56 protein-coding genes and 3 tRNA genes are annotated in these 55,935 nt (G+C 53.6%); 40 read left to right on the top strand and 19 right to left on the bottom strand.

The features are described 5' to 3' along the window. The first annotated feature begins 182 nt into the window (after positions 1-182). Positions 183-259, top strand: a tRNA-Asp gene (locus HMPREF0201_RS03045). A gap of 175 nt (positions 260-434) precedes the next feature. Then, on the top strand, positions 435-1,241 hold the full coding sequence (dkgB, locus tag HMPREF0201_RS03050; RefSeq protein ID WP_016534998.1) for a 2,5-didehydrogluconate reductase DkgB: 807 nt from the start codon (positions 435-437) through the stop codon (positions 1,239-1,241). A gap of 6 nt (positions 1,242-1,247) precedes the next feature. Here the strand turns inward: dkgB and yafC are convergent, their stop codons facing one another. Then, the gene (yafC, locus tag HMPREF0201_RS03055; RefSeq protein ID WP_016534999.1) at positions 1,248-2,150 is read right to left on the bottom strand and encodes a DNA-binding transcriptional regulator YafC; all 903 of its coding nucleotides are present in this window, start codon (positions 2,148-2,150) and stop codon (positions 1,248-1,250) included. A gap of 104 nt (positions 2,151-2,254) precedes the next feature. On the opposite strand from yafC, the gene HMPREF0201_RS03060 reads away from it, so the two are divergent. The 3 genes from HMPREF0201_RS03060 (at position 2,255) to HMPREF0201_RS03070 (ending at position 5,217) form a co-directional block, all read left to right on the top strand. After that, a complete protein-coding gene (locus HMPREF0201_RS03060; RefSeq protein WP_016535000.1) occupies positions 2,255-3,430 on the top strand; it encodes an MFS transporter in 1,176 nt (391 codons plus the stop codon). Positions 3,431-3,574: 144 nt separating this feature from the next. Beyond that, positions 3,575-4,378 (top strand): endonuclease/exonuclease/phosphatase family protein, encoded by an 804-nt coding sequence (locus tag HMPREF0201_RS03065; protein WP_039897937.1) that lies wholly within the window; start codon positions 3,575-3,577, stop codon positions 4,376-4,378. A 71-nt stretch (positions 4,379-4,449) separates the two neighbouring features. Continuing rightward, a complete protein-coding gene (locus HMPREF0201_RS03070; protein ID WP_016535002.1) occupies positions 4,450-5,217 on the top strand; it encodes a class I SAM-dependent methyltransferase in 768 nt (255 codons plus the stop codon). 45 nt (positions 5,218-5,262) lie between these two features. Here the strand turns inward: HMPREF0201_RS03070 and mltD are convergent, their stop codons facing one another. Next, positions 5,263-6,636: a murein transglycosylase D gene (mltD, locus tag HMPREF0201_RS03075; RefSeq protein ID WP_016535003.1), complete on the bottom strand. Its 1,374-nt coding sequence runs from the start codon at positions 6,634-6,636 to the stop codon at positions 5,263-5,265. A gap of 70 nt (positions 6,637-6,706) precedes the next feature. Then, entirely contained in the window at positions 6,707-7,462 is a 756-nt protein-coding gene (gloB, locus tag HMPREF0201_RS03080; protein ID WP_016535004.1) for a hydroxyacylglutathione hydrolase, read from the bottom strand. 36 nt (positions 7,463-7,498) lie between these two features. Here gloB and HMPREF0201_RS03085 point away from each other — a divergent pair, with 36 nt between their 5' ends. Further along, positions 7,499-8,266 (top strand): class I SAM-dependent methyltransferase, encoded by a 768-nt coding sequence (locus HMPREF0201_RS03085; protein ID WP_016535005.1) that lies wholly within the window; start codon positions 7,499-7,501, stop codon positions 8,264-8,266. Here HMPREF0201_RS03085 and rnhA read toward each other — a convergent pair. Beyond that, positions 8,214-8,690 carry a ribonuclease HI gene (gene rnhA / locus HMPREF0201_RS03090; protein WP_039897938.1) on the bottom strand — a complete coding sequence of 159 codons (477 nt, stop codon included), beginning with the start codon at positions 8,688-8,690 and terminating at the stop codon, positions 8,214-8,216. The genes HMPREF0201_RS03085 and rnhA overlap by 53 nt on opposite strands. A 66-nt stretch (positions 8,691-8,756) precedes the next feature. Between rnhA and dnaQ the strand changes: the two genes are divergently transcribed. Then, complete coding sequence (dnaQ, locus tag HMPREF0201_RS03095) at positions 8,757-9,488, top strand: DNA polymerase III subunit epsilon (RefSeq protein WP_016535007.1); 732 nt, start codon at positions 8,757-8,759, stop codon at positions 9,486-9,488. A gap of 134 nt (positions 9,489-9,622) precedes the next feature. Next, positions 9,623-9,699, top strand: a tRNA-Asp gene (locus HMPREF0201_RS03100). 118 nt (positions 9,700-9,817) lie between these two features. On the opposite strand, the gene HMPREF0201_RS03105 is transcribed toward HMPREF0201_RS03100, so the two are convergent. Together HMPREF0201_RS03105 and HMPREF0201_RS03110 are read right to left on the bottom strand one after the other, a co-directional pair. Further along, entirely contained in the window at positions 9,818-10,741 is a 924-nt protein-coding gene (locus HMPREF0201_RS03105; RefSeq protein WP_039897939.1) for a DMT family transporter, read from the bottom strand. Positions 10,742-10,907: 166 nt separating this feature from the next. Beyond that, a complete protein-coding gene (locus tag HMPREF0201_RS03110) occupies positions 10,908-12,401 on the bottom strand; it encodes an NCS1 family nucleobase:cation symporter-1 (RefSeq protein ID WP_016535010.1) in 1,494 nt (497 codons plus the stop codon). 142 nt (positions 12,402-12,543) lie between these two features. Here HMPREF0201_RS03110 and HMPREF0201_RS03115 point away from each other — a divergent pair, with 142 nt between their 5' ends. Genes HMPREF0201_RS03115 through puuE form a run of 3 tightly spaced genes read left to right on the top strand, consistent with a single transcriptional unit; the run spans position 12,544 to position 14,970 of the window. Further along, positions 12,544-13,257: a GntR family transcriptional regulator gene (locus HMPREF0201_RS03115; RefSeq protein WP_016535011.1), complete on the top strand. Its 714-nt coding sequence runs from the start codon at positions 12,544-12,546 to the stop codon at positions 13,255-13,257. A gap of 2 nt (positions 13,258-13,259) precedes the next feature. After that, positions 13,260-13,997 (top strand): allantoin racemase, encoded by a 738-nt coding sequence (hpxA, locus tag HMPREF0201_RS03120; RefSeq protein ID WP_016535012.1) that lies wholly within the window; start codon positions 13,260-13,262, stop codon positions 13,995-13,997. Between the two features lie 16 nt (positions 13,998-14,013). Then, positions 14,014-14,970 (top strand): allantoinase PuuE, encoded by a 957-nt coding sequence (puuE, locus tag HMPREF0201_RS03125; protein ID WP_016535013.1) that lies wholly within the window; start codon positions 14,014-14,016, stop codon positions 14,968-14,970. Positions 14,971-15,009: 39 nt separating this feature from the next. On the opposite strand, the gene hpxZ is transcribed toward puuE, so the two are convergent. The 4 genes from hpxZ to HMPREF0201_RS03145 are packed head-to-tail and all read right to left on the bottom strand — an operon-like array spanning position 15,010 to position 18,548. After that, entirely contained in the window at positions 15,010-15,393 is a 384-nt protein-coding gene (hpxZ, locus tag HMPREF0201_RS03130; RefSeq protein WP_016535014.1) for an oxalurate catabolism protein HpxZ, read from the bottom strand. Then, a complete protein-coding gene (locus HMPREF0201_RS03135) occupies positions 15,394-16,770 on the bottom strand; it encodes an AtzE family amidohydrolase (protein WP_016535015.1) in 1,377 nt (458 codons plus the stop codon). Further along, positions 16,767-16,955, bottom strand: coding sequence for an oxalurate catabolism protein HpxX (gene hpxX, locus HMPREF0201_RS03140; protein ID WP_016535016.1), 189 nt, complete (start codon positions 16,953-16,955; stop codon positions 16,767-16,769). Before hpxX ends, HMPREF0201_RS03135 begins: the two co-directional genes overlap by 4 nt. Positions 16,956-16,964: 9 nt before the next feature. Beyond that, positions 16,965-18,548, bottom strand: a complete 1,584-nt coding sequence (locus HMPREF0201_RS03145) for a gamma-glutamyltransferase family protein (RefSeq protein WP_016535017.1) — start codon at positions 18,546-18,548, stop codon at positions 16,965-16,967. Between the two features lie 122 nt (positions 18,549-18,670). Between HMPREF0201_RS03145 and HMPREF0201_RS03150 the strand changes: the two genes are divergently transcribed. The 3 genes from HMPREF0201_RS03150 (at position 18,671) to hpxK (ending at position 22,190) form a co-directional block, all read left to right on the top strand. Further along, positions 18,671-19,507 (top strand): MurR/RpiR family transcriptional regulator, encoded by an 837-nt coding sequence (locus HMPREF0201_RS03150; protein WP_039897940.1) that lies wholly within the window; start codon positions 18,671-18,673, stop codon positions 19,505-19,507. Positions 19,508-19,692: 185 nt separating this feature from the next. Further along, positions 19,693-20,934: a pyridoxal-phosphate-dependent aminotransferase family protein gene (locus HMPREF0201_RS03155; protein WP_039897941.1), complete on the top strand. Its 1,242-nt coding sequence runs from the start codon at positions 19,693-19,695 to the stop codon at positions 20,932-20,934. Beyond that, positions 20,934-22,190 (top strand): allantoate amidohydrolase, encoded by a 1,257-nt coding sequence (hpxK, locus tag HMPREF0201_RS03160; protein WP_016535020.1) that lies wholly within the window; start codon positions 20,934-20,936, stop codon positions 22,188-22,190. Before HMPREF0201_RS03155 ends, hpxK begins: the two co-directional genes overlap by 1 nt. A gap of 58 nt (positions 22,191-22,248) precedes the next feature. Here the strand turns inward: hpxK and HMPREF0201_RS03165 are convergent, their stop codons facing one another. Then, positions 22,249-23,016, bottom strand: a complete 768-nt coding sequence (locus HMPREF0201_RS03165; protein ID WP_039897943.1) for an amidohydrolase — start codon at positions 23,014-23,016, stop codon at positions 22,249-22,251. A 96-nt stretch (positions 23,017-23,112) separates the two neighbouring features. Continuing rightward, positions 23,113-25,557, bottom strand: coding sequence for an acyl-CoA dehydrogenase FadE (gene fadE, locus HMPREF0201_RS03170; RefSeq protein WP_016535022.1), 2,445 nt, complete (start codon positions 25,555-25,557; stop codon positions 23,113-23,115). A gap of 229 nt (positions 25,558-25,786) precedes the next feature. Between fadE and lpcA the strand changes: the two genes are divergently transcribed. Both lpcA and HMPREF0201_RS03180 read left to right on the top strand, forming a co-directional pair. Further along, a complete protein-coding gene (gene lpcA / locus HMPREF0201_RS03175) occupies positions 25,787-26,368 on the top strand; it encodes a D-sedoheptulose 7-phosphate isomerase (protein WP_016535023.1) in 582 nt (193 codons plus the stop codon). Between the two features lie 52 nt (positions 26,369-26,420). Further along, positions 26,421-27,188 carry a class II glutamine amidotransferase gene (locus tag HMPREF0201_RS03180; protein ID WP_016535024.1) on the top strand — a complete coding sequence of 256 codons (768 nt, stop codon included), beginning with the start codon at positions 26,421-26,423 and terminating at the stop codon, positions 27,186-27,188. Here HMPREF0201_RS03180 and dpaA read toward each other — a convergent pair. Beyond that, on the bottom strand, positions 27,159-27,899 hold the full coding sequence (gene dpaA / locus HMPREF0201_RS03185) for a peptidoglycan meso-diaminopimelic acid protein amidase (RefSeq protein WP_016535025.1): 741 nt from the start codon (positions 27,897-27,899) through the stop codon (positions 27,159-27,161). The genes HMPREF0201_RS03180 and dpaA overlap by 30 nt on opposite strands. Positions 27,900-28,130: 231 nt before the next feature. On the opposite strand from dpaA, the gene dinB reads away from it, so the two are divergent. Continuing rightward, positions 28,131-29,186, top strand: coding sequence for a DNA polymerase IV (gene dinB, locus HMPREF0201_RS03190; RefSeq protein ID WP_039897944.1), 1,056 nt, complete (start codon positions 28,131-28,133; stop codon positions 29,184-29,186). 175 nt (positions 29,187-29,361) lie between these two features. Here dinB and pepD read toward each other — a convergent pair whose 3' ends face one another. Continuing rightward, a complete protein-coding gene (gene pepD / locus HMPREF0201_RS03195) occupies positions 29,362-30,819 on the bottom strand; it encodes a cytosol nonspecific dipeptidase (RefSeq protein ID WP_039897945.1) in 1,458 nt (485 codons plus the stop codon). 255 nt (positions 30,820-31,074) lie between these two features. Between pepD and gpt the strand changes: the two genes are divergently transcribed. The 3 genes from gpt (at position 31,075) to crl (ending at position 33,355) form a co-directional block, all read left to right on the top strand. After that, positions 31,075-31,533, top strand: coding sequence for a xanthine phosphoribosyltransferase (gpt, locus tag HMPREF0201_RS03200; RefSeq protein WP_008457349.1), 459 nt, complete (start codon positions 31,075-31,077; stop codon positions 31,531-31,533). Positions 31,534-31,648: 115 nt separating this feature from the next. Continuing rightward, entirely contained in the window at positions 31,649-32,896 is a 1,248-nt protein-coding gene (frsA, locus tag HMPREF0201_RS03205) for an esterase FrsA (RefSeq protein WP_016535028.1), read from the top strand. A 57-nt stretch (positions 32,897-32,953) separates the two neighbouring features. Further along, positions 32,954-33,355, top strand: coding sequence for a sigma factor-binding protein Crl (gene crl, locus HMPREF0201_RS03210; RefSeq protein ID WP_016535029.1), 402 nt, complete (start codon positions 32,954-32,956; stop codon positions 33,353-33,355). Between the two features lie 48 nt (positions 33,356-33,403). Here the strand turns inward: crl and HMPREF0201_RS03215 are convergent, their stop codons facing one another. Continuing rightward, positions 33,404-34,501 carry a porin gene (locus HMPREF0201_RS03215; protein WP_016535030.1) on the bottom strand — a complete coding sequence of 366 codons (1,098 nt, stop codon included), beginning with the start codon at positions 34,499-34,501 and terminating at the stop codon, positions 33,404-33,406. Between the two features lie 298 nt (positions 34,502-34,799). On the opposite strand from HMPREF0201_RS03215, the gene proB reads away from it, so the two are divergent. The 8 genes from proB to HMPREF0201_RS03255 all read left to right on the top strand — a co-directional run bounded on the left by proB (position 34,800) and on the right by HMPREF0201_RS03255 (position 41,361). Further along, entirely contained in the window at positions 34,800-35,903 is a 1,104-nt protein-coding gene (gene proB / locus HMPREF0201_RS03220) for a glutamate 5-kinase (RefSeq protein ID WP_016535032.1), read from the top strand. A gap of 10 nt (positions 35,904-35,913) precedes the next feature. Next, positions 35,914-37,167: a glutamate-5-semialdehyde dehydrogenase gene (gene proA, locus HMPREF0201_RS03225; RefSeq protein WP_016535033.1), complete on the top strand. Its 1,254-nt coding sequence runs from the start codon at positions 35,914-35,916 to the stop codon at positions 37,165-37,167. Between the two features lie 109 nt (positions 37,168-37,276). Next, positions 37,277-37,352, top strand: a tRNA-Thr gene (locus HMPREF0201_RS03230). Positions 37,353-37,517: 165 nt separating this feature from the next. Beyond that, the gene (locus HMPREF0201_RS03235; protein ID WP_016535034.1) at positions 37,518-38,732 is read left to right on the top strand and encodes a tyrosine-type recombinase/integrase; all 1,215 of its coding nucleotides are present in this window, start codon (positions 37,518-37,520) and stop codon (positions 38,730-38,732) included. A gap of 150 nt (positions 38,733-38,882) precedes the next feature. Next, positions 38,883-39,659, top strand: coding sequence for a hypothetical protein (locus tag HMPREF0201_RS03240; RefSeq protein ID WP_016535035.1), 777 nt, complete (start codon positions 38,883-38,885; stop codon positions 39,657-39,659). 217 nt (positions 39,660-39,876) lie between these two features. Then, a complete protein-coding gene (locus HMPREF0201_RS03245; RefSeq protein WP_016535036.1) occupies positions 39,877-40,074 on the top strand; it encodes a helix-turn-helix transcriptional regulator in 198 nt (65 codons plus the stop codon). Further along, on the top strand, positions 40,074-40,505 hold the full coding sequence (locus HMPREF0201_RS03250; RefSeq protein ID WP_016535037.1) for a hypothetical protein: 432 nt from the start codon (positions 40,074-40,076) through the stop codon (positions 40,503-40,505). The genes HMPREF0201_RS03245 and HMPREF0201_RS03250 overlap by 1 nt, the downstream gene beginning before the upstream one ends. Before the next feature lie 13 nt (positions 40,506-40,518). Next, entirely contained in the window at positions 40,519-41,361 is an 843-nt protein-coding gene (locus HMPREF0201_RS03255; protein WP_016535038.1) for an antA/AntB antirepressor family protein, read from the top strand. A gap of 426 nt (positions 41,362-41,787) precedes the next feature. Here HMPREF0201_RS03255 and HMPREF0201_RS23145 read toward each other — a convergent pair whose 3' ends face one another. After that, positions 41,788-41,973 (bottom strand): YlcI/YnfO family protein, encoded by a 186-nt coding sequence (locus HMPREF0201_RS23145; RefSeq protein WP_039897946.1) that lies wholly within the window; start codon positions 41,971-41,973, stop codon positions 41,788-41,790. Positions 41,974-42,175: 202 nt separating this feature from the next. On the opposite strand from HMPREF0201_RS23145, the gene HMPREF0201_RS23150 reads away from it, so the two are divergent. The 8 genes from HMPREF0201_RS23150 (at position 42,176) to HMPREF0201_RS03310 (ending at position 49,099) form a co-directional block, all read left to right on the top strand. Next, positions 42,176-42,367, top strand: coding sequence for a host cell division inhibitor Icd-like protein (locus HMPREF0201_RS23150; protein WP_039897947.1), 192 nt, complete (start codon positions 42,176-42,178; stop codon positions 42,365-42,367). Between the two features lie 406 nt (positions 42,368-42,773). Then, on the top strand, positions 42,774-42,995 hold the full coding sequence (locus tag HMPREF0201_RS03275; protein ID WP_016535041.1) for a hypothetical protein: 222 nt from the start codon (positions 42,774-42,776) through the stop codon (positions 42,993-42,995). Beyond that, entirely contained in the window at positions 42,992-43,237 is a 246-nt protein-coding gene (locus HMPREF0201_RS03280; RefSeq protein WP_016535042.1) for a hypothetical protein, read from the top strand. The genes HMPREF0201_RS03275 and HMPREF0201_RS03280 overlap by 4 nt, the downstream gene beginning before the upstream one ends. Then, positions 43,234-43,413, top strand: coding sequence for a hypothetical protein (locus HMPREF0201_RS03285; protein ID WP_016535043.1), 180 nt, complete (start codon positions 43,234-43,236; stop codon positions 43,411-43,413). Before HMPREF0201_RS03280 ends, HMPREF0201_RS03285 begins: the two co-directional genes overlap by 4 nt. Then, on the top strand, positions 43,410-44,018 hold the full coding sequence (locus tag HMPREF0201_RS03290) for a hypothetical protein (RefSeq protein WP_016535044.1): 609 nt from the start codon (positions 43,410-43,412) through the stop codon (positions 44,016-44,018). Before HMPREF0201_RS03285 ends, HMPREF0201_RS03290 begins: the two co-directional genes overlap by 4 nt. Before the next feature lie 9 nt (positions 44,019-44,027). After that, the gene (locus HMPREF0201_RS03295; protein WP_016535045.1) at positions 44,028-44,378 is read left to right on the top strand and encodes a hypothetical protein; all 351 of its coding nucleotides are present in this window, start codon (positions 44,028-44,030) and stop codon (positions 44,376-44,378) included. Further along, complete coding sequence (locus HMPREF0201_RS03300; RefSeq protein WP_016535046.1) at positions 44,371-47,226, top strand: TOPRIM and DUF927 domain-containing protein; 2,856 nt, start codon at positions 44,371-44,373, stop codon at positions 47,224-47,226. The genes HMPREF0201_RS03295 and HMPREF0201_RS03300 overlap by 8 nt, the downstream gene beginning before the upstream one ends. 772 nt (positions 47,227-47,998) lie before the next feature. Continuing rightward, positions 47,999-49,099: a beta family protein gene (locus HMPREF0201_RS03310; protein WP_005133564.1), complete on the top strand. Its 1,101-nt coding sequence runs from the start codon at positions 47,999-48,001 to the stop codon at positions 49,097-49,099. Here HMPREF0201_RS03310 and HMPREF0201_RS22340 read toward each other — a convergent pair. Continuing rightward, a complete protein-coding gene (locus tag HMPREF0201_RS22340; RefSeq protein ID WP_016535048.1) occupies positions 49,056-49,637 on the bottom strand; it encodes a sce7726 family protein in 582 nt (193 codons plus the stop codon). The genes HMPREF0201_RS03310 and HMPREF0201_RS22340 overlap by 44 nt on opposite strands. A gap of 811 nt (positions 49,638-50,448) precedes the next feature. Between HMPREF0201_RS22340 and HMPREF0201_RS03315 the strand changes: the two genes are divergently transcribed. Continuing rightward, positions 50,449-50,631, top strand: a complete 183-nt coding sequence (locus HMPREF0201_RS03315; RefSeq protein ID WP_039897949.1) for a hypothetical protein — start codon at positions 50,449-50,451, stop codon at positions 50,629-50,631. After that, positions 50,628-52,382, top strand: a complete 1,755-nt coding sequence (locus HMPREF0201_RS03320; RefSeq protein ID WP_016535050.1) for a lytic transglycosylase domain-containing protein — start codon at positions 50,628-50,630, stop codon at positions 52,380-52,382. The genes HMPREF0201_RS03315 and HMPREF0201_RS03320 overlap by 4 nt, the downstream gene beginning before the upstream one ends. A 20-nt stretch (positions 52,383-52,402) precedes the next feature. On the opposite strand, the gene HMPREF0201_RS03325 is transcribed toward HMPREF0201_RS03320, so the two are convergent. Next, positions 52,403-53,131 (bottom strand): hypothetical protein, encoded by a 729-nt coding sequence (locus HMPREF0201_RS03325; protein WP_016535051.1) that lies wholly within the window; start codon positions 53,129-53,131, stop codon positions 52,403-52,405. Positions 53,132-53,328: 197 nt separating this feature from the next. On the opposite strand from HMPREF0201_RS03325, the gene HMPREF0201_RS03330 reads away from it, so the two are divergent. Then, a complete protein-coding gene (locus tag HMPREF0201_RS03330; protein WP_016535052.1) occupies positions 53,329-53,517 on the top strand; it encodes a hypothetical protein in 189 nt (62 codons plus the stop codon). 4 nt (positions 53,518-53,521) lie between these two features. Here the strand turns inward: HMPREF0201_RS03330 and HMPREF0201_RS03335 are convergent, their stop codons facing one another. Continuing rightward, the gene (locus HMPREF0201_RS03335) at positions 53,522-53,974 is read right to left on the bottom strand and encodes a hypothetical protein (RefSeq protein ID WP_016535053.1); all 453 of its coding nucleotides are present in this window, start codon (positions 53,972-53,974) and stop codon (positions 53,522-53,524) included. Between the two features lie 1,221 nt (positions 53,975-55,195). On the opposite strand from HMPREF0201_RS03335, the gene HMPREF0201_RS03345 reads away from it, so the two are divergent. Further along, positions 55,196-55,765 (top strand): hypothetical protein, encoded by a 570-nt coding sequence (locus HMPREF0201_RS03345; RefSeq protein ID WP_016535055.1) that lies wholly within the window; start codon positions 55,196-55,198, stop codon positions 55,763-55,765. The last annotated feature ends 170 nt before the right edge of the window (positions 55,766-55,935 follow it).

A 55,935-nucleotide genomic window follows, 5' to 3' on the forward strand; every position in this document is an offset into this window, starting at 1 on the left:
AGCAGTAATGGTAGTAATACGAGGCAGTTCTCTACTCTCAGAGAGTAGGACTGACGAACCGAAAGGTGAGTCAGAACGCTGCGAAGCAGCGGCCCGTAGGGTGAACGCAAGTTCATCAACTGCCAGGCATCAAATTAGCAGTAAACCGGGGCAACAAACCGGTGGTTGTAAAGAAATTCGGTGGAGCGGTAGTTCAGTCGGTTAGAATACCTGCCTGTCACGCAGGGGGTCGCGGGTTCGAGTCCCGTCCGTTCCGCCACTTATTTAAGCCCTGAGTCTTAGACTCAGGGCTTTTTTGTATCTGAAATTCCTAAAAACAGCCAGATTGTTGCTTTCTGAGCAAAAATCTTCTGCATTTATTCGTCTTTTTCGCCAAAGTTATCCCGGCCATAATCTTCCTCATACAAACGCACACCCTTTAATGAGGTATAAAAATGGCAATCCCTGCATTCGGTCTTGGTACTTTCCGCCTGAAAGACGACGTCGTCATCGCATCTGTTAAAACCGCACTGGAACTCGGCTACCGTGCCGTAGACACCGCGCAAATCTATGATAATGAAGCGGCCGTTGGCCAGGCTCTGGAAGAGAGTGGAATTCCACGCGAAGAGCTCTTCATTACCACAAAAATTTGGACTGAGAACCTCAGCAAAGACAAGCTGATCCCAAGCCTGAAAGAGAGCCTGGCAAAGCTGCGTACTGACTACGTTGACTTGACTCTGATCCACTGGCCGTCACCGAATGATGCCGTACCGGTAGCAGAATTTATGCAGGCGCTGTTGGCCGCTAAAGAAGCCGGTTTGACCCGCCAGATTGGGATCTCTAACTTCACCGTCGAACTGATGCAGCAGGCGATTGATGCCGTTGGCGCAGAGAATATTGCGACCAACCAGATTGAGCTCTCTCCGTACCTACAAAACCGCACGGTCGTTGAGTGGGCGAAACAGCATAACATCCACATCACTTCCTACATGACGCTTGCTTACGGCAAAGCGCTGGCGGATGAAACCATCGCTCGTATTGCGCAAAAACATCAGGCGACTCCGGCTCAGGTTATTCTGGCGTGGGCGATGGCTTTAGGCTATGCAGTCATCCCTTCTTCTACCAAACGCGCCAACCTGGAAAGTAACCTTCAGGCGCTGACTCTGAAGCTGGATGCAGAAGATATGGCAGCCATTGCGACTCTCGAATGTAATGACCGCCTGGTCAGCCCGGAAGGCCTTGCTCCGAAGTGGGATAATTAATCCTGACTACGGCCCCTTCGGGGGCTGTTTAACCGCATCACTGAGAAAATCAATAAACGCCCGGATGCGGGTACTTACCGCACGATCGCTGTAATATACCGCACTAAACGGCATTTCTACCGGCAAACGCTTGTCTGCCAGCAGCTCGACAAATTCCCCGCTTTCAATTTCCCTATCGATCATAAAGTCCGACAGACACGCGATGCCATTACCCGTCAGGCATAGCTGCTTGAGCGTTTCTCCGCTGTTTGATGACAGCCCCGGCGTTATCTCTAATAGCTGACCGTCGGCCTGGGCAACTGGCCAGCGGTTAAGTGAAGAAGGCTCTGTAAAACCCAGGCAAACGTGGCTGATGAGATCTTCGGCGCTTTGCGGTGTACCGCGCGCTGCCAGATAATCAGGCGAAGCGATAATCTTCCGATAGCTATTAAATAGTGGGCGGGCACGCAGGCTTGAGTCCGTGAGAGTGCCCACCCGAATAGCCACATCCACCTTGCGCTCAATCAGATTGATAAACGTCTCAGACGATACCAGTGAAAGCGTCATTTCCGGGTAGCGTTCGCGGAAAGGTTTGATGAGCGGCATCAGCAAATGCAGCATCACCGGCGTAGCGGCATCAATGCGTAATAATCCGCGTGGCGTTTGCTTACTCTCCATCACTTCATTTTCTGCCGCTGCCATCGCCTGCAATATTTGCTGCACGTTGCGAAAATAGCGCTCGCCTTCTTCCGTCAGGCTCAGCTGGCGTGTGGTTCGATTAAGCAGGCTAACGCCCAGCTTCATTTCCAGCTTCTTAACGGCTCTGCTTACCGCAGAGTTTGCCTGGCCTAGCTGTTCCGCTGCGCGGCTAAAACTGCCGCTTTCCACTACCGCAACGAATATCGCGAGTTCTTCAGAAGTAGCCTTCATTGTTGCTCCACAAGCAAAATTCTATTGAGATTTTACATATTTTTGTTATTTAAACATCCGGCCATACTACGTGTCATCAAAAGACACCTGTTATGGAGTAAATTATGCCTCTGGCGCTTCTCGCACTGACTATCAGTGCCTTCGCAATCGGCACTACCGAATTTGTTCTTGTCGGGCTGGTGCCCACCATCGCCGATCAGCTGGCTATTTCTGTGCCTTCCGCAGGGCTGCTGGTCTCTATATATGCTCTTGGCGTTGCTATCGGTGCGCCGGTGCTGACGGCCCTGACCGGTAAACTGCCTCGTAAGCAGCTGCTTATTGGCCTGATGGCGCTGTTTACCGCCGGTAACGTGCTGGCCTGGCTGTCGCCTAATTATGAGACTCTCGTGGTTGCGCGTCTGCTTACCGGCTTGGCTCACGGCGTGTTCTTCTCTATTGGCTCGACCATCGCTACCAGCCTGGTACCAAAAGAGAAAGCCGCATCCGCCATCGCAATTATGTTCGGCGGCCTGACCGTCGCGTTGGTGACCGGTGTGCCGCTGGGAACCTTCATCGGGCAGCACTTTGGCTGGCGTGAGACTTTCCTTGCGGTATCGCTAATTGGCCCGATTGCGCTGGTGAGCAGCATGATCCTTATCCCGAAAGATATTCCAAACCGTGCGCTGGCGAGTATTAAAGAGCAATTGCAGGTATTAACCCACCCGCGCCTGGTTCTGATCTATCTGGTTACCGCTCTGGGCTACGGCGGCGTGTTTACCGCTTTCACCTTCCTTGCTCCGATGATGCAGGATCTTGCAGGCTTTTCACCTTCGGCAGTTAGCTGGATCTTGCTTGGTTATGGCGTATCCGTTGCTATCGGTAATATCTGGGGAGGCAAACTGGCGGACCGCCACGGCGCTGTTCCGGCATTAAAGTTCATCTTTGCTGCTCTGGCCGTGCTGCTGCTGGTATTCCAGTTCACCGCCCACTCACATATCGGCGCGCTGATTACGATTCTGATTATGGGGATCTTTGCTTTCGGTAACGTGCCAGGGTTGCAGGTCTACGTGGTACAGAAAGCGGAACAGTTCACGCCTAACGCCGTCGATGTCGCCTCTGGACTGAACATCGCCGCATTTAACGTGGGTATCGCTATCGGCTCTGTTATTGGTGGCCAGACGGTACAAAACTATGGCCTGGCGCAGACTCCGTGGATCGGTGCCGTAATTGTTGTCTTTGCCCTGCTGTTGATTGGCGTGAGCGGTAAACTGGATAAGCGCTCTCGTGTAGCAATGGGTTGAATCTCCCGACAGGAGCGTAGCGTTTTACGCTCCTGAATTGCATTGGTTTGTAATGGTCGTTGAAAGTCTGCGCTAAAATCCCTATAACTGAAAGATAGCCCACGCCCTGTGGGCATTTTGAGTTACAGAGGTCGTCAGTCAAACGTGCACAAGAATACCTATGCCATGCGATATGTAGCCGGACAGCCAGCGGAGCGAATTTTGCCTCCCGGCTCGTTTGCTAACATTGGTCAGGCATTACCACCCGGTGAACCGTTGCCCGGTCAGGGCAATTTGCGGGTACTGGTGTGGAACATCTTTAAGCAGCAGCGGGCCGACTGGCTTTCGGTGCTGCAAACTTTCGGTAAAGATGCGCAACTGGTGTTATTGCAGGAAGCGCAAACCACCCCTGAATTAGTCAGGTTTGCCACCAGCAACTATCTGGCGGCCGACCAGGTTCCCGCTTTTGTGTTACCGCAGCACCCGTCTGGCGTCATGACGCTTTCTGCTGCTCATCCCGTTTATTGCTGCCCGCTTCGCGAACGCGAGCCTATCCTGCGCTTATCTAAATCTGCTCTGGTGACGGTTTACCCGCTTCCCGATGGCCGCATGCTGATGGTTATTAATATCCACGCGGTCAATTTTAGCCTTGGCGTAGATGTCTACAGCAAGCAACTGGGGCCGATTGGCGATCAAATCGGGCATCACAATGGGCCGGTTATTATGGCCGGTGATTTTAATGCCTGGAGCCGCCCGCGTATGAATGCCTTGTTCCGCTTTGCGCGTGAGATGACGCTGCGTGAAGTTCGCTTTACCGACGATCACCGCCGCCGGGCGTTTGGTCGTCCGCTCGATTTCGTCTTCTACCGTGGCCTGAACGTTACCGAAGCCTCCGTGCTGGTAACCCGCGCTTCCGATCACAACCCGCTACTAGTTGAATTCCGTCCCGGCAAGCCTGAGCTGAAATAAGGTTCGTCAGGTCTGCCGTTGGGCAGACCTGTGCGCTGCCCTTTTTCTTACTTAACCGCAAGGACATAACGATGACAACACAATCCCATCACGACAAAGTCGGTCAGCAGTTTGGTTCCCAGGCCAGCGCTTATTTAACCAGCACGGTTCATGCCTCCGGGCGGGATCTGGAGCGCCTTAGCGCTCGCCTGAACGATTTTCCTAATGCCGTTCTGCTGGACATGGGATGCGGGGCAGGGCACGCCAGTTTTATTGCTGCCGCAAAAGTTAAATCAGTCGTCGCTTACGATTTATCAGAGCAAATGCTGGCCGTAGTCGCGGATGCCGCAACCACGCGCGGCATTACCAATATCGCTACCCGTCAGGGCTACGCGGAAGAGCTGCCTTTCGATGAGGGCACTTTTGATGTGGTGATTAGCCGCTATTCGGCGCACCACTGGCACGACGTCGGCCAGGCCCTGCGTGAGGTTAAGCGCGTCCTTAAGCCGGGTGGGGTGGCTATCTTTATGGACGTCACCTCTCCGGGGCATCCGGTGAAGGATATCTGGCTGCAAACGGTGGAAGCGCTGCGAGATACTTCCCACGTGCGCAACTATTCCAGCGGCGAGTGGCTGAGCCTGTTTAACGATGCAGGCCTGATGACCCGCAGCGTATTGTGCGACCGTCTGAACCTCGAGTTTTCCAGCTGGATAGCCAGAATGAGAACGCCGATAGTGCTGTCGGACGCTATCCGCGCCTATCAGAAAAGCGCCTCGGATGAGGTCAAACACTACTTTGAATTACAGCGGGACGGCTCGTTTACCAGCGATATCATTATGCTGGAGGCCTGGAAGGCGTAACGCAGAAAAGAAAAAGGCACCGGTAAGGTGCCTTTTTAGTGCTTATCAGGTCTCTGGTGAAGAATTACCGCTGACAAACAGCGTCAGCCGATCTCCAGGCTTCAGGTCATCTGTACTGCTGTTCCAGCGCATCACATCTTTGATGTTCACGCCATGACGTTTAGCAATACTCGACAAGGAATCACCCTTGCGCACCTGATAGGTGATGCTGCTATTGTCGGCTAACTGCGCACCAGCATTATTCACGCTGAGCGTTTGCCCGACTTTCAGGTGCGTGCCGCGCAGTTTGTTCCAGCTTTGCAAATCTTTGCTATTCACGCCGAGGCGGGAAGCGATGCTGGACAGGGTATCCCCGGAACGCACCTTATAAGATTTGTTGCCGCCCGCGCTGCTGCGGTTATCCGCAACTAACGTTGGCTGAACATCTGCAATCTCGCCGGAGGCGAGGGAGCTACGCAACTGTGCCGCGTGTTTTTTAGGCACCATCACATATTGCGGGCCGCTTTTCCCAACGGTTGAACTCTTCACGCCGGCGTTGAAGGTCTTCAGGTTGGTTAGCGACATGCCTGCCATTTCGGCAACCTGCGTTAACTCAACCGGATTGTTGACTTCAACACGCGCCAGCGCGCGGCTTTCATCCGTCGTCGGCAAACGTACACCGTACCTCTGGCTATTTTTGAGAATATCGCTCAAAGCCAGCATCTTGGGTACGTATACTTTTGTTTCTCGTGGCAGAGCAAGCGACCAGAAATCGGTAGGTTTACCCCGCGATTTATTCGCTTTAATGGCGTTCAACACCCGGCCTTCGCCGCTGTTATACGCCGCCACGGTCAACAACCAGTCGCCGTCAAACATCTTATTTAAACGCTGCATCATATCCAGCGCTGCGGTGGTTGAAGCCACTACATCGCGGCGTGCATCGTACGCTTTGGTCTGCTTAAGACCGTAATTGCGCCCCGTACTTGGAATAATCTGCCAAATGCCTGCGGCATTCGCGCTAGACGTCGCGTGGGGGTCAAAAGCGCTCTCCACTATGGGTAGTAGTACTAGTTCCATCGGCATGTTGCGTTTCTTAACCTGCCCGGCAATCCAGTACATATACGGCTCTGCCCGTAATGTTACATCGTGGAGATAGCTCTTATTACTCAGGTACTTCTGTTTCTGTTCGCGGATCCGGACGTTTTCCGGTATCCCCATCTTTAGCTCGTTGCCGATGAAGTTCCACAGGTTTTGATCTTGCGCGAGGAAGGTTCCATCATCCATCCATCGCGCAGAGGTCGCTCGACCCGTGTACTTTCCTGCTTCACCTTGACCAGCTGCAGACAGACTCTGTGCGTGCTGTTGAATGTTAGCGTCATGCTTTGACGCCTGGCACCCGACAAGCAAGACAGAGGCGAGTAGTATCGCTTTTGCCTTCATGTGTGTGTCAATGGTTGCTTAAAAGACGAGCGATAATACCGTCGCCTTTTCGACAACACAACCAGAAAATTCAGAAGCTGTCCTTCTTTGCCCTTAACCAGGCGAATATTTCCTGGGGTTGTTGCAAGTTTGTTTCTTTTTGGATTTTACTTTTTAAAACAGGATCTTCCATGCGTAAAAAAACATTTATTTGGCGTTCTGTTTGCAGCGAGGACGGCAAGGTTGAGTGGTTTTTTGCGCGTAACTCCTTCACTTTTCGGTAATATCCGACTATTTGCTCATCCTCGGGTAAAATACTTAAGGCAAACTTGATGTTGGATTCCGTATACTCATGTGCGCAACAAATTAATGTTTCCGCAGGGAGCTTGTTAAGCTTTTGAAATGAATTGAACATCTGCTCTGGAGTGCCTTCAAATAGCCTCCCGCAGCCGCCGGAAAACATCGTGTCACCGCAGAATAGATAAGGAAAATTAAAAAAGCAGATATGGCCTAAAGTGTGACCAGGTGTTGCTATGACGCTATATTCCTCGCCAAACAGGCTAAACTTGTCGCCTTCGCCTACTATCCGGGTCGCGCCTTTCAGGCGGGTTTCTTCCGGGCCGTACACTTCAATCGCCGGGTATTTCTCTTTAAGCTGCAGGACGCCGCCAACGTGGTCGGCATGATGATGCGTCAGCAAAATCGCCTTGGGCTGCCAGTCGTTTTCCTCAATAGCTTTCAGTACCGGAGCGGCCTCGCCCGGGTCGACAATCACGCATTTTCCCGACTCGTTATTAAGCACCCAGATGTAGTTGTCCTGGAAGGCGCGAATACTGTTAAGATTCATAATTCAACCTCTCGTTAGGCTATTAGGAAGGTAGTGATGAAACCGGCAAGGATACCTGACATTCTCACTTCCCCCCATCACTGGGAGCAACTGCCCTGGGGAGAATACTACCGGGAAGCGCTCAACCAGCAGCTGCGCCCGTGGCTTGGCAAAATGTTCGGTTTTCACCTGCTGAAAATCGGTAATCTGAGTGCGGAGATAGACACCGAAGCCTGTGCTATTTCGCATCAGGTCAATGTGGCACTTCAGGGAGAGAGTCTACAGGTGAATGCCGATCCGTTGCATTTGCCTTTCGCGGCAAAATCGGTTGATGCCTGCCTGCTGGCCCACACGTTGCCCTGGTGCCCGGACCCTCATCGCCTGCTGCGTGAAGTAGACAGAGTGCTGATTGACGACGGCTGGATTGTGCTCAGCAGCTTTAACCCCATCAGTTTACTGGGGCTGGGCAAGACAATCCCGTTCCTGCGCAAACGCGTGCCATATAATAGCCGCATGTTTACCCCTATGCGTCAGTTTGACTGGCTTGCACTGCTTAACTTTGAAGTGATGTACCGGCGGAGTTTTCAGGTGCTGCCCTGGCACCGGCAGGGGGGAAAGATGTTGAGCACCCATTTACCGGCGCTCGGCTGTATGCACGTTATCGTGGCGCGTAAGCGCACGCTGCCGCTGACCCTGAACCCGATGAAGAGCCGCAAAGCGAAAAATCAGATTCGCTCCGCGGTAGGTGCGACGCGGCAGTATAGTGAAGCCGTTAAGGCGCAGCCGCATCCGGCTGATAACCCACATCCTCACGAACAGGATTAGACGCAGCGTTGCGGGCCAGTTCGTCGCAGCGTTCGTTTTCCGGGTGGCCCGCGTGGCCTTTAACCCATTCCCACTTGATTTCGTGCTGGTTCAGCGCGGCATCCAGGCGCTTCCAAAGATCGACATTTTTTACCGGTTTTTTGTCAGCCGTTTTCCAGCCGCGTTTCTTCCAGTTATGGATCCACTGGGTGATTCCCTGGCGCACATACTGACTGTCGGTGCTCAGCACGATATCGCACGGCTCGATTAGGGCTTCAAGCGCAACAATCGCGGCCATCATCTCCATGCGGTTATTGGTCGTAAGGCGAAACCCTTCGCTAAAAATTTTTTCGTGCTGCTTGTACCGTAAAATTGCACCGTAGCCGCCCGGGCCTGGGTTACCCAGGCAGGAGCCGTCGGTGAAAACTTCTACCTGTTTACGCATCTCTGGTAGACTTCCTTTGATGAAAAAGCCAAGTCTGACATAAACGAGCGCGATGAGCACAGCTATATGATTTCTACAGCCACCAGACAGATAGTCCTCGATACCGAAACCACCGGTATGAACCAAATCGGTGCTCACTACGAGGGGCATCGCATTATCGAGATTGGTGCGGTTGAAGTTATCAACCGCCGCCTGACGGGCAATAACTTCCACGTCTACCTGAAGCCGGACCGGCTGGTGGATCCGGAAGCCTTTGGCGTTCACGGTATCGCCGACGAGTTCCTGGCAGATAAACCGACGTTTGACCAGGTGGCCGACTCGTTTCTCGACTACATTCGCGGTGCCGAACTGGTTATTCACAACGCGTCGTTTGATATCGGCTTTATGGACTACGAGTTCAGCAAGCTGCGGCGCGATATCCCAAAAACAGAAACCTTCTGTAAGATTACCGACAGCCTGGCGATGGCCCGTAAGATGTTCCCGGGCAAGCGAAACAGCCTCGATGCACTCTGCTCGCGCTACGAAATAGACAACAGCAAACGTACGCTGCACGGCGCATTACTCGATGCCCAGATCCTCTCCGACGTCTATCTGATGATGACCGGCGGGCAGACATCGCTGAAGTTTTCTATGGAAGGGGATGTTCAGCAGCAGCAGGGCAATGATGGAATACAGCGCGTTGTGCGCCGGGCGTCGGGCATGCGGGTTATTCACGCCAGCGATGAAGAGCTGATTGCCCATGAATCACGCCTCGATTTGGTGCAAAAGAAGGGCGGAAGCTGCCTGTGGCGCAGCTAAAAATGGCTAAAATGAGTTAAAAATCATCACTCAGGTGGTTTTTAAAGCAAACGGTTAATTTTGTGATAAAAAGCATTGACGGTTTCCGGGGCAAACCGTAATATTCGCCTCGTTCCCGACGGGGAACAAAACGCGGAGCGGTAGTTCAGTCGGTTAGAATACCTGCCTGTCACGCAGGGGGTCGCGGGTTCGAGTCCCGTCCGTTCCGCCACAATTTAGAAGGCCTGAGTCAGCAATGATTCAGGCCTTCGTCGTTTCTGCCGTCCAGGTGGATACGTCTTGCGATATTCGCCCCGCACCTTTTGACGCGGGGCCCGCCTGAATAAACGCTAGCGTCTGCTGGCCAGCGCCACTCCAACTAAAATAGTCGCAATGCCGATGATATGGAAAAGATGCAGCGTCTCGCCGAGGAAAATCAGCGATAGCACTACGCCAAACACCGGGATCAGGTGAATGCTCAGCCCGGCACGGGGGGCGCCCACCGTCTCAACGCAGCGGCCATAAAGCAGATAAGAAACAAACGACGGGAAGACGCCGAGAAACACCACCGCTGAAACGGTCATCGTGTTCCAGTCCGGCACGGCCCCGGTGCTTATTTCATGCAGCCACAGCGGCAATGTTACCACCAGGGCAATAGCAACCTGAACGCCCAATAGCCCCATTCTGCTAATGTCTGAAGGGATCTTGCGTATCCACAGCGTATAAAGCGCAAAGCACGCCATCGCCGCCAGCAGCATCAGGTCGCCCGACGAAAACGCCATTTGCATCAGGCCGTGAATATCGCCTTTAAAGATAATAAACAGCACGCCGCAGCAGGAAATTGCCAGGCCCACAACCTGTTTGATGCTGAGCTTGTGGCCAAAAAACAGCGCGCCAAACAGCATAATCAGCACCGGAATGCAGGAGTTGAGCAGCAGGGCGTTGGTGCTGGAAGTATGGTGCAGCCCAATATAAACCAGCAGGCTAAAGCAAACGATGCCGGTAACCGACACGGCAATAATCCACCCGGCGTACTCCCGATAACGGCGAAAGTCTCTTTTTATATACGGGAAGGCAAAAGGCAGGATCACGACCAGCGCCACCAGCCACCTCATAAAGGTCAGCCCGACCGGGGGAATATCGTTACGAACGGCTTTACCCACAATGTAATTGCACGCCCAAAGCAGGGGCGGAAGAGTGAAAAGAAATAAAACATACCAGGCCGGTGGCGAATGGGGCGTAGCCTCGGTGGCCGACTTCTTACTGCTGAGCAATGGGAGCTCCTTAGACACAGGATTTGGCTCGAAAGAATGGAGGAGGGATATATTACCCCGTGTCGGGCCCCGCTATTCAAGAAAGTCTTCGGAGAGAGGAAAAAGAGTATGTCGAGAATTAACAAGCCAGCCAAAAGCCCGGATCTCGATGACCCGGGCTTTATTTTTACTCTTTAGAAGTCGCGACGCGGCCAGAGAAGCCAACCGCAACTGCGCCTTTTTCACTGCGCGCCAGCCAGCGGTAGCAGCTCAGTCCCAGGAACACGCCGATAAACCAGCTGAAGTTTGCCACTTCATGCAGCGAAGGAATAAAGCTGATGGTCAGGCAAACGGCAACGGAAGGCACCAGGGCGATAATCGCTTTTGGGTTAAAGCCTTTGCTGTACCAGTAGCGGCCCTTCGGCGTGTCGTTAAACAGATCGTCGACGTGGATCGTGCCGCCCTTAACCAGGTAGAAGTCGGCCAGCAGGATGCCGAACAGCGGCCCGATAAACGATCCCAGAACGTCCAGCGTGTAGTGAATAAGTTCCGGCGACTGGAACAGGTTCCACGGCGTCAGCAGCACCGAACCTACGGCAGCAATCATCCCGCCCGCACGGAAGCTAATTTTCTGCGGTGAACAGTTAGAGAAGTCGAATGCCGGAGAAACAAAGTTCGCGACAATATTGATCCCAATAGTGGCCGTTATCATGGTCAGCAGGCCAATCGCCATTGCCAGGCTGTTACCAATATGGCTGACGGTTTCAATCGGATCGGTGATCATTTTGCCGAACAGCGACTGAGTACCGGAAACAATCACAACCGTCACGATGGAGAACAGCAGGAAGTTAAACGGCAGACCCCAGCGGTTACCGCGACGGATCTCCTGCATGCTTTTCCCGTAGCGGGAGAAATCGCCAAAGTTAAGCAGCGGGCCGGAGAAGTAGGACACCACCAGCGCGGTTGCGGTGATCATCTGCCATACCTGCTCGCCGGAGCTAAGATGTTTGCTGGCTAAGGTGAAGGAAATACCGTCGAATCCGGTCTGGTAAAGGATCCACCCGGCCAGCGCCATCATCACGATGTACACCGCAGGCCCGGCAATATCGATAAAGCGTTTGATAGCGTTCATGCCGTGCCAGAACACCAGCGCCTGAAGCACCCACATAATACCAAAGCAAATCCAGCCAAGCTGGGACAGGCCAAGGAAGCTAACGCCGGTCATCGGGGCAAGCGTCGGCCAGAACTTCAGCAGCACCAGCATTAATGCGTTGGCCGCCAGATAAGTTTGTATACCGTACCAGGCGAAAGCGATAAGCCCGCGGATCACCGCCGGAATATTTGCGCCAAACACGCCAAACGCCTGACGGCAAATGACCGCATACGGCACGCCCGCCATCTGGCTTGGTTTAGCTACCAGGTTAGCGCACACCTGCACAATACAAATCCCGGCCAGCAGGCAAATCAGCACCTGCCAGCTGGCAAGCCCGAGAGTAAAGAAGCTGGCGGCGACCACATAGCCGCCCATGCTGTGTACATCGGACATCCAAAACGAAAAGATGTTGTACCACGACCAAGTCTGGTTGCGGGTTGGGGCCAGGTCATCGTTGCACAGGCGCGGGCTGTAGCCTGCGTTGGCACTCTCTTTCGTGGCTGTTGCGTTGTTCTTTATACCTGGCATGGGATCTGCTCCTATAAAACAGAAGGTGGATTATGTCTGCCAGAGGTATTGCAGGAACCAGGCCAGGTTTGCGTTTCTTGTATTCAATTATAAATGATATTGTATACAAAATGAGGTGGCAGGGTGCTAACAGGAGTCGTGAATGAAACGTGATTTTGGGGTCACAGCCCCGGCGGAATTACAGGAAAAAGAAGCATTTATCTGGCAATCGTTGATGACGGCGATGGTTGAACATCAACTTCCGCCCGGCAGTAAGCTGCCGGAAGAAGCGCTGGCAGAAGTTTTTGGCATCAGCCGCACCGGGATCCGCAAAGTGCTCACGCGCCTCGCAACGGTGCAAATGATCACCATGCTGCCCGGGCGTGGTGCATTTGTTGCCATGCCGGACGTCGAAGAGTCGAAAGCTATCTTCCAGACCCGGGCGGTTATTGAATGCGCCAACCTGCCTCATGTTCTTGAACATATTCAGGCGCCTCACCTCGCCGCGCTGCGCAAAATAACGCAACAAGAAGAGAAAGCGCACCGCGAAGGCGACGGTCCGGCGGCTATCCGCCTCTCGGCCGCATTCCATATTCAGCTCCAGGCTATTTCGGGTAACGCGGTTTTGACGGAGATGGTCACCGGGTTAACGCACCGTTCATCTTTGGTGATCGCCGCCTGGGGCGCTCCGTGGCAGCGTGGCTGCCGCTGCGACGATCATGAAAACCTTATCGATCTGCTGCGCAATAAAGAGCTTGAGCCGCTAACGCTTGCGATGCAGCACCACTTTGAACATATCGTTTCCAGCCTGCATTTTGAGCGCGGCGGTGAAACAACTCCGGACTTCGCACGCCTCTTTGGCACCAGACAGGACTAATCATGCAGCAGCCCATCATTCAAGTGATCAACCCGAATACCAGCGTGGCGATGACCCACACAATTGGCGAGGCGGCCCGCAGCGTGGCCGCGCCGGGCACGAAAATTCTCGCCGTTTGCCCGGAGCAGGGCGTGGAGTCCATTGAAGGGCATTTTGATGAAGCCATCGCAGCTATCGGCGTGCTTGAGCAAATCAAACGGGGTAAAGAGCAGGGCGCAAACGGCCATGTTATTGCCTGCTTTGGCGATCCGGGGCTGCTGGCGGCGCGTGAGCTGGCAAGCGGTCCGGTCATCGGGATTGCCGAGGCGGCCATGCACATGGCAACGCTGGTGGCTACGCGCTTTTCTATCGTGACCACGCTGCCGCGCACCGTAATCATCGCTCGTCATTTATTGCGCCAGTATGGTTTTGAACACCATTGTGCGGCGCTGCACGCCATTGATTTGCCGGTGTTGGCGCTGGAAGACGGCACCGGTCTTGCCCAACGCCTGGTACGCGAGCGCTGCATTCAGGCTAAAAAAGAAGATAACAGCGGAGCCATTGTGCTGGGCTGCGGCGGCATGGCTAACCTGGCGAAAGAGCTGACCGAAGAAATCGGCATCCCGGTTATCGACGGCGTGACGGCTGCGGTCAAAATGGTGGAGTCTCTTATCGCACTCGGCATCGGCACCAGCAAATTCGGCGACCTTGCATACCCTAACCCAAAGCCGCTTTCCGGCTCTTTTTCCCGCCTGAGCTAAGGTTATAGGAGTAAATATGCAGTCCGAAGCTAAACCTAAGCGTTACCCCTTTACCGAAAACTACCCGCGCGATCTCGCGGGGTATGCGGGCAATCCGCCTCATGCGCAGTGGCCCAACGGCGCACGTATCGCGCTTCAGTTTGTGCTCAACTTTGAGGAAGGGGCGGAAAACAACGTCCTGCACGGCGACCCCGGTTCCGAACAATTTCTTTCCGATATCGTCGGGGCGGCCAGCTATCCCGACCGCCATATGTCGATGGACTCGCTCTACGAATACGGCTCCCGCGCCGGGTTCTGGCGTATTCATAATGAGTTTCAGAAACGTGGTCTGAGCCTGACGGTATTTGGCGTGGCTATGGCGCTGGCCCGTAACCCGGAAATCGTCGCCGCCATTAAAGCGGCAGATTACGACGTGGTCAGCCACGGCTGGCGCTGGATCCACTATCAAAATATGGATCCGGCGGCCGAGCGGCAGCACCTGCACCAGGCGATGGAAATCCTTGAAGACTTATTCGGTTCGCGCCCGCTGGGCTGGTACACCGGCCGCGACAGCCCGAACACGCGCAGGCTGGTGGTGGAGCACGGCGGCATTCTCTACGACAGCGACTACTACGGCGATGACCTGCCTTTCTGGAGCAAAGTTACCTGCGAAGACGGCAGCGTAAAACCGCATCTCATCGTGCCCTACACTCTGGATGCCAACGACATGCGTTTCGCCACCGCACAGGGTTTTAACACCGCCGAGCAGTTCTACACCTACCTGAAAGACAGCTTTGACGTGCTGTACGAAGAGGGTGAAACCTCGCCGAAGATGATGTCGATTGGCATGCACTGCCGCCTGCTGGGGCGGCCCGGCCGCTTCCGGGCGCTACAGCGTTTTCTGGACTACGTGCAGCAGCACGAGTGCGTGTGGATTTGCAGAAGACAGGAAATCGCCGAGCATTGGGTGAAGATGCATCCTTTTGCTGGCTAGTGATTTAATTCCCCTCCCGACGTGACGGGAGGAGAAAAACTACCCCATCAAACTTACATGCGCGGCCACAATCTTCCAGCCTGAGGGAAAGCGCACCCAGGTCTGCATCTGGCGGCCGATTTTATCGCTGCCTTCGCGTGTGAACTCGGTGCTGGCCACCGCAAGTTCGTCGCTGAAGGTGGTTATCACGGTGTTTCTCAACTGACGATCCAGCCCCTGTGGCGAGCGGCCGCTGCGGAAGGCGCGGATCTGGTCGATGCCGTAAAGATTCTCCGTCGCGCCAAAGCGTACGGTGCGGGCATCTTCCCAAAATAGCTCGTCCAGCACCGCCACATCGTTGCTTATCAGCGCCTGCTCATAGCGGTAAAAGGCCGCGGTGACTTCATTCAGAATCGCCGGACGGTCAATATTTTCTCGCATCATTTAATCTACCTTCATCTGTAATACACCCTGGCGCTCCAGGTGACGTGCGGCTTGCAGGCAAGTATCTTCTCGCCACGGAGCGGCAATCAACTGCACGCCAATCGGCATACCGCCTGCTGTGGCTAGCGGCACGCTGGCCACCGGGAAACCGAGAAAAGAAATCGGCTGAGTTAAGAGTCCCATACTGGCTTTCACCGGCAGCTCCACGCCGTTGATGTTCATGGTCTGCTGGCCGATAAGCGTGGCGCTGCAAGGTGTGGCCGGGGCGATAAGCAGATCAAATCTGTCGAACAGCGGCAGCGTGCGCTCGAGGAACCAGGCGCGGAAGCGCTGGGCCTGGGTGTACCAGGCGGAAGGCGTCATGGCTCCGGCCAGCAGGCGTTCACGAGAGTTAGGCTCAAAGCGCTCGGGGCTAACGCGCAGGGCAGGAAGATATTGGTTTCCTGCTTCCGCCGCCGTCAGCAGGAAGGCCGAGGAGCGGGCAAGTTCGGCCTCTGGCATAGAAGCCAGCTCCGTAGCCTGAAGCGCTTTGGCTACGCGCAGTACCGCCTCTTTTGCATCGTCATTGCACCAGCGCTCAAAAAAGCCGTCCAGCACCGCACAGCGAAGCGCTGGACGGCTTTCCAGCGTGTCGAAAACGGGCTCAATGTCTCGCCGCGCCTGGAACGGGTCTTTGCCGTCATACCCCTGAAGCACATCGTAAACCGCCGCCACATCTTCCACGCTGCGGGCCATCGGCCCAATATGGTCGAGACTGGCGACAAACGGATGGCTGCCGCCGCGCGACAGGCGGCCAAACGTCGGCTTCAGGCCCACAATTCCGCTAAGCGATGAAGGCACCCGAATGGAGCCGTTAGTGTCGGTGCCGAGGGTGAAATTCACCATGCCCGCCGCGACGGCTGCCGCCGAGCCGCCCGAAGATCCCCCCGCAATACGCGTCAGGTCGAGCGGATTTTTGGTTGCGCCGTAATGGCTATTTTCGGTGGTAAAACCGTAGGCGTAAGCGTCCATATTCAGCGCACCGCCGAGCATGCCGCCCGCCTTTTGCAACCGGGTGATAGCAAATGCATCTTCCTGCGCTGGTGCCTGTTCAGCAAACAGACTCGCGCCGGAAAGTGTCGTCAGGCCTTTAATATCAAAAATGTTTTTAACCGCGTAGGGCACCCCGGCAAGGGCGGGTAGTGTCTCTCCCCGGGCAATAGAGAGGTCCACCGCTGCGGCCTCTTCAAGCAGGCGTGGCTGGGTAATCCCGGTGAAAGCATTAACCTGCGGATTAAGCTCTTCAACCTTCGCCAGCGTCTGCTGAGCAAGCTCGGTGGCCGAGAACGTTTTGTCTTGTAGCCCCTTGCGAATTTGGCGGATGGAAAGTGCGGTCATAATTTATAGACTCCGGCGGCTTCCTGACGGTCGGGCAGAGGGAACGCCATCAGCGGCTCTGCCATCGCGGCAATACGTGCCAGCTGGACCTCCAGTTCCCTGCGGCGCTCGTCGTCCAGCGGAACGGCAAGCAGTTGCTCCATCAGCCCGATATAATCCGGCCAGTTAAACGGTTGGTGCTTCATAACGTCTCCTCAAAAGCCTGCGGCGCTGCCGTTGCTACGTGGATCCCACGCACCTTCAAGCATGCCGTTGGTATGGCGAACAATAGCCCCGGCGTGGCCGACGGCCTCACTGAAAGCGGGCAGGGTTTCCACTTCATGGCCGAGGGCGCGAAGTGCGGCGAAGGTTTCTTCGTTAAAGCGGTTTTCCAGTTTCAGGCTGTCGGATGCCTGGCCCCAGGTTCTGCCCAGCAGCCAGCGCGGGGCGCTTACCGCTTCCTGTAAATCCACCCCCTGAATGACGTGGCGGGTAAAGATGGCGGCCTGGGTCTGCGGCTGGCCGTCGCCGCCCATCGAGCCGTAAACCAGCGTTCTGCCGTCGGCAAGCCGGGCCGCCGCCGGGTTGAGGGTATGGAATGGTTGTTTGCCGGGTGCCAGCGCCAGTAAATGCGCCGGATCGAGGCTGAAAGAGGCGCCTCGGTTTTGCCACAGCACGCCGCTTTTCGGCAGCACCACGCCGCTACCGAACTCGTGATAAATACTTTGAATAAACGACACCGCCAGCCCGTTCCCGTCGATAACGCCCATCCAGACCGTATCTCCCGGCCCTTTGCCTTTACCCCACGGCGCAGCGCTCTGCTCGCTAACCTGCTCTGCAAGCAGATCAAGCGCTTCTGGATCCAGCAGGTTTTGAACCGGGTCTGGTATATGGCGCGGATCGGTAATATGGCGGTCACGCAGGGCAAAGGCTTTTTTGGTCGCCTCCACGATGCGGTGTACGGTTTGCGCCTCACTGGCTTCGGCCATGTGCAGACGATCTGTAATGCCGAGGATAGCCAGCGAGACCAGCCCCTGCGTGGGTGGCGCGAGGTTGAAAATCTCTCCGGCCTGGTGTTCAAGGCGCAGCGGCTTGCCGCGTTTTGCACGATGGTTTGCCAGATCCTCCCCGGTTACCGGGATGCCCAAAGCCGCCAGCTCCTCCGCTATCAGGGTTGCCAGCGGGCCGCGATAAAAACTATCCAGACCTTCTACGGTAAGGCGCGAGAGCGTTTCTGCCAGTTTTGGCTGCGTAAAACGGCTGCCGGTGGCGGGAACCTCCCCGCGCTCAAGGAAGGTTTGCGCGAAGCCGGGAACATCAACCAGCTCGGCGTATTTACTTTGGGTCGCGTTTGCCTGCGAGGCGGTAACCGGAATGCCGTCTGCCGCATAGCGAATAGCATCCGCCAGCAGGCGCGAAAGCGGTATCTGGCCGCCGCCAAGCTCCGCTGAAACTTTTAATGCTTCCGCCCAGCCGCTGAGCGTGCCGGGAACCGTTAATGCAGATTTGCTTCCACGATGAGGAATTGCCGTGTCTCCGGCATAAAAGTCCAGGGTCGCCAGCGAGCCGGCCGCCCCGCTTGCATCGAGGGTGATGGGGTCCCCTTCCGGCGGGACAATCAGCCAGAAGCCGTCGCCGCCGATGCCGTTCATATGGGGGTAAACCACCGTAATAGTTGCGGCTGCGGCGACCATAGCTTCTATGGCATCGCCGCCCTGGCGCAGAACGGCCAGCGCGCTTTCGCTGGCCAGGTGGTGGGGCGCTACCGCCATGCCGCTGGGGGCCATATTGCTTTGCATGTTGTTATTCTCTTGCAGATGTTGCGCTCGGATAGGCAAAGCAGAAGCAAGAGATGTTCCAGGTTGACGAAGATCGTTTCACTGTGTCAGGCTGCGCTGAAACGAAAGTTACAGGAGTCGGAATGAAACAGTTAGATGAGCGTTTGCGGGCCTCATGGGCGCTATTTTCCCCGCAGGAGCAGCGCGTAGCTTCGTTCATTGTCGATCATTTTGACGACCTGATTAGCTATAACAGCGCCGAGCTGGCGCGGCTTTCCGGGGTATCAAAGGCTACCGTAAGCCGCTTGTTTAAACGCCTGGGCTACGAGCGTTATAAAGATATGCGCGACGAGCTACGAACCCTGCGCCAGAGCGGCATGCCGCTGACGGAAAATCGCGATGCGGTGCAGGGCAACACGCTGCTGGCGAGGCACTACAAGCAGGAAATGGCCAATCTGACCAATCTGGTGAATCAGCTGGATTCGGGTCAGTTTGCCGAGGTAGTTAATGCCCTGGTCAGCGGAAAGCGTTTGTTTATCATCGGGATGCGAAATTCATGGCCTGTGGCGATGCACCTCCGCCAGCAGCTGCTGCAAATTCGCAGCGGGGTGTTGCTCCTGCCGCAGCCGGGGCAGACGCTGGCGGAAGAGCTGGTGGATATCGGCCCGGACGATTGCGTGGTTGCCGTGGCATTTCGCCGCAGGCCGCGCATCATCAAGCCTCTGCTCGCCAGTTTGCAGCAGCGCGGTATACCGCTGGTGGTGCTGAGCGAGTCCTCCTCCGGCCTCGCGGCGGATTCCCGCTGGCACCTGAGCGCGCCGCTCGACAGCGTCTCCGCTTTCGACAGCTATAGCAGCGCCATGAGCCTGGTGAATTTACTCGCAAACGCGGTGCTGCATGAGTCATTGACCAGCGGGCGTCAGCGTATCCATAATATCGCAGAATTGTATACAGAGCTGGACGAGCTGGAACAGCGTTAATGCTCCGCCCTGGTGCAGTTGCACGGTCGGGGTGAGCCAGAATGGTTCATCATCCTTACTTCACTCTTTTTTTCCGCGCTGGCCCGACGCATCAGCCGGAAAAAAATTTACCTGCGGCTGGCACATTAGTTGCAAAAGAAACGCATAAGAATCTTTTGTTTCAATCTCAGACTCAAGGAACCGCTATGTTTGATATTCAGCACTTCCCTCAGATCAATCCGCCGCACCGTTTGCTGATGGGCCCGGGCCCGATCAACGCCGATCCGCGAGTATTACGCGCCATGGCGAGCCAGCTTATCGGGCAGTATGACCCGGTGATGACGGGCTATATGAATGAAGTGATGGTGCTGTACCGTGAGCTTTTCCGTACCGAAAACAAATGGACCATGCTGGTAGATGGCACCTCACGCGCCGGTATCGAGGCTATTTTGCTGTCGGCTATTCGCCCCGGAGACAAAGTGCTGGTGCCGGTTTTTGGTCGCTTCGGCCATCTGCTGTGTGAGATTGCCCGCCGCTGCCGCGCCGAAGTACACACTATTGAAGTGCCGTGGGGAGAAGTTTTCAGCCCGCAGCAAATTGAAGATGCCATCAAAAAGGTGAAGCCTCGCCTGCTGCTGACGGTTCAGGGCGATACTTCCACCACCATGCTGCAACCTCTGGCGGAGCTGGGGGAAATTTGCCGTCGCCACGGCGTGCTGTTCTATACCGATGCTACCGCTTCGTTCGGCGGCAACGAGCTGCTAACGGATGCATGGGGGCTGGATGCGGTTTCCGCTGGGCTGCAAAAATGCCTCGGCGGCCCGTCCGGCAGCTCGCCGATAACTCTTAGCCCGCAGATGGAAGAAGTTATCCGCCGTCGTAAATGCGTAGAGGAAGGGATCCGTACCGCCGCGCACCAGGACGGCGACGATGAGATGATCTACTCCAACTATTTCGATCTCGGCATGGTGATGGACTACTGGGGGCCGGAGCGACTTAACCACCACACCGAAGCCACCAGCATGCTGTTTGCCGCCCGGGAATGCGCTCGCATTATTCTGGAAGAAGGGCTCGAAACCGGGATCGCCCGCCACGAACTGCACGGCAGGGCGATGGTCGCGGGTATTAAGGGCATGGGGCTGGAAACCTTCGGCGACTTAAACCACAAAATGAATAACGTGCTGGGCGTGGCTATTCCTTCTCAGGTTCATGGGGAAGAAGTTCGCAAGCTGCTGCTGGAAGACTTCCACATCGAAATCGGCACTTCTTTCGGCCCGCTTCAGGGCAAAATCTGGCGCATCGGCACTATGGGCTATAACGCCCGTAAAGACTGCGTGCTGCAAACGCTTACCGCCCTGGAAGCGGTGCTCAACCGGCTTGGGTTTAAAACCGTGCAGGGCGAAGCGATGCAGGCGGCATGGAACGTTTACGCTCAGGGAGCCAGCTAATGGCCGCCCCTCTGATGGACGCTGAATATGCGTGGGTCGCCGCTCAGCGCGTAATGGACAGGGCAGACAGGCTGGCGACAATTAGCGAAAGCGCCGGGCAACTGACCCGCGTCTATCTCTCCGTTCAGCACTTACAGGCAAATCAACTGGTAGCCAGCTGGATGGAACAGCTCGGCATGACGACCTGGCAGGATGCGGTGGGCAATATTTGCGGGCGCTACGAGGGAAAACGCGAAGGGGCGCAGGCGATTCTGCTGGGTTCCCATCTCGATACGGTTCGCAACGCAGGGCGCTACGACGGTATGCTCGGCGTGCTCTGCGCCCTGGAAGTGGTGGCGTTCCTGCACCAGCACGACATGCAGCTTGAGCAGGCGATAGAAATCGTTGGCTTTGGCGATGAAGAAGGTACTCGGTTTGGCGTGACGCTGCTGGGCAGCCGGGGCGTAACCGGCAGCTGGCCTGAACACTGGCTCCGCTGCGAAGATGCCAACGGCGTGAGCGTGGCGCAGGCGATGACGCTTGCGGGTCTTGATCCGTCGCGCATTGCCAGCGCGGCGCGCCCGGTGGAGGACTTTAGCGCCTATCTGGAGCTGCACATCGAGCAGGGACCGGTGCTGGAACAGGAAAACCTGGCCCTGGGCGTGGTGACGGCCATTAACGGCGCTCGCCGCCTCAACTGCCGCTTTACCGGGCATGCAGGGCACGCGGGGACGGTGCCAATGGCCCTGCGTAAAGATGCGCTGGCCGCCGCCGCCGAGTGGATGCATTACATCGAGTCGGCTACCCGCCAGCACGGCCCGGATTTAGTTGCGACTGTAGGCACGCTGAACTGTGAACCTGGCGCGGTTAACGTTATCCCCGGCGAAGTCCACCTGACGCTGGATATTCGCAGCCCGCATGATAGTTCTCTGGAAAGTTTGCTTAATCAATTGCTGGCCGAAGGGCAGGCTATTGCCGCCAGGCGCGACATGCAGTTTGCGGCACAAACCTATTACGCCATCCCGGCCACGCCCTGCGACAGGCAGCTCCAGAGCAAACTGAGCCAGGCGGTGAGCGAAGTTCAGGGGAGGAGCCTTTTGCTGCCAAGCGGCGCGGGGCATGATGCTATCGCCATTGCCGAACGCTGGCCGAGTGCCATGCTGTTTGTGCGCTGTGAGAAGGGGATCAGCCACCACCCTGCGGAATCCGTCACCGGGCAGGATGTTGCCCAGGCGGTACAGGCCTTTACCCGCGCGGTCGCCCTGCTTGCTGAATAGCAGATAAAGAAAACCCGGCGCTAAAAGCCGGGTCTTATCTCTGTCACGATCCTGGCCGTTAAAGGCTGAACGGATCGGCGTCCTGCCACGCCGGGAATTTCTCCCGATACTCCTGCAACGCCACCAGCGATAAATCCGCATCCAGTCTTGCCGCCTGGTGCGGTTCGCAGCTCGCCATAATTTCGCCCTGAGGGCTGATGATCCGGCTGTCTCCGCGGTAATGATGGCCGTTGCCGTCGGTGCCGACGCGGTTACAGCCCGCGACGTAAGCCTGGTTTTCAATCGCACGCGCCTGCAACAGGCTTTGCCAGTGAAGCGAGCGCGGGGCAGGCCAGTTGGCGACATACAGCGCAAGATCGTAATCGTTGCGGTTGCGTGACCAGACCGGGAAACGCAGGTCATAGCAAACCAGCGGCAGGATCCTCCAGCCGCGCCATTCGATAATCACACGCTCTTCACCAGCCTGGTAATGATGATGTTCGTCGGCCATGCGGAACAGATGGCGCTTATCGTAGAAATGTACTTTGCCGTCCGGCTGCACCAGCAGGAAGCGGTTAACCGGCCCGCGCTCGGTTTGCAACGCGGCGCTCCCGGCTATCATCGCCTGAGTTTGCTGCGCCTTGAACTGCATCCAGTCAATCACCTCTTGCTCTGGCATCGACTGCACGGCGGCTTCCATGGCAAAGCCGGTGGTGAACATCTCCGGCAGAATAATTAAATTACGCCCGTGCACGCCCTCCAGCAGCACATCGAAGTGACGCAGGTTTGCGGCACCGTCCATCCATACCAGCGGTTGTTGCAGAAGGGAAACTTTCAAACCAGACACAAGCGGCAGCCTCTTAGGGGAAGTATTCTTTCACTGTAGCACGACAAATCGCTCTTTTGTTGGCAATAAAAAACCCCGCTTGCGCGGGGTTGATGATTAAGCGGCTTCAACCTTTCTGTGCTTTTCCGGCACCTTCACAGGCTGGGTCGCCAATGCCTCCGGATCAAACTCGTCAACGTTGATGCTGCGCAGGCGGCTGACTTCGGCTTTGGTCAGGATAGCCGCTTCATCGGCGGTTATCTTACCTTCGCTCAGCAACTGCTTCGCCAGCTCATCCAGGCGGGTGAACGGCAAGTTACGCCCCAGCTCTTTGCAGATACGAGCGTGAATCGGCTCGGCTGCCATCACATCCAGCAGAGCCGCTTCCAGCAGGCCCGCCGGGTTATGCTCGCTCGGGGTCAGGTATTGACCACGGCCAATGCGGGAGCGGGTTGCAGACGGCACCTGCATAATCTTCGCCAGCTTGTGGTCCAGGGCGTCAGACGGCGCGCTATAACGGCGGCCCAGCGGGAAGATAACCAGACCCATCACCCCGGCAACAAAGCGGTTCGGGAAGTTGCGCAGCAGGTCGTCAATTGCCTGCTCGGCCTGATGCAGCGCATCCTGCACGCCCCAGTGTACCAGCGGCAGATCCGCCTCATTACGGCCTTCATCTTCATAGCGCTTCAGCACCGCAGAGGCAAGATACAGCTGGCTCAGCACATCACCCAGGCGAGCGGAGATGCGTTCGCGGCGTTTCAGGCTGCCGCCCAGCACTGCCATGGAGACGTCCGACAGCAGCGCGAGGTTGGCGCTCAGGCGGTTCAGGTACTGGTAATAGCGTTTGGTCGCGTCTTTAGCCGGAGTGCTGCTTCCCAGGCCGTTGGTCAGACCCAGCCACAGGCTACGCATCTTGTTGCTGCCGACGTGGCCGATGTGTTTAAACAGCAGTTTGTCGAAGGCGTTAACGTCGTTATTCTGCGCGGCGGCCATCTCTTCCAGCACATAAGGATGGCAGCGAATCGCGCCCTGGCCGAAGATAATCATGCTGCGGGTAAGAATGTTTGCGCCTTCAACGGTGATAGCGATCGGTGCGCCCTGGTAAGCACGGGCCACGAAGTTACCGTCTCCCAGCATGATGCCTTTCCCGCCGACAATATCCATCGCATCGAGAATGGCGCGCTGGCCGCGGTGGGTACAGTGATATTTAACAATCGCCGACAGCACCGCCGGTTTTTCACCGAGCACAATCCCGTAGGTAATTAATGACGCGGCGGCATCCATCACGTAGGCGTTACCGGCGATGCGGGCCAGCGGCTCTTCAATCCCTTCCATTTTACCGATAGAGATTTTGAACTGGCGACGAATATGCGCATAAGCGCCGGTTGCCATTGCAACGGACTTCAGGCCGCCGGTGGCGTTGGACGGCAGGGTAATGCCGCGGCCAACCGACAGGCACTCAACCAGCATACGCCAGCCCTGTCCGGCCATTTTCGGGCCGCCGATAATAAAGTCGATTGGCACGAAGATATCTTTCCCACGGGTTGGGCCGTTCTGGAACGGCACGTTCAGCGGGAAGTGACGTTTGCCGATTTCCACGCCCGGAGTATGGGTTGGAATAAGGGCGCAGGTAATGCCGAGATCTTCCTCGCCGCCCAGCAGACGATCCGGGTCGGAAAGTTTAAACGCCAGGCCAAGCACGGTGGCGATAGGCGCCAGCGTAATGTAGCGCTTGTTCCAGGTGAGGCGCATGCCCAGCACCTGTTCGCCCTGCCATTCGCCCATACAGACTACGCCGCTGTCCGGGATTGCGCCCGCATCGGAACCCGCTTCCGGGCTGGTCAGCGCGAAGCAAGGGATCTCAAGGCCGCGCGCCAGGCGTGGCAGGTAATGATCTTTTTGCTCTTCGGTACCGTAATGTTGCAGCAGTTCCCCCGGCCCTAAGGAGTTTGGCACGCCGACGGTAATCGCCAGGATACCGGAAACGCCGGACAGTTTTTGCAGCACGCGAGCCTGAGCGTAGGCGGAGAATTCAAGACCGCCGTACTCTTTCTTAATGATCATCGCAAAGAAGCGATGCTCTTTCAGGTAGGCCCACAGTTCAGGAGGCAGGTCGGCCAGTTCATGGGTTATCTGGAAGTCATTTGCCATGCGGCAGGCTTCTTCAACCGGGCCATCGATAAAGGCCTGCTCTTCCTCGGTCAGCTTAGGCTGCGGGTAGTTGTGCAGCTTTTCCCAGTCTGGTTTGCCGCGGAACAGATCGCCTTCCCACCAGGTTGTCCCGGCGTCGATAGCTTCTTTTTCGGTGCGCGACATCGGCGGCATCACTTTACGGAAGCCGCGGAACACCGGCGCGGAAATCAGTGATTTACGCAGCGGGGTAAAGACCAGCGGCACCAGGATAACGGCCAGCGGCACCAGCACCCAGTAAGACCAGATATTGGCGGCACCGAGGGCGGCGGTCCAGGCCAGTAAAATCACGCTGGCGAGCAGCAGGTTTGCCTGGTGATAGAACAGCACACCCAGCAGGACGAGAGTAAGAACAATACTTAAAATTAACATAAAGAAAGCTCCCTGGCTTGTAGGAGGTCTGACCACTTGTGATGTATTGGTTGTAGTGGATGTTGCATTTTTTAGCAATGCATTCACAAAATAATTACAACCTCGCTCACATTGTTGCGGCACATAATCGTAAAAGCCCGGCTAAACTCGCGGGGTTGCGCTTCTCGCGCCTGGCGCTATCCGGTACACTGCCGGAGGTGAAATTCAATCAAACCTCAAGGACTTCCTCATGTACCAGGATCTTATTCGTAATGAGTTAAATGAAGCGGCGGAAACGCTGGCTAACTTCCTGAAGGATGAAGCAAATATTCATTCCACCCAGCGCGCAGCCGTGCTGCTGGCGGACAGTTTTAAAGCGGGCGGCAAAGTGCTGTCCTGCGGTAACGGCGGCTCGCACTGCGACGCCATGCACTTCGCTGAAGAGCTGACAGGCCGCTACCGTGAGAACCGCCCTGGCTACCCGGCGATTGCGATTTCCGACGTGAGCCACATATCCTGCGTCAGCAACGACTTCGGTTATGACTACGTGTTCTCCCGCTACGTTGAAGCGGTTGGCCGCGAAGGCGACGTGCTGCTGGGTATCTCTACTTCCGGCAACTCCGGCAACGTCATCAAGGCGATTGAGGCCGCACGTGCTAAAGGCATGAAGGTCATCACGCTGACCGGTAAAGACGGCGGCAAAATGGCGGGAACGGCGGATATCGAAATTCGCGTGCCGCATTTTGGCTATGCGGACCGCATTCAGGAGATCCACATTAAAGTGATCCACATCCTGATTCAGTTAATCGAAAAAGAAATGGTCAAGGCTTAGCCCGAAATCCTTCTGTCCGGCGGGCAGGAGGGTTCGTTGTGGGAGAGATGAGATGTGTGAACTGCTCGGGATGAGTGCCAACGTACCGACGGATATCTGCTTTAGTTTTACCGGTCTGGTGCAGCGCGGCGGCGGAACTGGCCCCCATAAAGACGGCTGGGGCATTACCTTCTATGAAGGCAAAGGCTGCCGCACGTTTAAAGATCCTCAGCCGAGCTTCAACTCGCCCATTGCCCGCCTGGTGCAGGAATACCCGATTAAATCCTGCTCGGTGGTGGCGCACATTCGCCAGGCTAACCGTGGCCAGGTGGCGCTGGAAAACACGCATCCGTTTACCCGCGAACTGTGGGGCCGCAACTGGACTTACGCCCATAACGGGCAGTTGAAAGGATACCGTTCACTTGAGACCGGCAGCTTCCGCCCGATAGGCGAAACGGACAGCGAGCAGGCGTTTTGCTGGCTGCTGCACAAGCTGACCCAGCGCTACCCGCGCACGCCGGGCAATATGGAAGCGGTATTCCGCTACATTACCGAGCTGGCAGGGCAGATGAGAGAGAAGGGCGTGTTTAACATGCTGCTGTCGGACGGGCGCTACGTGATGGCGTTTTGCTCGACTAACCTGTTCTGGATAACGCGTAGAGCACCGTTTGGCGTGGCGAAGCTGTTAGACAGGGATGTGGAAATCGACTTTCAGGAAGAGACCACACCGAACGATGTGGTCACTGTTATTGCTACTCAACCGCTGACGGCGAACGAAACCTGGCACAAGATTGAGCCAGGCAAGTCGGCGTTATTTTGCCTCGGTGAGCTTATAGTTTGAGACCAGCTGTGGCTGCACCGGCGTGGCCACCGCAGGTTTGCTTATCACATAGTTGCCGCTCACTACCGCGACGTTTGGCGGCTGGTGGTTGGCAGCAAAGTAGTCATAGCCCGGTTTCAGGCCTTTCCAGAAGTTGATATAGGTCGAGTATTTGTGGCGTTCCATGTTGGCGTCCGTCATGCGGAACGGGAAAATACTGACCTGCACGCGCGGCTGACCGAAGATCAGAGCGCCGGTCACAAACTGGAAAATCTCATCAATGCCGGAGTCGGTCATGGCGTAGCAGCCAATGGACACGCAGGCACCGTGGATCATCAAGTATTTCCCTTCATAGCCGTGCGAGCGGTCAAATTCGTTCGGGAAGCCGATATTAATCGCTTTATAGAAGCGGCTGTCCGGCTTTAGCTGACTGCGATCAACGCTATAAAAACCTTCGGGACTTTTAAAATCGCCCTGGCGCTGTTTTGGCCCCAGACCGCCTGAATAATTGCAGATGCGGTAGCTGTTGAGCATCTGATATTGCTCGCCCATCTTCACCCACAGTTCAAGGGTGCGCTCTTCTTTAAAGATTTGAATATAAACCGGGGAGCCCATGAGCTGCTGTCTGGTTTCTTTGCCGATGGGGGCGGCGACGCCGCTGCTATTCAGCAGGCTGGCGAAAGAGAAAAACGGCATAGAGAGCATCGCAATCATTAGTGCGATCTTACGCATACTGCTTGATTCCTTGATAAACCTGCAACTAACAGCCAGGACGGCTAAAGGGACCCTAAATCAGAATAATCTGGACAGGATTGCGCTCACATTAGCATCGTGGTTTTTTTTCGCAAGCGGCAGTCTGATGCGTTTACAAATTTTATTGGAATGAACAGGAAAGAGGGGATATTTCCTCATTGCCAAATAAGCTGTATACTTATCCAGTATTGTTTTCCGGGGCGGGTTATTATGCGCAAAATCATTCATGTCGATATGGACTGCTTTTTTGCCGCCGTTGAGATGCGTGATAATCCAGCCCTGCGCGAAGTTCCGCTGGCTATCGGCGGCAGCGCCCAGCGGCGAGGCGTGATAAGCACCGCAAACTACCCCGCGCGCAAGTTTGGCGTGCACAGCGCCATGTCCACGGCGATGGCGCTGAAGCTTTGCCCTCATCTCACCCTGCTGCCGGGCAGATTCGACGCTTATAAAGAAGCCTCAAACCATATTCGCGAAATCTTCTCCCGCTACACCTCGCTGATTGAGCCGTTGTCTCTCGATGAAGCCTATCTGGACGTGACCAACAGCGAGCATTGCCAGGGCTCGGCAACCCTCATCGCCCGTGAAATTCGCCAGGCCATTTCCGACGAGCTGAACCTCACGGCTTCCGCCGGCATCGCGCCGGTCAAGTTTCTGGCCAAAATAGCCTCCGACCTTAATAAGCCGAACGGGCAGTACGTGATTACCCCGGAGCAAGTTCCCGCTTTCCTGGAAACGCTGCCGCTGGGGAAAATCCCCGGCGTCGGCAAGGTAACGGTAGCAAGGCTGGAAGAGATAGGCCTGCGAACCTGTGCGGACGTGCAAAAAGCCGACCTGGCGCTGCTGCTAAAGCGCTTTGGCAAATTTGGTCGCGTGCTTTGGGAGCGCAGCCAGGGGATAGACGAGCGGGAAATCAGCAACGAGCGCCAGAGAAAGTCGGTTGGCGTGGAGCGCACGCTGGCGGAAGACATTCATGAATGGCAGGCGTGCGAGGACATTATCGAACGGCTCTACCCGGAGCTGGAGCGAAGGCTGGCTAAAGAGCGTGCCGACCTGCGCATTGCCCGCCAGGGGGTAAAGCTCAAGTTTAATGACTTCCAGCTCACCACGCAGGAACACGTCTGGCCGGAGCTGAATAAAGAAGACCTGATTGCTACCGCGCGTAAAGCCTGGGAAGAGCGAAGAGGAGGGCGGGGCGTCCGGCTGGTGGGGCTACATGTGACTTTGCTGGACCCGCAGCTGGAAAGGCAGCTGCTGCTGGGGCTGTAAAGATAACCCTCATCCCGGCCTTCTCCCTGGAAGGGAGAAGGGGAAAAGAATGAGGGCAAGGCAGGCAAAGAAAGCCCCCTCTCCCTTGCAGGGGGAAGGAGAAAAGAATGAGGGCAAGGCAGGCAAAGAAAGTCCCCTCTCCCTTGTAGGGAGAGGGTTAGGGTGAGGGTAAAAACTACTTCGCCGGAATAGCTTTCAGCAACTCGGTCAGCAGTTTCCAGTACTGGCCCACGCTTTCAATGTGAACCTGCTCATCCGGAGAGTGAGGCCCGGTGATAGTCGGCCCGATAGAAACCATGTCCATGTCCGGGTACGGTTTTTTGAACAGACCGCATTCCAGACCGGCGTGGATAACCATAATGTTCGGGGTTTTGTTGAACAGCTTCTGGTAGGTTTCACGCACCAGATGCATCACCGGAGAGTTAGCGTCCGGCTGCCAGCCAGGGTAGCTGCCTTTCGCTTCGGTTTTAGCCCCGGCCAGCTGGCCCAGCGCTTCCAGAACGCCAACAACGTGGTCTTTACCTGAGTCGATCAGGGAGCGGATCAGGCAGATGATTTCCGCGCTGTCGTCGCTCATGGTCACTACGCCCGCGTTCAGGGAGGTTTCTACCACGCCTTTTACTTCGTCGGAATTGCGAATAACGCCGTTCGGGGTGGCGTTCAGCAGGCCGAGGAAGTTGGTGCGGCTTTTTGCCGTCAGCGCCTGTTTGTCAGAGCTTACGGGCTCTACCAGCACGGTCAGGTTCTTCTCTACCGCGGCTAGCTCGTTTTTCAGGATAGCGAGATACTCGTTAGCCAGGGACTTCAGCTCGGCCGCTTTAGCAGCAGGCACCGCGAGGGTAGCGAATGCTTCACGCGGAATAGCGTTGCGCAGAGTACCGCCGTTCAGATCCAGCAGGCGTGCGTCCAGCTCTGCTACGTGGGCAAACAGGAAGCGGGCCAGCAGCTTGTTGGCGTTGCCGAGGCCTAGGTGAATATCCCCGCCGGAGTGGCCGCCTTTCAGGCCTTTAATGGTCAGCTTGAAGGTTTCGAACCCGGCAGGAACCGCTTCGCGCTGCAGCGGCAGAGTGGTGATGAAGTCGATGCCGCCTGCGCAGCCCATGTAGATCTCACCTTCTTCTTCGGAGTCGGTGTTGATCAGGATATCCGCCTGCAGCCAGCCAGCCTGAAGGCCGAATGCGCCGTCCATACCGGCTTCTTCGGTCATGGTCAGCAGCACTTCCAGCGGGCCGTGAACCACGCTGTCATCTGCCAGAACCGCCAGGGCAGACGCCATGCCGATGCCGTTGTCCGCGCCCAGAGTGGTGCCGCGAGCTTTGATCCACTCGCCGTCGATGTACGGCTGGATCGGATCTTTGGTGAAGTCGTGAACGGTGTCGTTGTTTTTCTGCGGCACCATGTCGAGGTGTGCCTGGAGAACCACGGCTTTGCGGTTTTCCATTCCGGCGGTAGCCGGTTTACGAATCAGGATGTTGCCAACCTGGTCGCGCTCTACGTGCAGGCCTTTTTCTTTTGCCCAGGACAGGATGTGTTCCGCCAGCTCTTCTTCATGATAGGACGGGTGCGGAATGGAACAGATTTTGGCAAAAATATCCCACAGCGGCTGCGGAGATAGTTGAGACAATTCAGACACGTTGAGTCTCCCTGGAGTCATTTTTTTGGCATACCGGTCACGGTTTTGACCGGGTTCATTTACATCACAAGCTCTGCTTGCGCGATCTTCCGAGAATACCACTTTCTTTTGTTGCGTGAAGGCTGAATACGAGTAAAAACCACTGCCGTTGGCCCGCAACACTGGTTTTTAGTGCGTCAGATCTCTATAATCTCGCGCAACCAAAACCCCTTCGAATACTTTTTAAGCCGTTATTTACAGGCCGGGACACTTCACATGAGCGAAAAATACGTCGTCACCTGGGACATGTTGCAGATTCACGCCCGCAAGCTGGCTCAGCGCCTGCTGCCAGCAGAACAGTGGAAAGGCATTATCGCCGTTAGCCGTGGTGGCCTGGTGCCGGGCGCGCTGCTGGCTCGTGAACTGGGAATTCGCCATGTTGATACCGTTTGTATCTCCAGCTACGACCACGATAACCAGCGTGAGCTGACCGTACTGAAACGTGCGGAAGGTGACGGTGAAGGCTTCATCGTTATTGATGACCTGGTCGACACCGGCGGTACCGCTGTTGCTATCCGTGAAATGTACCCGAAAGCTCACTTTGTCACTATCTTCGCCAAGCCTGCTGGCCAGCCGCTGGTGGACGACTACGTGATTGACATCCCGCAGGACACCTGGATTGAGCAGCCGTGGGATATGGGTGTGGTATTTGTGCCGCCTCTGGCAGGCCGTTAATCCCCCATAAGTTATTTGAGTACCTTTACGCCCGGCTAGCCGGGCGTTTGTGTTATTTAGGCGGCATCAGGGCTACAATAGCGGCGTTTCTCGTATTCATGGAGGCAGTGAAACGATGTCGCAGGCCAATCTAAGCGAAACTCTCTTTAAGCCCAGATTCAAACACCCGGAAACCTCGACGCTGGTGCGCCGCGCCCGGCATACTGCGGCCCCGTCAATCCAGTCCGCGCTGGACGGGAAAAACGTTCCTCACTGGTATCGCATGATCAATCGTCTGATGTGGATTTGGCGAGGCGTTGACCCGCGTGAAATCCTCGAAGTACAGGCGCGCATTGCCTGTACCAAAGCCGAGCGCACCAACGACGACCTGTTTGATACTGTAGTGGGCTACCGCGGTGGAAACTGGATTTACGAATGGTCTAAGCAGGCGATGCTCTGGCAGCAGCGTGCTAACCAGGAAACCGATGAAGAAAAAATCGGTAAATACTGGCTCCAGGCTGCCAATCTTTACAGCATCGCGGCCTACCCGCACCTGAAGGGCGACGTGCTGGCCGAGCAGGCTCAGGTCCTGGCTAACCGCGCCTATGAAGAAGCGGCTCCACGCCTTTCTGGCGGCCTGCGCGAGCTGGAGTTCCCGGTAGAAGGCGGCGGCACCATCAGCGGCTTCCTGCATTTGCCTAAGCAGGGAGAAGGCCCGTTCCCGACGGTATTGATGTGCGGCGGTCTGGACGCTCTGCAAAGCGACTATTACAGCCTGTTTGAGAAATACTTCGCTCCCCAGGGCATTGCGATGCTAACCATCGACATGCCGTCGGTAGGCTTCTCCGCCAAATGGAAGCTGACTCAGGACTCAAGCCTGCTGCACCAGCACGTACTCAGGGCGTTACCCAATATTCCGTGGGTCGACCACACCCGCGTGGCGGCCTTTGGCTTCCGTTTCGGAGCCAACGTGGCGGTACGCCTTGCCTACCTTGAAGCTAACCGCCTTAAAGCCGTGGCCTGCCTTGGACCGGTGGTGCACAGCCTGCTGAGCGACCCGCAGCGCCAGGCCGACGTGCCGGAAATGTACATCGACGTGCTCGCCAGCCGCCTCGGCATGACCAGCATCTCAGACAGCGCACTGAGCGTGGAGCTTAACCGCTACTCGCTCAAAACCCAGGGCCTGCTTGGCCGCCGCTGCCCAACGCCGATGCTTTCCGGTTTTTGGGCCAACGACCCCTTCAGCCCGGAAGAAGAATCGCGTTTAATCGCTTCGTCATCTGCGGACGGCAAATTACTCGAGATCCCGTTCAACCCGGTGTATCGAAACTTTGACAAAGCGCTGCAAGAAATTACCGGATGGATGAAACAAAGATTACGTTAATGATTTGCTAAATCTCAGCGGTTTGCTAAAACAGATGCTTCACAACAGGAGATCGTAATGACGTTACCGAGTGGACACCCGAAAAGTAGACTGATTAGAAAGTTCGCCTCGCTTGGCCCTTATATTCGGGAAGAGCAGTGTGAAGATAACCGCTTCTTCTTCGATTGCTTGGCTGTTTGCGTTAACGTTAAGCCCGCGCCAGAGAAGCGCGAGTTCTGGGGATGGTGGATGGTGCTGGAAGCTCAGGAAAAGCAGTTTACCTACACCTGGCAGTTCGGCCTGTTTGATAAAGACGGCAAATGGACGGCAACCCCGGCGAAGGACAAAGAAGTCGATGAGAAGCTGGAACATACCCTGCGTGGGTTCCACGGGCGCCTGAAGGATTTACTCGCCAGCCTCGAACTTGGGCTGGTGCCCGCCGAGAACTTTGCTGAAAAGAAGCTAAAGCTCTCCGCCTGAAAATAAAAAATCCCCGTTCACCGAACGGGGATTTTTTTTATCTAAAACTTAGAACTGGTAGGTCAGCGCCAGAGCAACGACGTTATCGTTATTCAGCTTCAGCTTGTTGCTATCGCTCAGCTGGTTAATTTTGTAGTCGATGTAGGTAGACATGTTTTTGTTGAAGTAATAGTAAGTCCCGATCTCAATATATTTGGTCAGGTCCGCATCACCAATGCCTTCAATATCTTTCGCTTTGGACTGCACGTAGCCGATGGACGGACGCAGGCCGAAGTCAAACTGGTACTGAGCAACCACTTCAAACGCCTGGTTTTTATTAGCAAAACCAGAAACGTTGCTGGCGGAGTTTGCCAGAGAACCCGGGACGCTGATTGGCGTCATGTTGCGTGTTTCAGCGTAGGTTGTTGCCAGGTAAACGTTGTTTTTGTCGTACTTGATACCGGTGGTCCAGGCTTCGGCTTTAGTGCCCTGGCCGTAAGCGCCGGATTCTTGTTTGTTAGTACGGTCAGAGTTAGCGTATGCGCCGCCTACGGTCAGGCCGGTATCGGCGATGTCATAGGTCAAAGAAGTGCCGAAGCCGTCGCCGTTCTGTTTAGTCACATCGCGGCCGTCGTTCTGGTTTTTGCCCTGGTATTGCAGAGCCAGTTTCAGGCCATCTACCAGACCAAAGAAGTTGTTGTTGCGGTAAGTCGCAACGCCGTTGGTACGGCCGGTCATGAAGTTGTCGGTTCTGGTGTAAGAGTCGTTACCATAATCCGGCATCATATCGGTGAAGGCACCGATGTTGTACAGCACGCCGTAGTTACGGCCGTAGTCGAATGAGCCGTAGTCACCTGCTTTCAGGCCGGCAAACGCCAGACGGGTTTTCGCGGTATTTGGGTCACCTTCAACTTTGTTGGCGGCAACCTGGTATTCCCACTGGCCAAAACCGGTCAGCTGGCTGTTGATCTGAGTTTCGCCTTTGAAGCCCAGACGCGCATAGGTGCCGTCGCCGTCTACTGAGTTGTTGTCGCTCAGATAGTGCTCGGCTTTTACGCGGCCGTAGAGATCCAGTTTGTTACCGTTTTTGTTGTAAACTTCGGCTGCCTGAGACGCGGAAGCCGCAACGATGCCCATTACCACTAATGCCAGTGTGCTCTTTTTCATTTGTTATCCCAAGAATGGTGAAAGCCTGCAAAATTATTCCAGGAGTCGGGCTCCCGCTAAAAACAGGAAGGGTTTTATCGTCCGGAGATTAAAGATTTATGACAATTTAGGAGAAAGATTAAATATTCGTAATAAAGTTTGTATGTCATAAAAATGTAAAATATATCGACTACATTCAGCGATCCTTTCTCCCTTCTTAGCCCTTTTCCCGCACCGCCTGTTGGCAAGCCGCGTGACTCCTGTTACAACGTCATCTGGCTTTTTAATTTCCCCCTTTTCGTAAAAATGGCAGAGAATCATGAGTGACAGCCAGACGCTGGTGGTAAAACTAGGCACCAGCGTATTAACCGGTGGCTCCCGCCGCCTGAACCGCGCCCATATTGTTGAATTGGTTCGCCAGTGTGCTCAGCTGCACGCGGCGGGGCATCGTATTGTTATTGTTACCTCCGGGGCGATTGCCGCCGGACGCGAACATTTGGGTTACCCCGAACTCCCCGCAACCATCGCCTCCAAGCAATTGCTGGCCGCGGTGGGGCAAAGCCGCCTGATCCAGCTCTGGGAACAGCTGTTTTCTATTTACGGCATTCACGTAGGGCAGATGCTGCTGACCCGCGCCGACATGGAAGACCGTGAACGTTTCCTTAATGCCCGCGACACGCTAAGAGCCTTGCTGGACAACAACATTGTGCCGGTCATTAATGAAAACGACGCGGTGGCGACGGCGGAAATCAAAGTAGGCGATAACGACAACCTTTCTGCCCTGGCCGCTATTCTGGCCGGAGCCGACAAACTGCTGCTGCTGACCGACCAGCAGGGGCTGTACACCGCCGACCCGCGTAATAACCCGGAAGCGGAATTGATCAAAGAAGTTCACGGCATAGACGACGCGCTGCGCGCCATCGCCGGGGACAGCGTGTCCGGCCTGGGAACGGGCGGTATGGGCACCAAATTGCAGGCCGCGGACGTTGCCTGCCGCGCGGGCATAGACGTTATCATCGCCGCTGGCAGCAAGCCCGGCGTAATTGGCGACGTGATGGCCGGGACGCCGGTTGGTACACGTTTCCACGCCCAGCAGTCTCCGCTGGAAAACCGTAAACGCTGGATCTTTGGCGCTCCGCCTGCGGGTGAAATCACCGTGGATGACGGCGCGCTGTCTGCCATTCTCGAGCGCGGAAGCTCGCTGCTGCCAAAAGGCATTAAAAGCGTGAGCGGCAATTTCTCTCGCGGGGAAGTGATCCGCATTCGCAGCCTGGAAGGGCGCGACATTGCCCACGGCGTTTGCCGCTACAACAGCGACGCGCTGCGCCGCATCGCCGGGCATCACTCCCAGCAAATTGACGAAATCCTCGGCTATGAATACGGCCCGGTGGCCGTTCATCGCGACGACATGATTGTTAACTAAGGAGCAGGCAATGCTTGAACAAATGGGTAAAGCGGCAAAAGAGGCCTCTTACCAGCTGGCACTGCTCTCCGGACGCGAGAAAAACCGCGTGCTGGAAAAAATTGCCGACTCTCTCGAAGCCCAGGCCGAAGAAATTCTGGCGGCTAACCAGCAGGACGTGGAAGAGGCGCGTAAAAACGGCCTTAGCGAAGCAATGCTCGACCGCCTGCTGCTCACTCCGGCACGCCTGAAAGGCATCGCCGATGACGTGCGCCAGGTCTGTAACCTCGCCGACCCGGTAGGGCAGGTGATTGACGGCGGGCTGCTGGACAGCGGGCTGCGTATTGAACGCCGCCGCGTGCCGCTCGGCGTGGTGGGCGTGATTTATGAAGCGCGCCCGAATGTGACAGTAGACGTAGCTTCTCTGTGCCTGAAAACCGGCAACGCCGCTATTCTGCGCGGCGGGAAAGAAACGTGGCGCACCAATAACGCCACGGTCGCCGTGATCCAGAATGCGCTGGAAGCTTGCGGTCTGCCGAAGGCGGCTGTTCAGGCGATTGAAAATCCGGATCGCGCTCTGGTTAACGAAATGCTGCGCCTCGACCGCTACATCGACATGCTCATCCCACGGGGCGGCGCTGGCCTGCACAAGCTTTGCCGCGAGCAGTCGACTATTCCGGTTATCACCGGCGGGATTGGCGTTTGCCACATCGTGGTGGATGACACCGCAGAGTTTGAACCGGCGCTGAATATCATCGTTAACGCCAAAACCCAGCGCCCGAGCACCTGTAATACGGTGGAAACGCTGCTGGTGCACCAGGCGATTGCGGAGAGCTTCCTGCCTGCGCTTAGCAAGCAGATGGCTGACTCCGGCGTAACGTTACACGCTGACGAAAAATCTCTGTCGATCCTGAAAAACGGCCCGGCGGTAGTAGAAGCGGTGAAAGAGGCGGATTACAACGACGAGTGGCTCTCGCTGCACCTTAATGTGAAAGTGGTTGCCGACCTGGATGACGCCATCGCGCATATTCGCGAGCACGGCACCCAGCACTCCGACGCCATCCTCACCCGCACGCTGCGCAATGCGAACCGCTTTATTAACGAAGTGGACTCCTCTGCCGTGTACGTCAACGCCTCAACCCGCTTCACCGACGGCGGCCAGTTTGGCCTTGGCGCAGAAGTAGCCGTGAGCACCCAGAAGCTACACGCTCGCGGCCCGATGGGGCTTGAAGCCTTAACCACCTACAAGTGGATCGGCTTTGGCGACGATACCATTCGTGCGTAAATAGCCCACGGGTGATGCAAAAACCAGCATGCAGTTTGATAAGTGGTTGACGCATCACCCGATCTTTCTTACCCTTTTACACCGTTACCCGCACGACACCTTTCTCCGTGCCGATATAGCTCAGTTGGTAGAGCAGCGCATTCGTAATGCGAAGGTCGTAGGTTCGACTCCTATTATCGGCACCATTCAAACATCTTCTAACGTCTACTAAAGCTTACTGAAACCCCGTATACTCTAGACATAAAGCCCTTTTTTGTATTTTGCCGTCTACTGGCATATCCCAAAATCTACACATGGTTGGGGGTACATTCGGGGGTATATGCTGTTCGGTCTTATGGAGATACCCCCAGATGAAGCTCAACGCCCGCCAGGTCGATACTGCCAAGCCCAAGGATAAACCCTATAAACTTGCTGACGGTGGCGGCCTTTACCTTCTCGTTAATCCCAATGGTGCAAAATACTGGAGACTCAAGTATCGGGTGGCAGGGAAAGAGAAGCTGCTCGCTTTAGGTGTGTATCCAGACGTTACCCTAGCTGATGCGCGTTCTAAACGTGATGAGGCAAAAAGGGGTATCGCTGGGGGTATCGATCCTAACGAAGCAAAGCGGGAAGAAAAGGCAATTCGCGAAGCGCAGATAAACAACACATTTCAGGATCTCGCGACTGAGTGGCATTCGAGCAAACTCAAAAAATGGTCTGCCGGATACGCTTCAGACATTATGGAAGCGTTCAATAAAGACGTATTCCCATATATTGGTAAGAAGTCAATTGCCGAAATTAAACCTCTAGAGCTGTTAAATGTTCTTCGCCGTATGGAAGGGCGCGGGGCAACAGAGAAAGCCAAAAAAGTGCGGCAGCGTTGCGGCGAGGTTTTCCGTTATGCCATCGTTACCGGCAGGGCTGAATATAACCCAGCCCCGGATCTCACTAGCGCCATGCAGGGACATGAATCCAACCATTATCCTTTCCTGAATGCGACAGAGCTTCCAGAATTTTTTGAGGCGCTATCACGCTATTCAGGTAGTGAGCTGGTGGTGCTGGCTGCGTACTTGCTTATCATTACCGGCCTCAGAACGGGAGAATTGCGCGGGGCATCGTGGCAAGAAATCGATGAGCAGGCCGCAGTATGGGAAATCCCCGCTGAACGCATGAAGATGCGCCGGCCACACATAGTCCCTTTATCCCAGCAAGCACTAACTATCATTGCGCGAATACGTGAAATGACGGGTAGATATTCGCTTATATTCCCCGGGCGCAATGATCCACGGAAGACTATGAGTGAGGCCAGCATTAACCAAGTATTTAAGCGGATTGGGTATGCCGGGAGAGTCACGGGGCATGGCTTCCGCCATACAATGAGCACCATCCTCCACGAGCAGGGATATAACACCGCATGGATTGAAACCCAACTGGCACACGTCGATAAAAATAGTATCCGTGGTACCTACAACCATGCGCAGTATCTGGATGGTCGCCGGGAAATGCTTCAGTGGTATGCCGACTACATGGATAGCTTGGAGCGAGGCGAAAATGTGGTTCATGGGGCATTCGGTAAACGCGCCTGACTGGATGGATAGACAGTAATAGCGGTTGCTAGTAGACTTCTGTAGACGAACAAAGAATAGGCTATGTCTAGGCTGATCCCCGAAAACCCGCACACCTCTGCGGGCTGGCATAGCCGCCAAAATCAGAGGGCGTGAGGTGGCGTTGTGAGTATGTTTCAGACAATTAATAATGAAAAGTATGAACTGGTTCATTTTGAAATCTTATTATCCGAAGTATCGAACCAGGAAAATATTAGCTTTGCCGAGGCATGCGCGGTGATTGCCAGAGAGGCTTCTTGGCATCTTGAAGGCATACCGTTCAATGAGCCTTTTTATCTGTATGATTATGATGTTATTAATGGATTTAGTAATAGTGATGCTTTTTCAAATCAATCGATTAATTTCTTAAAAGATATGGCCCTAGGGGCGGAATTTGCTGAGGAATCAAATCCTGACGTGAAGGGTATGTATTCTAGAATTGATAGTGGAAGTGGCTGGTATCGAGAGTTCTATTTTAAAGGGACTGAAATAACAATATCTTTTCTAGATACGGGAGTAAATCTTCCTCCATGCTTAGAAAAATTTCGCTCGCGAGCTGAACAGTTGTTAAAATCTAAAAAAGATAGATTGGCAAAGGAAAGAGCAAAGGCAGGTCAAAAAGAGGCATCACGAGATGAGTTGGAAAAAGAGATAGAACGCCTACAAACTGAGGTAAAACAACTATTGAGTGAGTTACCTTGTCAATTAGGAGATTTTAGGGATGATGATCCCCTCTTGATTGCCATTCAGCTACGTAACTCTGAGTGGTCAAATTATGATGAGGATGATCGCAAGTCTATACCCTCTCAAGAAGCGTTGGTTACCCAATTAAAGCAGCAATATAAAAACATGCCTGATGCCCAAGCCCGTGCAATAGAAAAAGTTGCCTGCCCTATAAAAAGGAAGTGATTAGTCACCCTCATGGTGGAAGTAAGCCTTATATTGTGGGTTTACTCTCACCCTGAGAGTAAAAAGACACTTACCATGATAGTGATGTAAGTCATAAATACCCTTACCCTGATAGTAATAGCCTCCTTCCTACCATAAGCCCTATTGTTACGCTGAATTACATTATTTCTGTGTAATCATTTGTCTCGTAAACCTTAATAGACGTTACGAGGTAAATATGTCTCAGTCATTGATTAGATTTGCAGAGGTACAAAAGCGCACTGGTTACAGCAAGGCATGGCTATATCGCCTGATGAGCCAGCAGCGTTTTCCTGCCGCTATTAAAATTGGCTCTCGCTCAATCGCGTTTATCGAAAGTGAAATTGATGAATGGATTAATCAGCGTATTGCTGAGTCCCGAGGGGAGGCCGCTTAATGGAAAAGAAAAACCGCCCATTACAGGCGGCTAATTCAGATACTCGCACGTCTGATATTACGCCGACCACCAGCACCGTTCAACCATTCAAGCGCACACCGAAGAAGCACCGCGCTCGCGTCTACATGCTCCGCACTGGCGTTGAGGGATGGACAGAGAACGACATACTTCGCTATTGCCGCCTTTCATCTGGGCGCAACTATGCGAGCGAGCTTGAGCGCAGCCTCGATATCCACCTGGAACGCATTGAAGAAAAGAACCCGGACGGCATCGGCGCACATCTCCGCTATCGCTTCGTGAGCCGTGGCGATGTGCTTCGCGTTATCCAGTTGGTTAACCGCAACGCCGCTGCTGCTGGCTATCAGGGGCTTTCTCAGCCTGAAATTGCCGACATTCTCAACCTTTACCCGGACAACCTTACCGCCGCTTAACGGAGCCTGAAATATGACTATCGAAAAAAGCCGATTCAATTCGGAGGCCGCCCCTCAACCAGCAGCTAGCCGGGGCGCAAATATCAATAACGACTTTGCCGCTATCGTTCCCGTTATTTCCGGTCAGATTGGCGGGCGAGAAACCAATATTGTGAGCGCAAAGGCATTGCATAAAGCGCTGGGTGTTGGGCGTGATTACTCAACGTGGCTTTCCGAACGCATCAAAGATTACGGCTTCGAAAAGGGTGTTGACTACGTGGTGTTTGATTCCCCCATTTCGGGGAACCAAAGTGCAGAAAACAACCAACTCGACGGCGGATGGGTAACGAAGCGTGGCGGTGACCGCCGCAGCAAAGATACCGGGCTTTCTCTTGGGATGGCTAAAGAGCTAGCGATGGTTGAGCGTAACGAGCAAGGCCGTGCCGTTCGCCGTTACTTCATCCAATGTGAAGAAGCCCTACAGCGCAGTGTGCCGGAGATTGCCGCTCGCTATCGCCAACACCTTAAGGCTCGTATCAGCGCAGCCAGCCGATTCACCGCTATGTGCGAAACGCTTGAGCAGGCACGTATGGAGCAGGGTAAGGCGACGCAGCGACACCACTACACCAATGAGAGCAACATGCTTTCTCGCATTGTTCTTGGTGGCCTGACGGCTAAACAGTGGGCGCAGGCTAACGATATTGTGGGTGAGCCACGCGACAGCATGAACGCCGACCAACTGGAGCTGCTCGCCTACCTTGAGAACACCAATATCACGTTGATTGATATGGGGATGGAGTTTGAGCAGCGTAAAGCGGAACTGATGCGCCTTTCCCAGCGGTGGCTATCCAAACACCTTGGGGGAAATCATGCTTAATGTCGCCGTCCAGAATAAAGCCTTTCCCCTGGCTGGCCTGTTAGCAAATGTTAGCCCTCAGAACCTGATAAAACCTGAAGCGGAGAGCGACAGCCTGTTATCAATTGTTATGGCTCAGGGCTTGCCGAACCTCACAAAACCTCACCTTGGTAACCTGTCAAAACCTGACATTGAAACCGCTGTGATGATGACAAATGATGACATTTCGAACCGAGGAAAACATAGAGCGCAAGTGGTGGAAGCTGGCATAACAATGCCAGCTAATGCCAGCCCATCGTTTTCTCGTCGTGGTGACGCGGATGGTTTCGATACCAGTACGCACACGCGTGAAGGGGAGTTTCTGGAGTCCATAAAAAAGGAGTTTTCGGACTCCATAAAAAAGGGCAGCCATAAAGCCGCCCTTTGGGGAAATGCCAGCGTGGATCACTACTCTGGCGCGTCTACTTTTGATTTGCGGCGTTGGCGTCGCTTTACCTCACCACGCATAGCGGTAACGATAAATTGCGCATCACTTTCACCTTCCTCTTTGACCAACTCAACCTCGGTAAGCACATCAAGAGGGACTCTTGCTGTTTTCTGCCGAGACTTATTGTTAGTTGTACCCGTTGCCATATCTATGACTCCTTGCATTAGGTGGGAGTCATTATGCATTAAAAAAGGTCGGTGTAAACACTTGAGGTGGGAGTCACTTTGCTATAGTGTTTACCGTGAAGGTGACTTGCACCTTGCAGCTATGAAAGCAACGAAGCCCAGAGGTGCGTCAACACCAACCGGGCTTCTAACCACCACCGTTAGCGAAAGTAACGAGGCAGCTATGAAAGAGCATATCACACACCCGCAAGGGCGGCAGTCCTACACCTGGCGTTTTCTGGCGCTAAGCGCCATCGGGCGCAACGTCATTCACATCACCGCCACCACCGAACGCGAAGCCCGCGAGCAATCCCCAGCTGGCTGCGTGATGGCATTCGCTGGCCGAATCCGTCAGGAGGTGCGCCATGCACAATAAAATTTCACGTTTTTTGTTCCCTGTCTCATCAATCTGCCGGGAACAAGCACATGTTGTTCAAATAACGAACAGTTTGGTTCGTTTAACAAATCGGAACGAAGAAGGAGAAATTGTTGTTCTTCGCTCAACTGGATTTTCTAGTTTGAACAATCACATGGAGGTATCCCATGACTAGCATTAGCCATCAAAGCGGCCTGCCGTCAGCATCATCCCTGGACTCAATAAAAACCATGCAGATTATTGACGCCCTGTGTCGGGTCGAACAAGCACAACAGGTTTTATCTGTGTGGATGGAGGCCAACATATCCGATTCAACCACCTTTCATATGATGGGGGCATTAGTGTCCCTCCTGGAAGGCGTGCCAGAGGCAATAGAACACTTCCGAGTAACCGGGGAGCCGTCGCTATGAAAACCATGAACCTGTGTGATGCGGTTTGCCAGATTGAGCAGGCTCAGATTGTTTTAGAAATGTGGCTGGAAAGCACCACTAAAGACGCAGATCCCGACATTCCTCGCCTTATTGGCGCAGTCATGACTCTGTTAAATGGCGTCTCTGAGTCAGTCAGTAAAGCTGATACCGAGCTTGGCGATTATGTGATGCGTGAGCACAAGGCGGGAAAACGATGAGCCAGCATGAAAAAACCACCGACTTTAATCATTTTAAAGCGGCAGAGCGCCGGGTGGGTCAAATTGAGGCGCTGCTGATAGCTATAGGGCACGCTGTAGAAAAGATGGATGAAACCAGTCTGGAACAGGCGATATCTGGCGTTCGCGCGTTAAACAGCACCCTTTATTCTGAATTTGAGTACATGAAAAAGTACGAGACCCAACAGCAATGCGGGACTACCAGCGCAGGAGCCACAGCATGAAACAGGTATACAAAAACCCTCAAGAGCTTGTAGCGATGGATGCGTTGATGAAGATTACCGCTTTGCTTAATGCCGCTCAGTTCCTCACAGCAAATGAGGATGAAAGTCAGGCAGCTCTAGAACTTATTGGGCTTGCTGAGGATGTGGCTCATCGCGCCATGGAGGGTAAAGCATGAGTATCCTTGTTGATGCCGTCCCATGCGGTGTAAGAATCACCACCAGAGATAAAGCCGGTAATGGAGCGTTCCAGTTTATTGCCTACGAAGATGCGATAAAGCGCCTTGATGCCGGGGAATATGACGATTCGATGAATACGGATGGTGACTTACCCGGTATTGGAACAAAAATCCATTGCGCCGTCGCTGAGGGGGGCGCTTACGGCTATTTCGATTTCAATGCGCAGCACAACGTCATTATGTGGCGGTGGCTTATTACCGCTGCGTTTATCACTGAGATGAAGAGCGAAAACGGTGTAGCTACCGTTACACAACACGATGGCACTTCATTAAACGTAGCGCTCTACTCCAACGGCAAAACATCCCTCCCGGTTTATCCGCAGGCCACCCGGCTGGCAATGGCTAACAATATCGAAGGAACAATGCTTGAGCGATACGGAGAGGAGAAAGGCACTGAGAACGCCATTATGTTCTATCGCGCCATGCTGGATGCTGAGCGAGGCGAACTGACCACTTTTGGGCGTGACATGCTGGCGGAAATGCATGATCACTTTATTGCTGATTTAGAAGAAAACGGCTGGCCTGAAATGCCAGTAGCGCACTGAGGAGGCAGCGTGATTACTAAACACTTCCGACTGAATGCGCTGGCGAATCAGTACGTTTCAAACCTGTATGACAATGTAAGACAGTCGAACAACGACGACGCTTTTATGTTAGATGCGGGCGGGCAGCCTGTCCGTGTTCAGATTATGGGCGGCATTAAGGGTATGCGCGATTTAATAGACGGCTATTTACTGGAGGCGCTGAAAATAAGTTATCCGCAGTGGGAGAGCGTCGGGGTTGCGTTGCTCGAAAAGTGTGTTGATAGCAACGGGATTACCCCTTACGGCCTGAGTATCTGGGACAGCATTAAAGGCGACATGGGCGCAACAGTTGCCCGCAGCGGAGGGCATGACAATGCGTAGTATCGAGCTTATCCGGGAAGTGACTCACGCCGCAGCAAATAACTGGCCTGCTGTTCTGGCTGGCCTGAATATCGATGTGCCGGATTCCCCGCGAAAACATGCCGCCTGCCCTGCGTGTGGCGGTAAAGATCGCTTTCGTTTCGATGATAACGGGCGCGGTAGCTTTATCTGCAACCAGTGCGGCGCAGGTGACGGGTTAGACCTGATACAGAAGGTTAGCCGTTGCGCTGCGACAGAAGCGGCGAGAATGGCCGCTGATGTGCTGGGTATTGATTACCGGGCAACCGAATCAGACCCGGAGGCGGCCAGCCAGAGACAATCCCAACTGGACACTGAGCGGCAGCAGCACGAGCAGGAGCGCCAGCAGCGGGCGGCAGAGGACACAGAGCAGCGCCGGGCTACGTTTGCCCGTCTGTTTGATGAATTGCGCCAGAAGTCCGCTCAGGGCGAATCTGAGTACCTGATAAGCAAAGGGCTGAACGGCTTCACCTTCCCCATTCTTCCCGATGGATCGATATTGCTTCCGCTGGTGGGCGAAACTGGCAACATCGCCGCAGCTCAGACCATTACCCCGCAGGGAGAAAAGCGCCTCCTGACCGGTTCAGCGAAGCGCGGGTCTTGTCACGTTGTAAACGCGCCAGAAGCGCCGCAGTGCGTTTTAATCGCTGAGGGGCTGGCTACCGCCATGACAGCGCACAGGATGCGACCTGCGGCGCTTACAGTGGCAGCAATCGACGCTGGCAACCTGCTTCCCGTTGCCGAAGTCATGCGACGTAAACACCCAAAGGCAGAAATCATCCTTTGCGCAGACAACGACCATCACGACGACCAGCCAAATACCGGGAAGCTGGCCGCAGAGAAAGCCGCCGCTGCCGTGGCTGGCTGGGTGGCAATGCCGCCCGGTGGGCATAAAGCCGACTGGAACGACTACCACCAGCAAAACGGGCTGGAAGCAGCTACAGCAGCGTTTAATGGTTCGATGTACCAGATGTACCAGACGCAGGAGAAGGGCGTGAGCGTCCAATATGAGGTGACTGATAAGGGCGAGGTTGGGTCGAGTAATTGGCCCGACAACAACAAGATCGCAACAAGGGATTTGCCCGATAACGGCACGGTTACGGCAACGATTCAGGAAGAAACGGACGGCGGGAAAGACCCGCTAAAACCCCGCATTGAGAGCCGCAAAGATGGCGTTTTCTGGGTATCTCCGAAAGTGGATAAAGACAGCGGCGAGGTTATCAGCAACGAAAGCTGGCTATCTTCCCCGCTGGAGGTTATCGGCACCGGGCGGGACGACAAAGACCAGTATCTTGTCCTCCGCTGGCTGGCCTTTGGTTCAAACGTCCCCACCACCGCAGCCGTGCCGCTGGCTGATATCGGTGAGCGCGAGGGCTGGCGAACCCTGAAAGCTGGGGGGATCAACGTCACCACCAAAAGCAGCTTACGGGCAATCCTCGCTGACTGGCTACAGCGCAGTGGCTCACGGCAGATATGGCGCGTTGCTCATGCCACAGGCTGGCAGTGCGGGGCGTATATCATGCCAGACGGGGAAATCATCGGGGAACCAGAGCACCCGGTACTGTTCAGCGGGCGCAGTTCAGCGGCCAGCGGGTACACACAGAAAGGCACAGCTGAAAGCTGGCGCGGTAGCGTGGCGCGTCTGGCAGACGGTAACTATTCGATGATGGCAGCGGTCGGGGCATCGCTTGCCGCTCCATTGCTTGGATTGTGTGGCGCTGACGGGTTCGGCCTCCACTTCTACGAGCAAAGCAGCGCGGGCAAGACGACCACAGCAAACGTGGCCGCCAGTCTGTACGGAAACCCTGATTTACTCCGTCTCACCTGGTACGGTACGGCGCTGGGGCTGGCAAACGAAGCCGCCGCCCACAATGACGGGCTGATGCCACTGGATGAAGTCGGGCAGGGGGCTGACCCGGTAAGCGTCTCACAGGCCGCCTACGCGCTTTTTAACGGCGTAGGCAAGCTGCAGGGTGCAAAAGAGGGCGGCAACCGGGATCTGAAACGCTGGCGAACCGTCGCTATCAGTACCGGAGAAATGGATCTGGAAACGTTTATCGCCACTGCCGGGAGAAAGACAAAAGCCGGGCAACTGGTGCGCCTGCTTAATATCCCAATGAGCAAAGCGATTCGCTTCCACGACCACCAGAACGGTAAGCAGCACGCCGACGCCCTGAAAGATGCCTGGCAGCACAACCACGGCACAGCCGGGCGCGAATGGGTGAAATGGCTGTCAGGCCACCAGCAGCAGGCCATCGATACCGTTCGGGATTGTGAATCACGCTGGCGTAGCCTGATACCTGCCGATTATGGTGAGCAGGTTCACCGTGTAGGCGCACGTTTCGCCATTCTGGAGGCTGCTTTACTGCTGGGCTGCGTTGTCACCGGGTGGGATGCGCAAAGCTGCCGTGATGCCGTACAGCACACCTACAACGCATGGCTGCGTGAGTTCGGCACCGGGAACCGGGAGCACATGCAGATTGTCGAGCAGACAGAGGCTTTTCTCAACGCTTTCGGCCTGAGCCGGTTCGCACCGTTCCCATACAGCCCCGGCGATTTGCCTATCCGTGATTTGGCAGGGTACAGGCACAGGGGAAGCCATGAACGTGATCCGATTACCTTCTACACCTTCCCGGCTACATTTGAGCAGGAGATAGCCAAAGGGTTTAACGCCAAGCAGTTTGCCGAGGTGCTGAAGAAGGCCGGGATGCTCACCCCGCCCACCAGCGGGAGAGGCTATCAGCGTAAATCCCCGCGCATTGAGGGGCGGCAGATTAACGTCTATGTGCTCAACTATCTGCCGGAGGACGACGACCAGCCAGAGGAATAATTTTCTTCATGTGCGTAGAAAAGGTGTTGGTTCAGTTGGTTCAGTTGGTTCAATTTGTAAATATTGTTGTTTTATAAGCATTTTTTATTTGGTTTTGAACCAACGCTGAACCAACAAATGACCTAATTGAACCAACACCAACAGAGCGAGACATTCTTCCTGGCTAGCAGTAAGACAGCATTGACTTCGCGTGGGAGAACAAAAAAATCCAGTGTTGCCTCAGCAAAAAACAGATGTAGCAAGGACTTTAGCGCCGTGAGAAAGCAGAGACAACATTGTTATCCTTATAAATAGAAAAATCCGGGAGAGGGGGGAACAATATGTATAAGGTAATAATGATCATTGGAATACATGAGAAACATGGTTGTTACATCTGTGACGTGAGGGACAATAGGCAGTATCAAAGACCTAAATAGTAGGTGGATGAACTCGGAGATTTCGGCTTCAACAAAAATATCTTGCGATTGGGAGATAAGGTAGTTAGATGGGTAAAGCATAATCTCCCTTAACATATCATATATCATTACCATAATTTGATCTGACCCGCGAAATAAAGGGGTTGTTGTTGTGTCTCATTGAATAAATGAGGATTAATCTGATATACGTTTATGGACGTCTATAGAACAAGGTAGACGAGTAAACAGCCACATTGCTTGGGAGTATGTAGGAGTGAAATGTAGAAAATTCGACGCTGGGTTATTTTACTTATCTTACGTGCGGATAGTATTAGTGTGGTAATTGTTGTTTTACCTAATAGTTGCAAGAGGAAAGCATGGAAGATGTTTCTTATGTACCAATTTTGAAAACAAAACGTGCAGAGTTTTCAGCAACAGCACAGCTAGACCAATTCGTAAAAAATAAAATCATTCCTCTTTTTGAGATTGAACCAGTTCCTTTAGACCCTGATACGGATGAGCCAGATAAAACATACGATGAAATGCTTAATAGTTTCGGTAAGAAAATATCCGCAGCATGTTCAAATATTTCAATGATTTATCTGGATGGGATTCTTATAGAAGAGCAGTTCATTAATTCGGCAGATACTTATCCAATTATAAATGCTGTAAACCAGGCCCGTGCAGCAGGGGTACATGTTATCCCTGTGAGTTCTCCGACACGTAGTAGTAATTATTTAAATGCGATCGATAGTCTTGTACAGGATGAAGTTTGTTTGCGCTTAACTGTTACCGACCTTGCTAATCCTCAATATATTTCATCTTATATTTCTAGATTGAATATACCCTATCAGAGTATTGATGTTGTAATTGATTTAAGGGATTCTGTAACAGAAGAGTCTTTGGGGTCTGGTCAAAGTGAAATCCTTGCATTAGGTCTTATAAATAATCTTCAATACTTAAATGATTTTCGACGTGTAATATTGGCCGCTGGTTCTTTTCCAGTGGATTTAAGTCAAATATCTGTAGGTATATATTCGCAAACTAGACTGGAATGGAGCTTATGGCAGGGCGTACATAATAATTCTAACCTCAAGCGGAAAGTGATCTATTCTGATTATGGTATTCAACACCCTGAGTACACACGACTTGCAACACGATTCCCCAGTGTAACAGCTAGCGTTCGTTATACTGGAGATGATGATTACTGGGTCTTTAGAGGAAGAAAAGCTAACCAGTATGGCTATGATCAGTATGGTGCGCATAGCCAAGCAATCGTTGCCCACAAGGAGTATTCTGGTGTAACGTTCAGTGTTGCCGATAAAGATATCAACGATTATGCTCTAGTTCACGCTCAATATTTGCAAAACCCAACACCAGATTGCAAATTTGGTAGCCCTGAAGTTTGGAGACGAATTGGACAAAATCATCACGTCACGAAAGTCGTTTATCAGCTCTCCAATTTGTACGGGCTTTAAGTTTTGAACGCACTTCGTCTCGAAGATGATTGATTTCAAGGCACTCTGCTACCATACCCCATAAAATCCTACGTGGCTTACTTTTTAAGCCACGTCCTAAACCGTGATTAGCCAAAATAGATAACATTTCCTCTTTCCAAAGTAACATGGCTAGAGCAACCTTATCTAGATTAGGATTCATTCGATTAAGACGTTCTGTATGTAAATGAACAGCATTCCTTCTACCTTCAGTGGCAATTTTGACTCCCCACCATACAGGGATGATCTTTTCAGCAGCAGAAGCATGACACTCAGATACTACCAAGGTTACTTTATCCATAACTGAAGAATAGAAATTAACTTGGGCAGGTAGACGCAACAGGTTATCGCTTTTGCTTTTTAATTCATAGCCATGCATTAGCCCATTTATCACTGTGATATCTGCGCGACTTGCCCCTAAGTTCATAACAAACTCATCAATAATAAGAGTATCTGGATCCTTATGATGCTCCTTAAGGATTTTTGAATGAACGGCTTGTCTAACGTCGATGTCTCTCATGATTGCTGGTCGTTTTTTATCCGGTTAAGTTGTGTTTTTTACGGCGTAGACTTTAGAACCATATCATCCTTATAGCACGAAATATTTAGGTTAGACTGTGAAAATAGAGCTTTTCTCCACAGGAGTTAGAAGGATAATTTCTGACTACTAAGGGTTGGTTGTGTTGCACATCTTACCCCATGGTGGGGTAATAAAACCTAACATTTAGACAAGAAAATGACTGATGATAATCGTCGTAAGAGCTATCTAGAGTGGGCGAAGGCTTCGTTTGGACAGTACCGTTCCTCGAGGCGTGCCGTGGTATGTCCTGTGGGGCTTAACCCGCAACGTAGCGCTGTGTAAGCTGACATCTCTCTACGGATCCGGGCGTTGTAAATTACACGGGGGTTGAGCACTGGAGCAAAAACGCAGGAAGGTAAAGCGAGGCAGTTGGAAGGGTATCGCCGCTGGTAGGAGAGAAGAAAACAGGCCACCAGCACCGGGTAAAAATCACCCTAAGGTTACACTAAGGTTTACGCTCCTGGTTCGCGCGTAGGTTCGCACCGAAAAGGCTGTAAAATTCTTGACTGCTTGATACGAATTAACAGGCCATATTCAGCCGTAACCCTTGCCAGTAAAGGCGTAAGTTCTTTTTTGCGCTTTGGGCTGTCAAAAATTTAAGTACGCAAGCAGGTGCGCACCCAATCGGCATGTCTATCAATCAAATCCCCTTCTGGTAAAGATCGAATTTATTCTTTCATTAATTGCAATGATATTGGTGATCATTTCATTTATTGCAACTAAAATAACTGTACAAATATCAGGGGGTACTATGTCTAAACAATCAGTTAAACCTGTGTTGCTGAGTGAAGTGCAAATACAGGCTATTCGTAACATTCAGGAATTACAGCGCAAGCAATCCGGTATCGGGGTTGCGCCAACCATCCATGAGATAGCCCGTGGGCTGGTGGATAAAGCCCTGGCTATACACTCAGAAATGAAGGTGTCAGCATGATTATTCAGGAGCTTGCCTATAAGGTCACAATCAAAGCCGATGAGTTCCTGAATGGCAAAAAGAAGGTGGAAAATGAGGTTGGTAAGCTGGACAAAGAGCTTGCCAGGGCAGACCGCGAACGGCAGAAGGAGCTAAAAAAGCGCAGAGAAGAAATGGAAAAATTCGGAAACTCTGCTGTTTCTGCGTTTCGTAATGTCGGCACTGCCGCAGCCGGATTCCTTGGCATTGGGGCGGGGCTTTACGGCATTAAGCAGCTTTTCACTTCCACGGCGAACGAGATTGTTCGCGCCAGTCAGCAGGCAAAATTCTTTGGCTCTGATGTAAACAAGATGTTTGGCGTTCGTCGCGGCTTCCAGCAGGCAGGGTTGAACGGTGATGCCTTTATTGGCGCGTCCGGTAATGCCCGAATGGCGCTGGCCAACATCAAAGACCCTACCATTTTTGGTGGCCTCACTGGCGCGGCACAAAACCTGCTGACCATCGGCGCTCGCACCGGCATTAACATCAATCAGCTTGGCGACCCTAACAAAGCGCTGTCTGAGCTAACGCGATACGGAAAAGGCCACAGCCAGGAAAACCTGATGCAGGTGATGGCCGCGCTCAGTTTTGACCCCACAGACGCCGCCAAGATTAAATCTGGCGAGCTGAAGTCTCTTGTCGATTCAGAGACCAAGAAGTCCAACATCACTGCCGCACAGGTCAAAGAGCAGGAGAATCTTGTGGCTACGCTGGGTCAGTTGGACTCTGAGTTTGCAAGGTTGAGGACTGATTTAACTGCTGCCTTTGCACCCGAAGTTATTGATGGGATGAAGGCATTCGGAAAATGGATTAGTGAGCACCAGGGGGATATTGTCGGCTTCTTTACAGATGCTGGAGATAAGGTTAAGGCGTTCACTGATGCTGTAGGCGGAGCAACTAAAGCTTTAGAAATAATAGGTTCAGCATATGCTGGATATAAAATTGGGGGCGTTCCCGGTGCTATAGTCGGGGCAGTAGTAAATCCAATAACCGATGCTGTTTCAGATGCGATTTCTGGCACAAACATCGGCGACCTGATGAACAATACCGGAATTGATTTCACTCCTGGTAAGCCATGGTTTTATAGCAGGAAGCCTAGTGAAGAGCCTGATCAACATGCCCAATCAGGAAGAAAGCGGATGTCTCAGGGCAGGATGGATGACCTGCTTAATGGCATCATGATGACGGAATCTGGTGGGAATCCTCTTGCCTATAACGCTAAATCAGGAGCTGCTGGCGCATATCAATTCTTACCTGGAACCGCCAGAGACGTAGGGCTACGAGTAGATTCTCAGGTAGACGAACGACTAGACCCTGAAAAAGCCAGGGCTGCGGCATCAATCTACATGAGCCAGCTGCTTAAAAGGTACGATGGCAACGTAGACAACGCCCTGAGAGCTTATAACTGGGGGATGGGTAACGTTGATAAGTGGATTGCCAACGGAAGCGACCCAGCAGCATTGCCTAAAGAAACCAGGGAATACACTGGCAAGGTTCATGGCAACATGGGTGATGCGAGAAATTATTACGCTACGCAGGGTAGAATGGCTGATAACAGGCCATACCAACTCTCATCAAGTGGCGGCAATCCGCAGATCACCAATAGCACCCACATAAACACCGTTAACGTGAACTCCAACCCTCAAAGCGTTGACGCACTGACGGCCAGCATTCAGAAGCAGTCGCAAAGGGCTTCAACTAATGCTTCATTCTCAAGCGGATTGACTCCGTAGCAATACAGAGCCAGTGGCAATTATTGCTTAGATATTGAATTTGCTGATTTAATCACAGAAACGAAGAAAGTGTATTCTTTTGAGCTTGTTCCATATTGTCTTTTTGCAATATCCATAGCTTTATCAAAAGATATCCCGTGCTTATCCTGTGTAACATTGGAAACCATGACCCCTTGGCATGCTACCACGCCTTCACTTCTGAGGGTCGATTCAGGAATGTCGGTATTGGGGACGTTTTTAGTTAGGCGCTCGCAGTGATTTTTTACAGTCGAGCCCTGTATCTTTTTTTCTGAAGCGTAAATATCCAGTGCCGAAACTTTCTGATCTGTGGTGGCATCTGGCGCAACCACCGGGTAAGTTACCGCTGGTTCACTGTCAGGGTGTTGGCTATAATAATACTCGATAGCCATCTTTGAAGATGTGTTGATTACATTGCTTTGATAGGTTTTCCTATCATCATTGAATCCCCAAACAGACTGGATCTTAGCTACCCGCCACTGGCTTAACTCTTTAACGTTTTTTGCTAGAACGGCCGTTCTCATTGCGTCTATGCAAGTTAGCTTTACATAAGACCTGATATCAGAAGGAGTCTCACCAATCTGCGCTAATTCATCCCCTGATTGCTCAACGACTTTATCAGCATAAGAAGAGCACCTATCGATAAGGTCTAAGCCCGTTACCTCACCAGCACCTGCCCCAACAGGTATAATGAAAAAAAGCATGGTCATAATTTTGTTTATTTTTATCATACTGATACCCTTAAGTTATTGTGAGCATTCTAATCATTAATTAAGCTAGCACCTATTCATGTAATATTTTTCTCTACTCACGTGGAATAAAGTATTCTCGCGTGCTCATCCTACCCCATGAAGCGATAAGAATTGTTAAGTTTCGGCGATACCATTCGACGTTGAGCGCGTACCTTAACCCTGCTGGAGTCAGAGCTATGTTAGACCGCCAGAAGCTGGAACAAGCCGTTATCGAGATTGCCAGGCAAAGCGGCCAGAACGTAGACCGCCATACACTCTATGAGGTTCGCACCGGGATTGCGCAGGCATTACAGGCCAAAGAACGCCATCGGCGCAGGTTGAACGCCCCTGCCTACCAGTGGAAGAAGCCGGAGCGTTTGAGATAGCCGGCTATGCCGCACTTACACCAGAATGTGATTGAAGCGCCGCAGCGATGGCCGCAGAGCCATTCCCCTGACGTTTCCACGCGCTATAGATATCCTTATCCCATGCTTTCCCGGCTTTTGTCTGATACCCGGCAGCGTTGATCCGTTCGGCGATAATTCGCCCATTGTCGAAGCCGTCTCTAATCGTCTGAACCACGACAGCCACCACGGCGGTTTCGTTGTATGGGTGCGGTGGAATGTCCTGTTTACCGACAACCAGAGCAGCAGCGGCTTTTTCCATGCGCTCCACCAGCGACAGCAGACGGTTATCTGGATTGCTGTCAGGGCGATTCAACTTCTGCCGGATGGCGTCAACAAGCCAGGCGGTTTTATCCTCACCAGATTCATTCACGGCAACAGTGAACGACTCTATTAATTCGGCAGGAATGCGGAAAGTTACAGAGAGGGATTTGCTCATGGCAGGCACCGGATAATGAAATTTAGCTCATTTTATCACCGTAAGACAGTGTAAGACAGAGAAAAGAGGTGATATGTGTTGGTTCAATTGCCCTTTGCGTTGGTTCAAAACGGGGTTGTGTTGGTTCAGCTTTCTGAAAACTAACCAATAGAAACAACAATCTTTACAAATTGAACCAACTGAACCAACTGAACCAACACTGTTTGCGTTATATATACAAAATTACTGACAGAGGGATGTGATGAACAAAGAAGTGCAAAAGCTTGTTGAGAACACGCTCAAGGACGTTTTGCTGGGAAATACCGCGATCACGTTCCTCTTCGCTGTTCCACTTGCATATATAGCCAGAAATGGACTGGGAGTGGCCATATGGGTGATCACATTGTTTATCGCACCAGCCCTTTGTGGTGTGGGAGCATGGATTGTCAGCCGGGTACTGAATCATGCTAATGCCTTCTTTAACTCCCGATGGATAAAAAGGGGGTACGTTATATACGTGCTTATGTCTGCTGAATGCCTGGTTATCTATTCGATTAGTCAGATAGTTAAGTCGCTCGTTAAATGAAGGTCGGCAAGAGGCAATGGCAGGCCACCAGCGGGAGGTGATGATTCGCAGTAAAGTTCGCACCAAAACGGCTGTAAATTTTGGACTGTTCTTGACGGATTTTAAACCCTCGTAGCGCTAAACCCGCGCCAGTCGCGGGCTTTACGTCTGATCATGATTTAGGTTGTCCAGAATATTCTGGTTCGCGCCATTGGTTCGCAGTACGCAGTCAGGTACGCAGTCAGGTACGCAGCAAAACGGCGCATTCAACGAGCGTACCACCTGACGAATTCTAACTACGGCATTGCAAACAGAAATTGCGCACTGCGAATTTGAAGTAAGTTACACCGAGCGAATTATGTATCAGCAAAATGGCATAGAGGCCTGATGTTGCTGGCACAGGTTAGTCCATTCGCAGTTGGTAGTGCCATGGATATGCTAAGTTTTGCTAAGGTTTCGTGCGTAGTAAATTGCGAATTGCGCAGCTCGCAAAAAATCTGTGAAAAACGAAACGGATACCAATACGCAAACCATCCTCAAAGCCGTGCTATTGCTGACCTTATAGGTGCGCAGTACGAGAAATCGTGCGCAATTCGTAGTTAAATACACATATTATTTCGTATTCAATTTTCGCACCGTTCGCAGTTAATGCGTAGTAATTCGCAGGAGGCCAGCCAGTGAGAGACAGAACGCGTAGCTATACAACGGACTTACCCCGCATTGGTCTGAAATTCCTCGCGCACATCCGCAGCAACTTCGTGGACGCAGTACCCGGTACACAGCTTTCCTGCCAGACAGAGTGCGGTACCCTGTATATCTTCCGACAGGCAGACGGCTACGCCATGACAATTAACGGCGTTACGCGGGCAATCAGAATTACTACCACGCAGGCTGGCTACGGTGTTCGTCAATGGTACGTTTGCCCACATTGCGTGAAACGGGTAGCGAAGCTGTATATCGGCTCGAAAGATTTAGGCTGCCGGGAATGTTGGAAACTCCACTACAAAAGCCAAAGCGGGGATAAGTTAGATCGGATGCGTATGAGCATTCGTCGCCAGCGGTACGCCATTTGGGGAGATGGTGAGCAGTTTCGTAACCTGTTTAGCCACCCGAACACTTTCCCTAAGCCAAAGGGTATGCGATGGGAAACGTTTGAGCGGAAGTTAGCCAGGCTTATAATGTTTGAGACTGCATACTGGCGGGCATTCAGTCCGGTTGTAGATAAGATTACCGGGAGTGTGCGGTAGTAGTTCGCCGAACGGCTAATACAATGATTGAGTCCCAGCTGCCAGGAACAATCACCATGACACCACGTGAGATCGCTTTATTAGCCGCTGCTAAGCTGGAGCACTAAGGCCACCAGCTCACCTCAGCAGATCAACGGGAGATAGAACGCTCAGTTAATGCCGATATAGCC

The sequence above is a fragment of the Cedecea davisae DSM 4568 genome, from assembly GCF_000412335.2.
GTDB classification, from domain to species: Bacteria; Pseudomonadota; Gammaproteobacteria; order Enterobacterales; family Enterobacteriaceae; genus Cedecea; species Cedecea davisae.

Bases quoted from the DNA above. Each gene is read 5' to 3' on its own strand.
- dkgB (WP_016534998.1), top strand. From the start codon at position 435: ATGGCAATCCCTGCATTCGGTCTTGGTACTTTCCGCCTGAAAGACGAC.
- yafC (WP_016534999.1), bottom strand. From the start codon at position 2,150: ATGAAGGCTACTTCTGAAGAACTCGCGATATTCGTTGCGGTAGTGGAA.
- HMPREF0201_RS03060 (WP_016535000.1), top strand. From the start codon at position 2,255: ATGCCTCTGGCGCTTCTCGCACTGACTATCAGTGCCTTCGCAATCGGC.
- HMPREF0201_RS03070 (WP_016535002.1), top strand. From the start codon at position 4,450: ATGACAACACAATCCCATCACGACAAAGTCGGTCAGCAGTTTGGTTCC.
- mltD (WP_016535003.1), bottom strand. From the start codon at position 6,636: ATGAAGGCAAAAGCGATACTACTCGCCTCTGTCTTGCTTGTCGGGTGC.
- gloB (WP_016535004.1), bottom strand. From the start codon at position 7,462: ATGAATCTTAACAGTATTCGCGCCTTCCAGGACAACTACATCTGGGTG.
- HMPREF0201_RS03085 (WP_016535005.1), top strand. From the start codon at position 7,499: ATGAAACCGGCAAGGATACCTGACATTCTCACTTCCCCCCATCACTGG.
- rnhA (WP_039897938.1), bottom strand. From the start codon at position 8,690: ATGCGTAAACAGGTAGAAGTTTTCACCGACGGCTCCTGCCTGGGTAAC.
- dnaQ (WP_016535007.1), top strand. From the start codon at position 8,757: ATGATTTCTACAGCCACCAGACAGATAGTCCTCGATACCGAAACCACC.
- HMPREF0201_RS03110 (WP_016535010.1), bottom strand. From the start codon at position 12,401: ATGCCAGGTATAAAGAACAACGCAACAGCCACGAAAGAGAGTGCCAAC.
- HMPREF0201_RS03115 (WP_016535011.1), top strand. From the start codon at position 12,544: ATGAAACGTGATTTTGGGGTCACAGCCCCGGCGGAATTACAGGAAAAA.
- hpxA (WP_016535012.1), top strand. From the start codon at position 13,260: ATGCAGCAGCCCATCATTCAAGTGATCAACCCGAATACCAGCGTGGCG.
- puuE (WP_016535013.1), top strand. From the start codon at position 14,014: ATGCAGTCCGAAGCTAAACCTAAGCGTTACCCCTTTACCGAAAACTAC.
- hpxZ (WP_016535014.1), bottom strand. From the start codon at position 15,393: ATGATGCGAGAAAATATTGACCGTCCGGCGATTCTGAATGAAGTCACC.
- HMPREF0201_RS03135 (WP_016535015.1), bottom strand. From the start codon at position 16,770: ATGACCGCACTTTCCATCCGCCAAATTCGCAAGGGGCTACAAGACAAA.
- hpxX (WP_016535016.1), bottom strand. From the start codon at position 16,955: ATGAAGCACCAACCGTTTAACTGGCCGGATTATATCGGGCTGATGGAG.
- HMPREF0201_RS03145 (WP_016535017.1), bottom strand. From the start codon at position 18,548: ATGCAAAGCAATATGGCCCCCAGCGGCATGGCGGTAGCGCCCCACCAC.
- HMPREF0201_RS03150 (WP_039897940.1), top strand. From the start codon at position 18,671: ATGAAACAGTTAGATGAGCGTTTGCGGGCCTCATGGGCGCTATTTTCC.
- HMPREF0201_RS03155 (WP_039897941.1), top strand. From the start codon at position 19,693: ATGTTTGATATTCAGCACTTCCCTCAGATCAATCCGCCGCACCGTTTG.
- hpxK (WP_016535020.1), top strand. From the start codon at position 20,934: ATGGCCGCCCCTCTGATGGACGCTGAATATGCGTGGGTCGCCGCTCAG.
- fadE (WP_016535022.1), bottom strand. From the start codon at position 25,557: ATGTTAATTTTAAGTATTGTTCTTACTCTCGTCCTGCTGGGTGTGCTG.
- lpcA (WP_016535023.1), top strand. From the start codon at position 25,787: ATGTACCAGGATCTTATTCGTAATGAGTTAAATGAAGCGGCGGAAACG.
- HMPREF0201_RS03180 (WP_016535024.1), top strand. From the start codon at position 26,421: ATGTGTGAACTGCTCGGGATGAGTGCCAACGTACCGACGGATATCTGC.
- dpaA (WP_016535025.1), bottom strand. From the start codon at position 27,899: ATGCGTAAGATCGCACTAATGATTGCGATGCTCTCTATGCCGTTTTTC.
- dinB (WP_039897944.1), top strand. From the start codon at position 28,131: ATGCGCAAAATCATTCATGTCGATATGGACTGCTTTTTTGCCGCCGTT.
- gpt (WP_008457349.1), top strand. From the start codon at position 31,075: ATGAGCGAAAAATACGTCGTCACCTGGGACATGTTGCAGATTCACGCC.
- frsA (WP_016535028.1), top strand. From the start codon at position 31,649: ATGTCGCAGGCCAATCTAAGCGAAACTCTCTTTAAGCCCAGATTCAAA.
- crl (WP_016535029.1), top strand. From the start codon at position 32,954: ATGACGTTACCGAGTGGACACCCGAAAAGTAGACTGATTAGAAAGTTC.
- HMPREF0201_RS03215 (WP_016535030.1), bottom strand. From the start codon at position 34,501: ATGAAAAAGAGCACACTGGCATTAGTGGTAATGGGCATCGTTGCGGCT.
- proB (WP_016535032.1), top strand. From the start codon at position 34,800: ATGAGTGACAGCCAGACGCTGGTGGTAAAACTAGGCACCAGCGTATTA.
- proA (WP_016535033.1), top strand. From the start codon at position 35,914: ATGCTTGAACAAATGGGTAAAGCGGCAAAAGAGGCCTCTTACCAGCTG.
- HMPREF0201_RS03235 (WP_016535034.1), top strand. From the start codon at position 37,518: ATGAAGCTCAACGCCCGCCAGGTCGATACTGCCAAGCCCAAGGATAAA.
- HMPREF0201_RS03240 (WP_016535035.1), top strand. From the start codon at position 38,883: ATGTTTCAGACAATTAATAATGAAAAGTATGAACTGGTTCATTTTGAA.
- HMPREF0201_RS03245 (WP_016535036.1), top strand. From the start codon at position 39,877: ATGTCTCAGTCATTGATTAGATTTGCAGAGGTACAAAAGCGCACTGGT.
- HMPREF0201_RS03250 (WP_016535037.1), top strand. From the start codon at position 40,074: ATGGAAAAGAAAAACCGCCCATTACAGGCGGCTAATTCAGATACTCGC.
- HMPREF0201_RS03255 (WP_016535038.1), top strand. From the start codon at position 40,519: ATGACTATCGAAAAAAGCCGATTCAATTCGGAGGCCGCCCCTCAACCA.
- HMPREF0201_RS23145 (WP_039897946.1), bottom strand. From the start codon at position 41,973: ATGGCAACGGGTACAACTAACAATAAGTCTCGGCAGAAAACAGCAAGA.
- HMPREF0201_RS23150 (WP_039897947.1), top strand. From the start codon at position 42,176: ATGAAAGAGCATATCACACACCCGCAAGGGCGGCAGTCCTACACCTGG.
- HMPREF0201_RS03275 (WP_016535041.1), top strand. From the start codon at position 42,774: ATGAAAACCATGAACCTGTGTGATGCGGTTTGCCAGATTGAGCAGGCT.
- HMPREF0201_RS03280 (WP_016535042.1), top strand. From the start codon at position 42,992: ATGAGCCAGCATGAAAAAACCACCGACTTTAATCATTTTAAAGCGGCA.
- HMPREF0201_RS03285 (WP_016535043.1), top strand. From the start codon at position 43,234: ATGAAACAGGTATACAAAAACCCTCAAGAGCTTGTAGCGATGGATGCG.
- HMPREF0201_RS03290 (WP_016535044.1), top strand. From the start codon at position 43,410: ATGAGTATCCTTGTTGATGCCGTCCCATGCGGTGTAAGAATCACCACC.
- HMPREF0201_RS03300 (WP_016535046.1), top strand. From the start codon at position 44,371: ATGCGTAGTATCGAGCTTATCCGGGAAGTGACTCACGCCGCAGCAAAT.
- HMPREF0201_RS03310 (WP_005133564.1), top strand. From the start codon at position 47,999: ATGGAAGATGTTTCTTATGTACCAATTTTGAAAACAAAACGTGCAGAG.
- HMPREF0201_RS22340 (WP_016535048.1), bottom strand. From the start codon at position 49,637: ATGAGAGACATCGACGTTAGACAAGCCGTTCATTCAAAAATCCTTAAG.
- HMPREF0201_RS03315 (WP_039897949.1), top strand. From the start codon at position 50,449: ATGTCTAAACAATCAGTTAAACCTGTGTTGCTGAGTGAAGTGCAAATA.
- HMPREF0201_RS03320 (WP_016535050.1), top strand. From the start codon at position 50,628: ATGATTATTCAGGAGCTTGCCTATAAGGTCACAATCAAAGCCGATGAG.
- HMPREF0201_RS03325 (WP_016535051.1), bottom strand. From the start codon at position 53,131: ATGATAAAAATAAACAAAATTATGACCATGCTTTTTTTCATTATACCT.
- HMPREF0201_RS03330 (WP_016535052.1), top strand. From the start codon at position 53,329: ATGTTAGACCGCCAGAAGCTGGAACAAGCCGTTATCGAGATTGCCAGG.
- HMPREF0201_RS03335 (WP_016535053.1), bottom strand. From the start codon at position 53,974: ATGAGCAAATCCCTCTCTGTAACTTTCCGCATTCCTGCCGAATTAATA.